This window comes from Pseudoxanthomonas sp. 68-E7, from assembly GCF_057773145.1.
The window spans coordinates 113,227-170,110 of sequence record NZ_JBYMTI010000005.1; the positions used below are offsets into that span (position 1 = coordinate 113,227).

Genomic DNA, 56,884 nt, shown 5'->3' on the forward strand with positions numbered 1-56,884 from the left:
CCGCCATTCTAAGACTGAACGCAGTATCCGGGCAGGCACGCAAAAAACTGTTGCCGACCGCCCGCGTCCTGAATAGAATAGCCGGCTCACACGGGGTGTAGCTCAGTCTGGTAGAGCGCTACGTTCGGGACGTAGAGGTCGCAGGTTCGAATCCTGTCTCCCCGACCAATCGATGGGTCGCAAGCAAGCCTGGAAAACGACGGTTTTTCGGGTTTTTTTGTGCCTGCGAGCCACGCCACGGCCTGCCCGGGCTTGGGCCGGCGGCCGGGTATTCCGCCGGACAACCGCCGGAAGCACCGCCCATGCGTACGGCTGGCTGGCGTGCCCGGCGGCCAGCCAGCATTGATTCCGCGTCAGAACACCACGAACGCCTGCAGGCGCACGTAGCGGAAGGCATAGCTGCCGGTGCCGGTGTCGGTCAGCACCGGGGTGTCGGTGTAACCGGCGTCCAGGCGCAGCCAGGCGTCCTTCCAGCGCGGGGTCTCGACGCCGAATTCGACCAGGCGCGCACGCTTCCAGCCTTCCTCGGAGCTGCGCTGGCGTCCCCAGCCGGCGCGGGCATTCCACTGGTAACCGCCGATGTGCCGGCGCCAGGCCAGCACGCCAAGCGCTTCGCCATACCAGGGCGGCGAGTAGTAATCGGCCTCGAAGGCTTCGCTGTTGCGGTAGTAGCGGGTGCGCAACTGGGCGCTCAGGCCCTGCTCCGGCGCGAACGCATAGACGAGATTGCCGCGCAGGTGGGTGCGCAGGTTGTCACCGGTGCCGAAGTCCTGCAGGCCGGCGACCAGGCTGGCGGACCAGCGGTCGCTGAATGGCATGTCGATCGCCGCGCCGGCGAAGGTCTGTACCCAGCCCTCGCGCGCGCCACGCCGGGTTTCCAACACATCGCGCTCGACGAAGAACTCCTTGCGCCAGGGATCGGTGCTGTGGATCGACGCGCGGCCCAGCAGATCATCGCCGTTGCTGCCGATGTCGCCGTCCCAGCGCCAGTCCTTGCCGAGGCTGCCGGCGCCGCTGAGGTAGGCGCGATTCTCCAACTCGGACCAGTCGCGCCCGGCGAACCGCGCGCGCTCGACCTTCACGCCCCACCAGTGTTCGATGTCCCGATGCTGGATGTCCCAGCCCAGCGCGACCTTGCGGGTCTCGTTGTCGTCCGCGTCCGAACCGATCCAGAGGTCGGTGCGCAGCGCCGGACGCGCGGCGGGCATGTCTTCGGCGAAGGACGGGACCGCGGGAACCGCCAGCGCCCATCCGAGGGCGACGGCGACGACACACTTGCTCATTTGGTCCCCCAGGTCTTGCGCAGGCGCAGCATCTCGGCGGCATACCCCATGACGCAGACCGGCTGCAGGATCATGGTGTAGGCCAGGGTGTAGAAAAGGAAGCCGCTGATGTTGCGGCGCACGCGCAGGTCCTGGCTTTTGAACATCTTCGATTGCACCCGGAAGATGATCAGGTTCCACAGCGCGGCCAGCGGCAGCACCAGCAGGGTCATGATACCGGCGATCCAGTAATAGCCGAACAGCGCCAGGATCAGGCCGGGAATGAAGGCCAGCGTGTAAACCAGATCCAATGGCAGGAACAGCAGGTTCCACCAGATGAAGAGCGTGGTCATGCGCGGCTTGAACAGCAGGCTGCCGTGGCGCGCGAACGCCTCCATCAAGCCGCGCGACCAGCGCTGGCGCTGCTTCGAGAACTGGCCGAGCTTTTCCGGCACCCGGGTAAACAGGCAGGCTTCCTCGCAATAGCCAATGCGCGCGCCGGTCTTCAGCAGCGCCCACGACAGCACGATGTCCTCGCCCACGCATTCGGGCCAGCCGCCGGCCTGTTCCAGGGCCTGGCGGGTGTAGAGCGAGAATGCGCCCTGTGCGACGAGCGTGCCGTGGTACATGCTCTGCATGCGCTTGACCGCGGCAATGCCATGGAAATAGTCCCACTCCTGGCTGCGGGTCAGCCAGTTCTCGCGGGAGTTGCGCACCAGCACCGCGCCGGCCACCGCCACGGTGCCGGCGGGATCGCACAGGAAACGTTCGACCAGCTTGCGCAGCGCATCCGGACGCAGGTAGGAATCACCATCGACGGTGACCACCAGGGCCTGCCGGGTTTCGGCCAATCCCCGGTTCAGTGCCTTGGACTTGCCGCCGTTCTTGGGCTGCGCCAGCACGCGCACGCGCAGGCCGGGCCGGCCCTGTTCGGCCGCCGCCGCGCGGGCGATGGCCAGGCTGTCGTCGGTGGAGCCGTCGTCGATCACCACCACTTCGATCTCGCCCGGGTAGTCCTGGCGGGCCAGGCTGGTCAGGGTGTCGGCAATGTTGTCGGCTTCGTTGTAGCAGGCCACCAGCACGCACACCTCCGGCAACCGCTCGAACCTGCGCAGGCGCGGACGCCGGTCGGCCAGGATGGAACCGATCAGGAAGGCATTCATGAAGCCCGGCACGTAGGCGATGAAGGCGATGATGACCAGCGCCGCCGCAAAGCCCACGTGGATCGACAGTTCCTGCAGCCACGGTTGCGAGAGGCGGACACTCAGGGCCGCCCAGGCCAGGGCAACCGTCAGCACCAGCAGGTATTTGACCCGTATCGGCAGGTAGAAGCGCCGGTATTCCGGCACCGGAATTGGTGCCGGCGTGGGGGGCTCCGGCGGCCGGGCACGGATCCCATCCCAGGGCGGGGCATCTGAAGGCGAATGGGCGTCATACATGGCGGCGGGCACGGAAACTCGGAATGTGCCGGGAACTGAGCAAATCGCGTGCCAACCGGATGCCCTCCCGGCGGACTCCTCTCGGTCGCTCTCCCCCTCTCCGTTCAAATTTCGTGATTTAAATCACTATTTAGTGACGCAGAAGGTCACTTTTGGCCCGTCACCTTGAGCCAGGCCCGAGCAAACAGGCCCCGGATACCACCGACGCCTGCTTCTGGGCGCGGGCACCGGTTCAGACGCTTAGGAACCCCATCTGCTGGCTCCCGCCACGCTCCATGCCCTGCCCGCAACCGATGAATCGGGTCCAGACAGGGTGATTTTTGGTGATTTACATCACATAAATTTATGGATTATTAACAGAATCGTCCCGTTACAGACCCCTTCGGGGAGGTTTCCCGGAGTTGGCAAGATTTGTGCTTCTCATCACAAATCATGGACCACCAGCAGGTCTCCCTCCGGAGGCCTTTCTGTTAGCTACAGGGGCGGAACGCTTTGAAAAGAACCACTTTGTCTTGGGCGCTGGCATGCGCCATGGGTGCGACCGGTCTGCCGGCACTGGCAGCGGCACCCGCCGGAACTCCCGATTCACCCACCACCGATCCTGGCCATGACGCCTCGCTCGAACAGGCTTCACGCCTGCGTGACGAGTCGCGCTGGCTGGACGCATTGGCCATCTTCGAGCGCCTGCAGGCACAGCGTCCGGATGACGCCAACCTGTACCGCCTGCGTACCCTGACCCTGGGCGATATCGGCAACAGCTACCAGGCCTGGTCGATGTACCGCGCCCGGCCGGACCTGTTCGACGCCGCGCAGCGCGAACGGTTCGAAGCCAATTACCTCGCGCGCCTGATCCTGTGGTCGCAGGCCTATCCGGAAAACGAGCGCAACCGCCTGGCCGAGGCGCGCGTGGCCGACACGGCCATCGACGAATACCTGCGGCTCTCGCCGGCCAATGATCCGGCGCTGCCGACCCGCATCCGCTACGACCGCCTGCTGCTGTTGTCGAAGATGGGGCGCCACCAGCAGGTCGTCGACGAATATCGCGCGCTGGGCGACACCGTCCCCGCCTATGCCCTGCCCGCGGTCGGCGATTCGCTGATGGCGCTCAAGCACCCGGTCGAGGCCGCGCCGGTGCTGGAAGCGGCGTTGCAGGCCGATCCGGACAACAGCGACGTGCGCATGCAGTTGGCCTATGCCTACCTGGAAAGCGAACAGCCGACCACCGCCATCCGCCAACTGGAAACCTACCGGGAAACCCAGCCGGCCTGGCTGTATGCCCCCGGCGCCCGCCAGGGCAGCCAGAACTGGCGTCGCGCCGACACCGACAGCACCCTGGCGATGCTGCGTGCGTTTTCCGAGGATCTGCCGACCGCCGAGCGCGAACTGACCGACATGCTCGGCATCGCCCCCAACAACGCCGGCATGCAGACCTCGCTCGGGCAGGTCTACATGATGCGGGGCTGGCCGGAACGCGCGCTGGAGCGCTTCCGCATGGCCTCCACCCTGGACGAACGCGACGTCAACGCGCGCGTTGGCCAGGTCGAAGCGCTGGTCACCCTGCGCCGCGACGACGAAGCGCGCGATCTGCACGGCCTGCTGGTGAAGGAATACGGTGACCAGCCGAACGTGCAGCGCATGGACGAACTCTGGCGCCAGCATCGCGGCTGGCAATGGCGCGCCTACGTGGCGGGCGCGCGCAGCCGCGGCGGCACCGGCAACACTCCGTTCGGCAATCGCGACGGCGAATACGGCGTGGAAGTGCAGTCGCCGCTGATCGACGATCGCTGGCGGTTGACCGCCGCGATCGACGATCGCTGGGCCGATTTCGACCGCGACCGCATCCACCAGCGCCGCCAGGGCGTGGGCGTGCGCTATGCCTACGATCGCCTGGACACGCATCTGGGTGTCTACCACTCCAGCGATCGCGTGGGGGGAACCGGCATCGGTCTGGACGTGGGCTGGCGCTTCAGCGACACCCTCGATGGACGCCTGTCGCTGCGCCGCAAGGACGCCGACGCCTCGCTGCAGGCGCGCGACGCCGGCATCACCGCGGACAGCGCGACGGTCGGCCTGGCCTATGAGCGCAACGAACGCACGCGCTTCGGCGGCGGACTGACCCATTGGCGCTACGAGGATGGCAATCGCCGCACCGCGCTCAACCTGGATGCGCAGCAGCGGCTGTTCACCCGCCCGCATTTCCTGCTCGATGGCCTGGCCGGCGTATCCGCCAGCCGCGCCAGCCGCCAGGACACGCCCTATTTCAATCCCTCGCGCGACGGCACGCTGGAACTGGGCCTGCGCGCGGACCACCTGGCATGGCGCGAATACGAGCGCCACTTCCGCCACCGTTTCACCGCGACCGCCGGACGCTACTGGCAGGAAGGCTTCGGGACCGCGTGGGTACCGTCGCTGCGCTACGAGCATGAATGGCAGTTCGGCCTGGGCCGGATCCTGACCTACGGCATCAACTGGTCGCGCCCGGTCTATGACGGCGTGCGTGAAGAGCGCTTCGGCTTCGACGCCGAACTGCGGTGGGGAGAATGATGATGAAGTCCATACGTCCGATCGGGCTGCTGCTGGGCCTGTTCGCGCTGGCGCTGCTGGCGCCGGTGTTCACCGCACGCGCCGCCGAGCCGCTGCTGGTGCTGAGCTACCACGACATCCGCGACGATGTCGCCAAGAAGGGTGACGCCGATGCCTACGCGGTCAGCACCCAGAATTTTGCCGCGCACCTGGACTGGCTGTCCGGCCACGGCTACCACCCGGTGTCGCTGTCGCAGGTGGTGGAAGCCTCGCGCGGCGGCACGCCGCTGCCGTCCAAGCCGGTGCTGCTGACCTTCGACGACGGCCTGCGCAGCCTGTACACGCACGCCTTCCCGTTGCTGCGCGCGTACAACTACCCGGCCCTGGCCGCGGTCATCACCGGCTGGGTCGACATGCCGGCCGGCCAGGAGATCGACTACGGCCCGCGCATGTTCAACCGCGACGATTTCGTCACCTGGGATCAACTGCGCGAGATGCAGGCCACCGGCCTGGTCGAAATCGCCAGCCACACCAACGCCATGCACAAGGGCGTGCAGTCCAATCCGCAGGGCAACCAGACCCCCGCGGCAATCACGCGCATCTACGACCCGGCCGCCGGCCAGTACGAAACCGAAGCCGCGTATCGCGAGCGCGTGCGTTCGGATCTGGCCACCAGCAGCGCTCTGATCCGCAAGCATCTGGGCCAGGCGCCCCGCTCCATCGTGTGGCCGTATGCCGCCTACAGCAGCGTGAGCAACGACATCGCCGAGACGCTGGGCATGTCGGTGTCGTTCGATCTGGAAGGACCCAGCACACCGGTGACCCGGGACCTGCACGGTCTCGCCCGCCTGCTGGTGATGGACAACCCGACCGTGACCGAGCTTGCCTACGAACTCCGCCATGATCCGGAAGCCGAGGGCATTCGCGCCCTGCAGGTCGATCTGGACGCGGTGTATGACCCGGATCCGCAGCAGCAAGCACGCAACCTGGATGCGCTGATCGAGCGGGTCAACCGCATCGGTCCCACCCACGTGTTCCTGCAGGCCTTCGCCGATCCCGATGGCGACGGCGCCGCGGATGCGCTGTACTTCCCCAACCGCTTCATGCCGGTGCGCGCGGATCTGTACAACCGGGTCGCCTGGCAGCTGTACACCCGCGCGCACGTCAAGGTGTACGCCTGGTTGCCGGTGATGGCCTACAAGCTGCCGCAACAGGCGCCGGACATGGCCATCGCCAGCCGCGAGGCCGACGGCATCCCGCGCCTGGACTTCACCCGCGCGGACGTGCGCCGGACCATCGCCGGCATCTACGAGGACCTGGCCGTGGCCTCCTACATGGAAGGACTGCTGTTCCATGACGACGCCTATCTGCGCGACACCGAACTGGCCTCGCTCGCCCCGAGCAACATCGAGGCGCGCACCCAGGCGTTGATCGATTTCACCCTGGAACTGAAGAACGCCGCGGAACGCTGGCGCCCCAAGCTCAGGACCGTGCGCAACCTGTACGCGCGCCCGGTGCTGGAGCCGCAGAGCCAGGCCTGGTTCGCGCAACGGCTGGATCTGTTCAACCGCGCCTACGATCACACCGCGCTGATGGCGATGCCGTGGATGGAAGGCAGCCGGCATCCGGAGAAGTGGCTGGATCAGCTGGTGGCCGCCGTGCGCACGCAGGACCCGCAACTGTCCCAGACCCTGTTCGAACTGCAGACGGTCGACTGGAACACCCGCAAGCCCATCCCCGGCAAGCGCATCAATGCCCTGATCCGGCGCCTGCAGGCGCAGGGCGTGCGCCATCTGGGCTGGTATCCGGATGACTTCATCGGCGATCTGCCCCGCATGCCCGACGCCCGCGCCGGCATCTCCGCCCGCGGCTTTCCGTACGAGGAGCGCTGATCATGGACAAGATCCTCGCCGTACTTTTCGAATTCGCCTTCCTGTACCCGATCATCATGTCGTTCTTCTGGATGTCGGGCGGGCTCTACTACTACTTCCGCCGCGAACGCCACGAGCGCCAGCGCACGGATCCGCCGCCGCTGGCGAGCTATCCGAAAGTCTCGATCCTCATCCCCTGCCACAACGAGGGTGCCAACGCGGAGGAGACCATCGGCAGCGCCCTGCTGCAGAAGTACCCCGACTTCGAGGTGATCGCCATCAACGATGGCAGTCGCGACAACACCGCCGAGGTGCTCAACGCCATGGCCGCGCGCCACGACCGCCTGCGCGTGATCCACCTGGACCGCAACCTGGGCAAGGCCAACGCGCTGCGCATGGGCGCCCTCGCCGCGCAGTCGGAATACCTGGTCTGCATCGACGGTGACGCGCTGCTCGACGAGTACGCCGCGCACTGGATGATCTGGCATCTGACCTCGGGTCCGCGGGTCGGCGCGGTCACCGGCAATCCGCGCATCCGCAACCGCTCCACCCTGCTGGGCCGCCTGCAGGTGGGTGAGTTCTCCTCGATCATCGGGATGATCAAGCGCGCGCAGCGCGTGTACGGACGCATCTTCACCGTGTCGGGCGTGATCAGCGCGTTCCGCCGCACGGCCCTGCATCGCATCGGCTACTGGGCCGACGACATGGTGACCGAGGACATCGACATCAGCTGGCGCCTGCAGCTGGACCACTGGGACATCCGCTACGAGCCCAACGCGCTGTGCTTCATCCTGATGCCCGAGACCCTCCGGGGCCTGTGGCGGCAGCGCCTGCGCTGGGCGCAGGGCGGCGTGGAAGTGTTGCTGCGCCATGGCCGCGATTTCTTCAGCTGGCGCAAGCGACGCATGTGGGGCGTGCTGATCGAGTACCTGCTCAGCGTGCTGTGGGCCTACACCATGCTGATGATCATCGTGCTGTGGGCGCTGGGCAAGTTCATCGCCCTGCCGCCGGCGCTGTACGTGCACACCATCCTGCCCTCGTGGCACGGCGTGATCCTGGCGATGGTCTGCATGGCGCAGTTCGCCAGCAGCATCATCATCGACCGCCGTTACGAAACCCAGGTCGGCCGCAACTACTTCTGGATGATCTGGTACCCGATGGCGTACTGGCTGCTGAGCCTGTTCACCACCGTGGTCGCGCTTCCCAAGACCCTGTTGAAACGGCGTGGCAAGCGCGCCACGTGGGTCAGTCCTGATCGAGGTATCCGATGAAATACGATTCCCGCCTCATCCGCAAACCCTATGCCCAGCCGCGCCTCAAGCGCGCGGCCTGGGGCTTCGTCACCGCCGCCTTCTGGGGTCTGTACATTTACCTCTGGCTGCCGCTGGTCACCCTGATCCTGTGGCTGCTGGGCGTGCGCACCGCGTTCTTCGAGCTGTACACCCGCCAGCACCAGGTGGAACCGTTCCTGATTGTCGCCATTCCCGTCATGGCCGCGGTCTGCGCGCTGGTGCTGATTGGCTGGGCCGAGTACAACCGCTGGCGCTTTGCCTCGCAGGACCGTCGCAGCCCACAGGAGGATGTCCGCGTGGACGAGGTGGCGCAGCGACTGGGCGCCGACCTGGCGCTGGCGCAGCGGCTCGGCCAGTCCAAGGTCACCCTGTTGCACATGAACGAGCAGGCGATTCCGGAATCGATGAGCACGCCCGCGCTCGCGGCCATGCCGGCCGGCTGATCCCGCGTTCCGCAATCCCCGCGGAAAAGACGTTTCAGGACGGTGTGTCGCCCCGGCGGCACACCGTCGTACAGGCGCGATCGGCGATAATGCGCGCGATGAAATCCGCGCAACACCCTTCCCCCCCTTCCGGCACCCTGGCTCCCACCGCTTCGCTCTGGTCTGGCCGCGGCCTGATCCTGGCCGGCATCGTGCTGTCCGCGTTCAACCTGCGCACGGCGGTGACCTCGCTGACCCCGCTGCTGGATCAACTGGGCCATCTGTTCGGTTTCGGCGCCACCATGACCGGTGTGTTCGGCATGCTGCCGACCGCCGCGTTCGCCCTGTTCGGCGTGCTCACCCCGGGCCTTGCCCATCGCATCGGCCTGGAGCGGACCGCGCTGCTGGCGATGTCGCTGGCCGCCATCGGACTGCTGCTGCGCAGCTTCGCCGGGGGCAGCGGCGCGCTGCTCGCCGCGTCGGCGGTGGCGCTGGCCGGCATGGGTATCGGCAACATCGTGCTGCCGCCGCTGGTGAAACGCTATTTCGCCGACCGGGTCGGCACCGTCAGCACCCTCTACATCACCGTGCTGCAGGCCGGCACCATCCTGCCGGCGCTGCTGGCGGTGCCGGTGATGGCGGCGAGCAGTTGGCAGGTCTCGCTGGGCCTGTGGTCGCTGTTCGCGATGGCGGCGGCGTTGCCGTGGATCGGCGTGTTGTGGATCGAACGGCGCCACGACACGCCGATGGCGCAGGCGCATGACCAAGCGGTCAGCGCCAGCGACGAGGCACCGGAGCTGTCCTCGCCACCCGCGCATGGCCGGGTCTGGCGATCGCCGGTGGCCTGGGGCATGGCGCTGATGTTCGGCATGACCTCGCTGGTGACCTATTCGATGTTCACCTGGCTGCCCAAGCTGCTGATCGAAGCCGGGGGCAGCGAAGCGCTGGGCGGCACCATGGTCGGCCTGTTTTCCGCGCTCGGCCTGGTCGCATCGCTGACCATGCCCGCGCTGGCGGTGCGCATGCGCAATCCGTACTCGGTCGTGCTGGCCTGCGTCGCGTTCTACCTGGTCGCCTTCGCCGGCCTGCTGTGGGCGCCGATGGCCGCGCCCGCGCTGTGGGTCGCGCTGCTCGGCATGGGCCCCAGCACCTTCCCGCTGGCGCTGACGATGATCAATCTGCGCACGCGGACGCCCGGGGGATCGGCCTCGCTGTCGGGCTTCATGCAGGGCGTGGGTTACTCGCTGTCCTGCCTGGGCCCGCTGATGTTCGGCCTGCTGCACGAACACACCCACGGCTGGACCTGGCCGTTTGGCTTCCTGCTGCTGTGCATCGGCGTGCTGCTGATCGGCGGTTACCTGGCCTGCAAGCCGCGCTTCCTGGAAGACACCTGGTGAAGGGCCGGGATCCGGGATTGGGGATTCGGGATGAGTGCAAGCGTAGAACCTTGCATGCCCGACTGCTTCCCCTCCAACGCTCCCGCAGCGGAGCAAATCCGCTCTACAGCAGATCCGGATGGCGGACCTGGCCTTCGCCGCGGACCACGAAGCGTTCGACGGTCAACGATTCCGCGCCCATCGGGCCGTAGGCATGCAGGCGGGTGGTGGAGATGCCGATTTCCGCACCCAGGCCGAGTTCACCGCCGTCGCTGAAGCGCGATGACGCGTTGACCATCACCACCGCCGAACGCAGCGCCTGCACGAACCGCTCCGCGTGGCCGGCGTCGCCGGTGGCGATCACCTCGGTGTGGTCGGAGCCGAAGCGGCGGATGTGCTCGATCGCCGGCTCCAGGCCGTCCACCACCTTCACCGCGATGATCAGGTCCAGGAATTCGGCGGCGTAGTCGTCTTCGGTCACCGGCGACGCTTCCGGCATCGACATCCGTGCGACGTCGTCGGCGCGCACCTGCACGCCGCGTCCGCGCAACGCTTCCGCGGCCATCGGCAGGAAGGACGATGCGATGTCCCGATGCACCAGCAGGGTTTCCAGCGCATTGCACACCCCCGGCCGCGACGCCTTGCCGTCGAGCAGCAGGCGCAGGGCCAACCGCGGATCCGCGCTGGCATCCACGAACAGGTGGCAGACGCCCTTGTAGTGCTTGATCACCGGCACCCGCGCGTGTTCGGCGACGAACCGGATCAGCCCTTCCCCACCGCGCGGGATCGCCAGATCGATGACATCGTTGAGCTGCAGCAGTTCGACCATGGTCTCCCGGCGCAGGTCCTCGACCAGGGTGAGCGCCGCTTCCGGCAGGCCCTGCGCGCACAGGGCGCCGCGAAGCGCGGCGGCGATGGCGGTGTTGGAATGGATGGCCTCGGAGCCCCCGCGCAGGATCACGCCGTTGCCGGCCTTCAGGCACAGCGCGGCGGCATCGGCGGTGACGTTGGGGCGCGCCTCGTAGATCATCGCCACCACGCCCAGCGGCACGCGCATGCGCTGGATGTGGATGCCGTTGGGGCGGGTCTCCTCGCGGGTCACCTGGCCGACCGGATCCGGCAGTTCCGCGACTTCGCGCACGGCCGACGCGATCCCGGCCAGGCGTTTTTCGTCCAGCTTCAACCGGTCCAGCATCGCACCGGTGATGCCCTTGGCGGCGGCCGCCTCCATGTCGCGGGCATTGGCGGCGAGAATGGTCTCGCGCCCGTCCTCCAGCGCCTCGGCCATCGCCCGCAGCAGCGTGTTCTTGGCGGCAGTGGAGAGCTGGGCGATCGCCTGCGCCGCATCGCGGCATTGCAGCGCCTGTTGCTGGATGTCGCTCATCGTTTCCGGTTCCATTGCAGATAGTCGAAGGGCTGGCTCACAGCACGACCAGATCGTCGCGATGCACGACATTCTCGCCATAGGTGTAGCCGAGGATGCTCTCGATCTCGCGCGAGTGCCGACGGGCGATGCGACGGATGTCGATCGCCGAATACTGGCTCACGCCGCGCGCGATGCAGTGATCGCCGCCGTCGCGCAGGCGGACCTCGACCATGTCGCCACGCCTGAAATCGCCTTCGGCGCCGACCACGCCGCCCGGCAGCAGCGAGGCGCCGCGTTCGCGCACCGCGCCGGCCGCACCGGTATCGATCAGGATCGCCCCGGCTTCGACCGGCACGTTGCGCAGCCAGTACTTGCGCGCGGCGAGGCGGTTCTGCGCGGGCCGGAAGCGGGTGCCGTGCAGGCGGCCCGCCGCCAGCGCCGACAGGGTGCCGGCATGGGTGCCGTTGAACAGGCAGGTTTCGATGCCGGCCGCCGCCGCCTTGGCCGCGGCTTCCAGCTTGGTGTGCATGCCGCCGGTGCCGACGCCGCTGCCGGCACCGCCGGCCATGGCGAAGAAGGCCGGCGTCAGTGCTTCGACATCGAGGATGGGCTGGGCGTCCGCGTGCGTGCGCGGGTTGGCCGAATAGAAGCCATCGATGTCGGTGGCGATGAACAGCGCGTCGGCGTCGATCAGCGCGGCCACCACCGCGGCCAGGTTGTCGTTGTCGCCCAGTTTGAGCTCATCCACCGAGACAGTGTCGTTCTCGTTGACCACCGGCAGCGCGCCCAGCGCCAACAACTCCTGCAGGGTGGCGCGCGCGTTGAGATAGCGCCGTCGGTTGCGCAGATCGTCATGGGTCAGCAGCACCTGCGCGACCGGGCGCTCGAAGAACCGCTGCCACAGCCCGATCAGCTGCGCCTGCCCCAGCGCCGCCAGCGCCTGCCGCTCCGCCATCGCCGCGCCGCTCGCGGGCTTGCGGTGCAGCAGCCCGCGTCCCGCGGCGACCGCGCCGGAAGACACGATGACCACCTCGCGACCCGCCAGCAGGCTGGAGGAGACGAACTGGGCCAGATTGAGCGCGTGGCGCGGACTCAGTCCTTCCCCATCCGCGGCCAGCAGGCTGCTGCCCACCTTGAGCACCGCGCGCTTCCACGTCGGCAGGATCTGTTCGGCGAAGGGGGATATGGCCTGGCTCATGGACTCAGCGGGTGTTCCATTCGTGCACGGTGAGGACCGAGCTGCCGGTGATGGCCAGCGGGTCGCGGGCGGCAAGGGTGCGCGCCTCTTCCAGCGAGGCCAGGCCGGTCAGCAGATAGGCGCCACCGGTGCGATCGCTGAAGCCGCCGGTCATTTCCAGCAGGCCGGCTTCGCGAAGGCCGTCCAGAAAGGCGTGATGCGGGGCAATGACGTCCTCGCGGAATCCGGGCGTCCGCATCGCCATCACCAGGTAACGCGTCTTCATCGGTCGTTCTCCGGAACGGTCAACGGCGCAGGCACGCGGTCGCCATGCGCACGCGGCGACGAGATCACCAGGAAGCGGGTGTCGGCGCTCGAACGGTTGCGCATCCGGTGCGCCTGGCCCGGCGCGACGTGCAGGCCCTCGCCCGCGTCGAGCACGGACGTGACGCCTTCCACCTCGAGTTCGGCCTGTCCGGCCAGCACGTAGAAGAACTGGCGTGCCTGGAGGTGATAGTGGCGCACTTCCGCAGTGCCCGATGGCATCCGCTCCTCGATCACGCTCAGGCCGTCGTGCTTGAGCAGATGCCAGCCATCGCAGCCCTGGCCCCACGCGTAGTGTTCGGCATTGGCGCGACTGACCGGCGACATGGCTCAGCCTTCCAGCGCCTGCAGACGCTGGCGCAGCGCGTCCAGCCGCAGATCCGCGCCGGCGCCCGGCGACACCCGCGCGGCCAGGCTGCCTTCGGGGGTGCGCCCCTGCCCGGCCGTATCGGCGGCGGCGGCAGCGGCCTTGTAGGCCTCGCGGAACGGAATGCCCGCCATCGCCGCTTCCACCGCCACGTCGGTGGCGTACATGCCCGAGTCGATGGCCGCGCGCAGGCGATCCTCGCGCCATTCCAGATTGGCCAGCAGCGCCGGCAACAGTTCCAGCGCCAGCAGGCCACGGCTGAAGCCATGGAAGATCGCGCCCTTGCTGGCCTGCAGATCGCGGTGATAGCCGGAAGGCAGGGACAGCAATTGCTCGATCTCGGTGCGCGCGGCGGCGACGCTGGCATGGGTCGCACGCATCAGCTCGATCACATCGGGATTGCGCTTGTTCGGCATGATCGAACTGCCGGTGGTGTACTGCGCCGGCAGCGCGACGAAGCCGAACTCGGCGCTGGTGAACAGCGACAGGTCCCAGGCGATCCGGCGCAGGTCCAGGGTGGCCGCGCCCAGCGCTTCCAGTGCCGCCATCTCGAACTTGCCGCGCGAGAGCTGCGCGTAGATCGGACTGATCTGCATGCGGGCGAAGCCCAGCGTGGCGGTGGTGTGCTCACGGTCCAGCTTCAGGTTCACGCCATAGCCGGCCGCGGTGCCGAGGGGATTGGCATCGACCAGTGCGAGCGTGTCGCGCGCGCGGATGGCGTTGTCGATGAAGGCCTCGGTCCAGCCCGCCCACCACATGCCCGCCGAGGAGACCACCGCACGCTGGATGTGGGTGTAGCCGGGCAGCGGCAGGGAGTGCTCGGCCACCGCCCGCTGCAACGCCACCGTGGCGATTTCACGCGACAGTGCCGCCACGCGCGCCAGCTTCTCCTTCAACCACAGGCGGGTGGCGACCAGGATCTGGTCGTTGCGGCTGCGGCCGGTATGGATCTTGCGGCCGGCATCGCCCAGGCGTTCGGTCAGGCGCGCCTCGATGGCCGAATGTCCGTCCTCGTAGCGCTCGTCCAGCACGAAGCGGCCGGTGCGGAAGTCTTCCGCCAGCACCGCCAGTTCATGCGTGAGCCCGGCCAGTTCGTCCGCCGACAGGATGCCGATGCGCTGCAGGCCTTCGGCGTGCGCGGCGCTGGCCTGGATGTCATGCAGGAAGAACTCGCGATCCAGCAGCACGTCGTCGCCGGCCAGGAACCGCTGGATCTCGGCGTCGACGGTGACGCCGGGTTTCTGCCACAGCAGATCGCTCATGCCACATTCTCCCCGGCGTGGACCATGTCCATCGGTATGCTCTCCAGTTCGTCGAATCCGAAGGCGGCATTGAGATTCTGCATCGCCTGGGTGGCCGCACCCTTGAGCAGGTTGTCCAGGGTCGCCACCACCACCATCCGCTTGCCGCCCGGGGCCAGGGTGAAGCCGCCGAGTTCCACGCCATGGCGACCCGCGATGCGGCTCACCCACGGGGCATCGTCCAGCACCCTGATCAGCGGCTCGCCCGCATAGCGCTGCCGGTACAGGCCGCGCATGTCCTCGATCCTGACCGCCTGTTGCAAGTACAGGTTGACGGTCATGGTGATGCCACGGAAATGCGGCGCGACGTGCGGCATGAACTCCACCGGCACGCCCAGGTGCCGGCTGACCTCGCGCTCGTGCATGTGGTCGGTCAGCGCGTATGGCATCAGGTTGTCGCGCAGCAGTTCGATGTTGTTCTTGTCCGACGGCGTGGTGCCGGCGCCGGAGTAGCCGGAAACGCCGAAGCATTGCGGCGGACCGGCCAGTTGGTCCCGCACGGGCGCGATCGCCAGCTGCATGGCGGTGGCGTAGCAACCTGGATTGCTGATGCGCTTCTGCCCGGCATAGCCGCCACGGGTCAGCTCCGGCAGGCCGTAGTACCAGTCCTGGTTGAAACGGTAGTCCGCGGACAGATCCACCACCACCGTTTCCGGTGCCCGCGCGTCGATGGCGGCGACCAGTTCGGCCGCCTTGCCATTGGGCAGCGCCAGGATCACCGCATCGGCGCCCTTGCCGCCCACCTGTTCATGGCCCAGGTTCTCGTAGCGCAGATCGCCGGTGAAACCGGCGATGTGATCGCTCACCTTCTGCCCGTCCAGCTCGCGCGAGGACACGAACGCCAGCTCCAGGTGCGGATGGCGATCCATCAATCTGATAAGTTCGGCGCCGGTGTGTCCGCGCGCGCCGACGATGCCGACGGTTTTTCTGCTCATGGGGAAGACTCTTGCTGGGCCAGGCGCGAAAGCAGGTTGCGCTTCACCGCCGGCCATTCGTTGTCGAGGATGGAAAAGACAACCGTGTCGCGCGGACTGCCGTCGGCGTGGCGCCGGTGGTTGCGCAGCACGCCGTCCTGCTTCGCGCCCAGCCGGGCGATGGCCGCGCGCGAACGCTGGTTGAACCAGCTGGTTTCGAAGACCACGCTGATGCAGCCCAGCGTCTCGAAGGCATGGGTCAGCAGCAGCAGCTTGGTCTCGGTGTTGAGCCCGGTGCGCTGCACGCGCGGCGCGTACCAGGTGTAGCCGATGCTGACCCGCGGCACGCCCGGCTCCAGGTCATAGAAGCGCGTGCTCCCGACGATTTCGCCGGCCGCGTCACGCACCGCGAACGGCAGGATCCGCCCCTGCGCCTGGGTGGCAAAAACGCCGTCGAGATAGGCGTCCACCTCGGTCGCACGCGGCACGTTGGTGTACCAGAGGCCGGCCAATGCATCGCCGTCCAGGGCGGCGCGCAGGCCGTCGGCGTGTTCGCGCAGCAGCGGCTCCAGCCGCACGTGGCGGCCTTCCAGCCGTGGCGGCTGCCGCCAGGATTCGGGAAGCGCGGCCGCCATCTCAGTCCACCAGGGTAGGCTGGCGGGTGCGGCAATGCGCCACGCAGCGTTCGATATCGTCGAAACTCTCGATGCCGTACCAGAACACTTTCCACTTCTCCTGCTTGTAGCAGCCGTCGGATTCGGCGTAGTAGAAGATATTGACGGGATTGTTGTGGCGCGAACGCCAGAACAGCTGCGGATTCTCCTCGCGCATCACGTGCCAGACCGCCCTGCCCAGGCCTTCGCCCTGGGCATCGTCCAGGACCGCGAACTTGTCCAGGTAGGCGAATCCGTCCTCGCGGGTCAGGATCAGCGCGGTACGGTAATTCTCGCTGATATAGACGCGATGCGGCGTGGTGCGCTCGAAGTAATCCGGCAGCAGGCGGCGCCCGAAGCTCGATTCGATCAGCTCCCGCAGGCGCTGCCGGTCCACGCCTTCCCAGGAGTCGAAGCGCAGGACCCGTTCGCCGCGCCGCACCAGCGTGCCGGAACCGCGATGGGTGAACAGTTCCTTGGCCAGTTCCGCCGGCTTGGTGATCGACACCGACGACGTCAGCGGCAGCGTATCCAGCAGGTCCTTGATCTGCTCGATCTTCACTCGCATGCCACCGTTGATCCACGGCTGCGCCATCAACTCGTCGTATTCCGTGGACAGGTTGATCGAGTCGATCACCTTGCCATCGGCGTCCAGCAGGCCGCCGGTTCCGGTCAGGAAGATGATCTTGTACGGCTGCAGTACCTGCACCAGCTCGTTGGCGGCGAAGTCGGCGTTGATGTTGAGGATCTGGCCGCCCACGGTCTCGCCCATGCTGGCGATGACCGGGATGGAGCCGGCATGCAGGCTGGCCTCGATCGGCGCCAGGTTGATGCGGGTGACGTCGCCGACCAGGCCATAGGTCGCCTGGTCCTTGTACTCGGCCTCGAACACGCCCGAAACAATCGAGGTGGCACGCGCGCCACCCTGCTGCAACGCTTCCACCAGCGCCAGGTTCTGCTGCAGGAACACCTTGCGCACGATCGCCAGCACTTCCGGGGTGGTCACCCGCAAGCCGTTGACGGTCTGCTTGGCGATGCCGGCGGCCCCCATCTCCTCGTCCAGCTGCGGACCGGCGCCGTGCACGACGATCGGGGTCAGGCCGACTTCCTGCAGGAAGGTCAGCGAGGAGGTCAATGCCTCCAGGTCGTCGCGCAACACCGCGCCGCCCACCTTGACCACGGCGAAACGCTTGGCGTCCAGCTGCGAGAAGCGCTTGACGTACTGCGAGATCTCCTTGGCGCTGGCCATGCTGGACAGCAGCCGGATGATGGTCTGCCGGGTTTGCTTGTTCGATTCCATCGGTTCTGCGGGTCTCGGTTATGCGGTGAAAATCCGCTGCACGGTGGCGGCGTACTGTTGGAGTTGCTCGAGCGCGACCCACTCGTCGGCGGTATGCGCCTGGGCGATGTCGCCCGGGCCATACACCAGCGCGGTCAGGCCGGCCTGCGAGAACAGCGAGGCTTCCGTCCAGAAGTCGACCGCGTTGCCGACCGGCAGGCCGAGCTCGTCGGCCAGGTCGCGCGCGGCCAGCCGTCGCTCCTCCGCGCGGGCGACATCCCCGGACGGCAATGAAGGACCACGGAAGGTTTCCTCGTACTCGGCCAGCGCCTCGGGATTGGCGAACGCGCGGAACTGCGCATGCAGCGCGTCCATGTCCTGCGACGGCAGCGGCCGGAAGCCGAACCGCACCTCGGCGCTGGGCGCGATCATGTTGGCCTTGATGCCGCCTTCGACCCGGCCGATGTTGAAGCGCAGCCCGGTCAATCCGCCGAAGCGCAGGTGATGCTGGGCCTGGACATGGTCCAGCGCCGTGGTGCCCCAGCGCATCGCATTGTGCAGCGCGCTCAGCGACAGCGCGTTCTCGGCCGAAGCGTGGCCGGCCTGGCCCTTGAACGCCATCCGCACCGCACTGATGCCCCGGTGCGCCAGCACCGCCTGGCCCTGGGTGGGCTCTGCGATGATCGCCTCGGAGAATCCATGATCGCGGGCGAGGAACGCGGCGATGCAACGGGGATCGTTGGCTTCCTCGTCACTGGAGAACAGGAACGCCGCATCGCCCGTGGTCGCCTGCGCGGCGGCGATCAACCCGGCGGCCGCCCCCTTGATGTCGCAGGCGCCCAGGCCGATCGCGCGATCGCCCTCAATCCTCAGCGTCAGCGGATCGGCGGTCCAGGCCGGCGATGAGGGCACGGTGTCCAGGTGGACGTTGAACACCCGCTTCGGCTGCCCGCGCACTGCGAACAGCGACACCGCGCCGGCGCCATGGTCGATTACCTCGACCGTGAAATCCGGCAACTGCGCGCGGATGTAGTCGAAGATCCCGCCGGTGGTGATGGCGCGCGGCGGATTGCGGGTGTCGTGGGACACCAGTTGTTCGAGATGTTGGAGAACCTGGTCAAGCATGTAGGGGCACTCTGCAACGGGTAATGGCTCTGGTTTCGGAAGGGATATCCCTTCCCCTGCTGACGCGCCGATGACCTCGGATCGTCCTCCCGGCGAAAGCCGGGATCCATCTTGCGGCTGCTTCTTCACCTGGTGGCGGGAAGCCGATGGATTCCAGCTTGCGCTGGAATGACGGGACCTGTTTTCAGTGGCGCCGCGATGGGTTCGGGAACTCCGGTGGTCGGCTCAGCGGTTGATCTCCGCCCACAGCGTGCTGCTCATGCCAAACAGCTTGATGAAGCCTTCCGCCTCCTCCACGCCCCAGTCGGCCGACTGCGCGTAGGTCGCGCCCTTGGCATTGAGCAGGTGCGGCGACTTCACCGCCACCGCGTCGACGCGGGCGCCGCGGGTTTCCAGCACCACCTCGCCATTCACGGTCGCCTGCGAGGAGGCCAGGAAGGCTTCCAGGTCGGTCTTGATCGGATCGTGGAAGAAGCCTTCGTAGACCACCTCCACCCACTTGCGCGCCACGTCCGGCTTGAAGCGGTTCTGCTGCTTGGTCAGCACCGCTTCCTCCAGGGCGCGGTGCGCGGCCAGCAGCGCGACCAGGCCCGGCGCTTCATACACGATGCGGCCCTTCAGGCCGATGGTGGTGTCGCCGGTGTACATACCGCGACCCACGCCGTACGGGGCGAACAGCGCGTTCAACTTCGCCAGCAGCTGGGCACCGTCCAGCGCCTGGCCGTCCAGGCTCACCGCCTCGCCCCGGCTGAAACCGATGGTCACGCGAAGGGCCTGTTCCGGCCATTCGCTGCGCGGCGCGCACCAGCCGCGCGCGCCCTCGCCCGGGGCTTCCCACTTGTCGATCTCGCCGCCGGACAGGGTCACGCCCAGCAGGTTCTCGTTGATGGTGTAGCTCTTCTGCTTGGCGCGCACGCCGAAGCCGCGTTCTTCCAGGTACTGCTGCTCGTAGGCGCGGGTCTGGGTGTGTTCCTTCTGGATTTCGCGGATCGGCGCGACGATGCGGTAGTCGCCCGAGGCCTTGACCGCCAGGTCGAAACGGACCTGGTCGTTGCCCATGCCGGTACAGCCGTGGGCGATGGCATTGGTGCCGAGTTCGGCGGCGCGCTTGAGCGCGGCGTCGACGATCAGGTAGCGATCCGACACCAGCAGCGGGTACTGGCCCTGGTAGCCCTCGCCCGCCCACACGAAGGGCTTGACGAAGCCGTTCCAGATCGCCGGGCCGCCATCGACGGTGACATGGCTGGCCGCGCCCAGTTCGGCGGCGCGCTGTTCGATGTAGGCGCGTTCCTCGGCATCCACGCCGCCGGTGTCGGCGAACACGGTGTGCACGGCCCAGCCGCGTTCCTGCAGGTAGGGAATGCAGAAACTGGTGTCGAGGCCGCCGGAGAAGGCGAGGACGATGTCCTTGGAGCCGGGATTGGGGGTTGGGGATTGGGGATTCGTGGAGGCGTTCTGTTGCGACATGGGGTATCTCTCAGTTGAAGTTGGTCAGGGATGCGAGACCCGCGTTTGCGAATCTCCAATCCCGAATCACGAATCCCGGCCGCCCACCAGGGCGGCCATGATCGCCTTCTGCACGTGCAGGCGGTTCTCGGCCTCGTCGATGGCGATGCACTGCGGCGAATCCATCACGCCGTCGGTGGCCTTGACGTTGCGGCGCAGTGGCAGGCAGTGCGAGAACACGCCGTTGTTGGTCAGGGCCATCTTGGCCTCGTCGACGATGAAGTGCTTGTACTGGTCGCGGACGGGTTTTTCCGGTCCCCAGTTGCCGAAGAACGGCAGCGCGCCCCAGCTCTTGGCGTAGACCACGTCCGCGCCGCGGTAGGCGCTCTCGACGTCATGGCTGACGATCAGCGAACCGCCGCTCTCGGCCACGTTCTGCTCGGCCCAGCCCATGTAGCGCTCATCCAGCACGTAGTCCGGCGTCGGGCAGAGCAGGGTCACGTCCATGCCCAGGCGGGTGGCGATGGTCAGCGCCGAATTGGCCACGGCGGTGTTCAGCGGCTTGGGATGGTAGGTCCAGGTCAGCACGTACTTCTTGCCACGCAGATCGGTGGTGCCGAAATGTTCCTGCAGCGCCAGTGCGTGGGCCAGTTCCTGGCAGGGATGGGTGATCGTCTCCATGTTGATCACCGGTACCGGCGAATATCTGGCGAACGATTTGAGCACGGTGTCCTGGCGGTCGTAGGCCCAGTCGACGAACTTCGGGAACGCCCGCACGCCGATCAGATCGACATAGCGGCCCAGCACCTTCGCCACCTCGGCGATGTGCTCCTCGGTATCGCCGTCCATCACCGTGCCCAGGTTGAACTCGATCGGCCAGGCGTCCTTGCCCGGCTGCAGGACCACCGCGTGTCCGCCCAGTTGGAAGGCGCCCAGCTCGAAGCTGGTGCGGGTGCGCATGGACGGATTGAAGAACACCAGGGCAATCGATTTGCCCTTGAGCGCCTCGCCCAGCTTGTCCTGCTTGTATCGCGCCGCCTCCGCCAGCAAGGCATCCAGTTCGGCGCGGCTCCAGTCCTGCGTGTTCAAGAAGTGCTTCATTACGGCATCCTGGTTCGGGAATGTTGCGGAAATTCGGGGGACGGAAACGAAAAAACCCAGCCTCTGGCTGGGTTCCGTCAAGACAGGCGAAAACGTCCGGGCGACCCAGCTAGGAGCAGGATTCCGGTCGACGCGCACGCGAAGTCATGCCCGAGGCCTGGCGGGCCGCGCTGTCAGCGTGAGCGTGTGCGTTCATCTTCATAGGGGGCGCATCGTCGCATGTGCTGCGGCGCAGCGCAAGATTCAGGGGGCGGGCGCCTCGACCGGGGGCACGGTCGGCACGAAGGGCATCACCGAGATCCGGATCCGGAGGCGGTTGCCGGGGTCCTCGGCCAGGCGGGATCGATACTTGGTGCCCTTGTAGACGTAGTCCACGTCATAGGCGATGGGGCGACGGAATTCACGCTCCACCGGCACGCTGCGACAGTTGAGCCGGGCCGGCTCGGTGGACTGGCCCGCTTCCGCCCTGGCGTCCTCGGCCTGGGCCTTGGCTTCGTCGTCGCCGGAGAACACGCCCTTGATCGATTCCAGGAACCGCGCCCAGCGGCTCTGCTCCCTGGTCGGATGGACCGTGGTGGTCGGCAGCGTGGGCAACTCGTCGCAGACCTCTTCGGTCCGGCTGGCCCGCAGGGTCTGGTAGACCGGCTCGACGTTGAGCACCTGGGCGTAGTCCAGCCGCACGTTCTCCGCCTGGACCACACGCTCCTGCGCCATCGCGCCCATGGCGATCGGCAACATCAGCAGTGGCAGCAAGCAATGACGGAAACGAACCATGCGACCCGTTGGTGGAAATCCCTGCGCGCTAGTGTAGGCGACCAGGCTGGAGAGGGGCTGAACCATCCCCCTCGCGCCCAGCCAGGGGCCGTCCCGGCCCCGCCAGGCTGTAGAATCACCCGGCTTCCCCACGCCCCAGCCTGATGAGCCTGCGCCTCCACAACAACCTCACCCGCCGGGTCGAGGATTTCGTTCCCCTCGACCCCGCCTGCCCCACCCTGTATGTGTGCGGGCCGACCGTCTACAACTACGTCCATATCGGCAACGCCCGCGGCCCGGTCGTGTTCGGGGTGCTGGCGGCCCTGCTGCGGCGGCGCCATGGCACGCTGCGCTACGCCCGCAACATCACCGACGTGGACGACAAGATCAACGCGGCCGCGCTGGAACAGGGCGTACCGATCAGCACCATCACCGAGCGCTTCGCCGCCGCCTACCGGCAGGACATGGCCCGGCTGGGCGTCGCCCCGCCGGACATCGAGCCGGAAGCGACCGCGCACATTCCCCAGATCATCGCGATGATCCAGGACCTGATCGCCGGCGGCCACGCCTACGCGGCCGAGGGACACGTGTTGTTCGCGGTGGCCTCGTTCCCAGGCTACGGCAAGCTCTCGCGCCGGGATCCGGAGGAGATGCTGGCCGGCGCCCGCGTCGACGTGGCGCCCTACAAGCGGGATCCCGGCGATTTCGTGCTGTGGAAGCCCTCCAGCGACGAGTTGCCGGGCTGGGAATCCCCGTGGGGCCGTGGCCGGCCGGGCTGGCACATCGAGTGCTCGGCAATGGCCGCCGCCCACCTGGGCCAGACCATCGACATCCATGCCGGTGGCGTGGACCTGCAGTTCCCGCACCACGAAAACGAGATCGCGCAGAGCGAATGCGCGCACGGGGGCCAGACCTTCGCCCGGTTCTGGCTGCACAACGGCATGCTCAACTTCGGCGGCGCCAAGATGAGCAAATCGCTGGGCAACATCGAGCGTGTCCACGATCTGCTGGAACAGCATCCCCCGGAAGCCTTGCGCTATGCCCTGCTGTCGGCGCACTACCGGCAGCCGCTGGACTGGTCGGATGCGTTGATCGAACAGTCCGTGCGCACGCTGGACCGGCTGTACGGCACCCTGCGCGACCTCCAGGACGCTGGTGCGCCGCGTTCCGGTCAGGCCGCGATCCCGGTCGCGATCGAGGAAGCGCTCGACGACGATCTCAACACCCCGCTGGCGCTGGCCGAAATCGCCCGCATTGCCGCCGATGCGCGCAAGGCCGCCACGCCCGCCGAGCGTGCGCGCCTGCACGCCGAACTGCTCGGTGCCGGTTTCGCCCTGGGCCTGCTCCAGCAGGATCCGGCCGGGTGGTTCGCGCGTGGCGCGTCCGGCGACGACGACGCGCGCATCCAGGCGCTGATCGAGGAACGCGCCGCGGCCAAGCAGGCGCGCGACTTCGCCCGTTCCGACGCGATCCGCGATCAGCTCGCCAGCGAGGGCATCCTGCTGGAAGATACCCCGCAGGGTGTCCGCTGGAAGCGGGCCTGAGCCTTCCCTCCACCCCGGCGCCTGCCGCGCCGGGACAGGCGACCGACGTGTGTCGCCGCCCCCCTTCCCCGGAAGGGCGCATCCTCAACCGCCATGACCGACACCGCCTTCCCGCTCGAACCCACCGCCGCCGAGGCCCAGCAGGCCATCAAGGACGAATTCGCGTTCTTCGGCGACTGGGCCGAGCGCTACCAGTACCTCATCGATCTGGGCCGCAAGCTGCCGCCATTCCCGGAGGAGTGGAAGACCGAGGAGCATCGCCTGCTCGGTTGCCAATCGCTGGTCTGGATCGTTCCGCAGGGCGACGCCGATCGGCTGGAGTTCCGGGCGATCAGTGATTCGGCCATCGTGTCCGGGCTGATCTTCCTGGCCCTGCGGGTGTATTCGGGACGGCCGGCGGCGGAAATCCTCGCCACCGACGCCGACTACATCGCCGACATCGGCCTGGCCAAGCATCTGTCGCCTACCCGCAGCAACGGCCTGGCCTCGTTGCTGGCCTTCATCCGCGAGACCGCCGCGGCGGCCCGGTGAGCGCGGCGGGCAACTCCTCTCCGGTCAGGGCGCTGCTGCGCAATCGCGGGTTCACCACGGTCCTGGCCTACCGCATCCTGGCCCTGCTGTCCTACCAGATCGTCGCGGTGACGGTTGGTTGGCATATCTACGAACTGACCCGCAACCCGTTCTCGCTCGGCCTGATCGGCCTGGCCGAAGTGCTGCCGTTCTTCTGCGTGGCGCCCTTCGCCGGTTACCTGGTCGATCACCTGCCCCGCCGCAAGCTGGGCATGGCCGCATGCGCGGCCCTGACCCTGACCGCGGTGATCCTGGTGTTGGCCGCGACCGGCTGGCTGCCAACCACGCGGCTGTGGCCGATCTACGCGGCGATCGCCCTCACCGGCATGGCGCGCTCGTTCCTGAGCCCGATCTACAACGCCCTGTTCGCCAAGGTGCTGGCGCGCGGGGACTTCGTGCGCGGCGCCGGCCTGGGCACGGTGATCTTCCAGGCGGCGATGGTCACCGGCCCGGCCATCGGCGGGCTGCTGGTCGGTTTCGGCGGCAACGCCCTGTCGTACGGCGTTGCGGCGCTGCTGGCGGTGCTCGCCGGCAGCGTCCTCGCGCGGCTGCGGGTGGAGGAACCCGGTCCGCCGGAAACCAGCCTGCCGATTTTCGCCAGCATCGCCGAAGGTGCGCGCTTCGTCTGGGGCAACCAGATCATGCTGGGCGCGATGGCGCTGGACATGTTCTCGGTCCTGCTGGGCGGCGTGGTGGCGATGTTGCCCGCCTTCATCCACGACATCCTCCAGCATGGCCCGGAGGGCCTGGGCATCCTGCGCGCGGCGCCGGCGCTGGGCTCGGTTTGCGTGGGCGTGTGGCTGGCGCGGCGGCCGCTGCAGCAGCACGCCGGCCGCGTGCTGATGTTCGCGGTGGCCGGGTTCGGCCTGTGCGTGATCGCGTTCGGACTGTCGCGCAGCTTCTGGCTGTCTGCGCTGATCCTGCTGGCCTACGGCATGTGCGATGGCGTGTCGGTGGTGGTGCGTTCGACCATCCTGCAATTGTCCACGCCGGACGAGATGCGCGGCCGGGTGTCCTCGATCAACGGCATCTTCATCAGTTCATCCAACGAACTGGGCGCCTTCTATGCCGGCACCATGGCACGGGTGCTGGGCTTGATTCCGGCGGTGCTGCTGGGCGGCTGCGCGATTCTCGCGGTGGTCGCCACCACCGCCTGGCGCGCCCCCCGCCTGCGCCGGCTGGATCTCAAGGATCTGCATTGAGCCGGCCGATCACCTGCGCGGCTCAGAACGTGCAGGCATCCCAGCCTTGCGGGGTCGCGGTGGTCGAGGGGCCATTGAAGTTCTCCTTGAAGGCCGTCTGCGCCCAGCGGTCGGCTTCGTAGCGCTCTTCCGGAGGCAGATTGGCCGCGACCGCGGCGATCTGCCGATCGAGCTGGGCGGTGCGATGGGATTCCGCGCCCAGCCGGTACAGCTTCAGATAGCGGTAGTGTTGTGCCGGATCCGGTCCCAGCATGCCGGCCAGCATGCCCTGCGCGCCCGGTTCATAGGCCCGCTGCAACAAATCCACCACCCTCCAGTCACCCGCGGCGACACCGCTCTCGATCATCGCGGTGGCATCACGGCGATAGCTCTGCAGGATGCCCGGGTTTTCAAGCAGGCTGCGGACGTCGTACAGCGGCCCCTGGCCGAGATAGCACGCGCGCGCATCGGCATCGCCGAGCCGGGCGGCCTGGGCGATGTTCGCCACCAGGGTGTCGAGCATCTTGTCATCCACGCCGGCACACAGTTCCCGGCTCTTGCCCGCGGTCTGCCGGCGCACGTCCATCGCGTCCAGCAAAGCCTGGTAGGTACGAAGCTGGGCTGCATTCATGCCTTCGGTCCTGCGTTCGAGCAAGGTGTTGGTCGTGCCTGCGTTGTTCCATTCCGCGGCGCGCAGGCGACTGCAGCGATCCAGATCGTGGACCAGTCGTCGCGCCGCGTCGGCATCGCCCGCGTTCGCGCGGGCCTGCAGATCGGTGAACGTCGTCCCGAGCGGCTGCGTGGGCGGCGGCAACGGGCCTCCTTTTCGCACCTGTACCGGCGATGTCGCCAGACCGGGCGCGGAAACGGCGGCCGCCGGCACGCCCCTGCCATCCGCTCCGGAGGCAAGTGGCGAGGCCGGCATCGCGCTCCAGCGTCCGAGTGCGTAGACGCCTGCGACCGCCACCAGTGCGGTGCAGGCCATGATCAGGTGCTTTCGCTTCATGTGCCGCTTCGCTCCATCGCCCTGTCCTCACCCATGTCCATCATCACCCCGCGTCAGTCCTGCGGGAACACGCAGGGATCCCGATCCAGGCCCGGCGCGTCGACCGACGATCGCCCATTGAAGTCCCGGCGGAACGTGGTTTCCGCCCAGATCTCCGCTTCCGAGCGCTGCTCCGGCGAGAGACGGGCGGCAGCCACCGCCAGTTGCTGGTCCAGCGCGGCGATGTCACCGGGCCCGGCGCCAAGCCGGTACAACTTGAGATAGCGGAAATGACGTGCGGGGTCGGGCCCCAGCACGCCGGCCAGCAATCCTCCGGCGTCGGGCTGGTAGGCGTTGCGCAGGATGTTCACCACCGTCCAGTCGCCCGCCGCCATGCCGGCGTCGATCAAGCCCGGAACACTGCCCCGGAACTGATCAAGCCATTCGGGATGCCGTGCGAGTGCGCGGCTGTCGAAGCCCGGGCCCATCGCCAGGTAGCAGGCACGGGCATGGGGCTCGCCGAGCTGGGCGGCGCGCCTCATGCTGGGCACCAGGGTGTCCAGGGTCGCCGCATCCGCACCGGCGCAGCGCTCGTTGATCCGCTGCGCATTCCGTTCGCGCGATTCGATGCCGTCGAGCTGCGCCCGATAGTTTTCCAGTTCCGCCGGCGTCATGCCGCGGGTCTGCGCTTCCAGCAGTTCGTTGGCCAGCAGCGCGTTGCTCCAGTCCGAGGCGCGCAGGCGATGACACAGGTCCAGGCTGCGATACAACCGGGTCGATGCGGTGAGATCACCGGCATCCGCGGCCGCCTGGAGTTCGGCTAAGTAACCCCGTGCGGCGCCGCGGCCCGGCACGGCGGACAAGGCCTGTTCCGGGTCCCGCCGGCCCGCCGCTTCCACGGATGCGCCGACATCTACTCCCTCCGCGCCATCCGCGCCACTCCTTGCCAGTCGTAGCTGCGAACGTCCCAGCCAATAGGCGCCGGCGAGCGCCAGCAGGATCAATGGAACGATGAGATGGATCTTGCGCATGGATCAGCAGCATACGCGCAGGGCGGCCATCCCTGGCCGCCCTCCGCCACCGTTCCCTGGTAATGGCATCCTGCCCTGCCGGCCTTTCGCGCCGTGCATCCGTTTACTGCTCGCTCCCCAGCACGAAGGCCGAGGCGGCGATCGCGGCATCGCTGTTGAGCACTGCGGTGTTCTTGCCGGCCGCCGATGGCAGGCCCACCTTCAGGTTGACCGCGCCGGAGACCAGCGATTCCAGGATCGGTGTGAGGATCGGCAAGCCGAGCGCGATGTTGCCGCAACCCGTGACCGCGGGCACCGAGAACGCGTTGTCGACGAACGTGGCATCGGTGATCTGCAGGTAGCCGATGAAATTCTCTTCATCGGTGATGATCGTCTCGACCGTGCCGGGGCTGCCCGCAATGGGCTGATTGGGCGCTGGCGGCTGGGTGGTGCCGGTCTGCAGTTTGATCAGGATCGGGTTCTGCGGCGATCCGATGTAGCAGTTGTTGCCCAGGAACGGGTTCTGCAGGCGCACGCGCACCGCCAGTTGCGCCGCGGTGGGATCGCTGCCGTCGGTCGGCGGAAACAGTGCGTTGCTGAAATTGGTCTGCGCCGGCGCCACCGGTTCCATCGTGGCGGTCACGTCATTGACGGTGGCCACGATCGCCCAGAACGCGGTCCACAACGGGCCGGGCCAGTTGGGCGCCGGATTCATGATGCCCAGCAAGCCGCCCGGCACCTTGGCCGGAGGCGACGAAAGCGTCGGCGCGCCGACCGCCTGGTACAGCGGCGAGGGTCCCAGGTTCTCAACTCCTCCCTGCAGCACGATGGGCTTGTCGATCGGCAAGGTGGTGTTGCCGATGACGAACACACCCGAATGGGTGGTGTTGATCACGCAGGATCCCACCATGGGATTCGTGTAGGGACAATACTTGAACATCGCGTACGGGCCCGAAGGCGTCCCGGCGTGGGCGGCGGGGACGGCGGCGAGGCCTGCCAGCACCGCGGCGAGCGCGAGGGGAAACGAAGCTTTCGACATGACGAACTCCGGCGTGGTGATCCGGTCTGCCCGGATCGGCGATGGGACGGAAAGTTGCTCAGGGGGCTGCCTCGATGCGTGGGACCGTGGCGGGAGGGGCGCGCCACGGGCGGCATCGCCCCTGGGGCAGCCCCCTGGCAGTGAACGCGCTAGATCACGGAATCACCCGTGCCGCCGGATAGCCGGTGGTGCGCAGATGGGTGGGCGCCGTCGATGCGACGGCGCAGGCGCCGAGGGTTCCGCTGAACTGGATGCTCGCGGCCGTGCTGGACGAGCCGTTGGTCAGAGCCACGTTGGGCAGCGGCACGCGCCCGCCAGCGCTCGGACAGTTCGCGTTGAGCGGCGCGGGAATGAACACGTTCACGCCACTGGCCGTCGTCGTCGTGCTGGCGGTATCGCCGATGGTGAGGGTGGCGCCGGAGCCGCTGGTCGCGGTGACACTGACCTTCCACGGCAGGCCACGCGGCACGATCGCCGCGCAGGCGGCGCTGCCGCCGAAGCTGACGGCGGTGATGCTGGCGACGCCGCCACTCACCACGACGGTGAAGTCCGCCGAAGCGCACGGCAGGTTGTTGCCGAAGTAGGACGCGGTGGTGGTGCCGACGAAATGGGTCGTGCCGTCACCCCAGGTGCTGCCGGTCAAGACCTGGAAAGTGGCTGCGGATGCCGATGCGGCGCCGAACAGCGCGGCAGCGGATACGACTGCGAGCATGCTTACCTTGAACTTTGACATGGTGCCTTCTCCGATGGAGGGTTGCTGGTGTATTTGAATGCGGACGCACCCAAATGGCTGTTTCCTGTTTGAAGCGCATCGTGTCGCCGGGTGGCTGCGCGATGACATCATCGGCGCACGGTGCCTGGCGTTTTTTTCCGGTTCCGCGTCGACCTGTGCAGGCATCTCCCTTGCTCAGAAGAATCCCTTGCGGATGGACAATCCGATGATCCGCGGATCCTGGATGAACACGTTGGAGGTCAAGCCGGTGTCGTCGCTGTTGAGGAAGGTGCCGGTGATGGCTTCCTCGTCCAGCGCGTTCTTCACGTACAACTGCACGGTCAGATCGGTGGCGGGCTTGTACCAGGTCAACGACAGGTTGACGTTGCCCCACTCCTTGAGCCGATCGATCCGATCCTGGTAGATACGCGCCCAGCTCCTGCCCTGGTAGTACAGGTCCGCGCGCAGGGTCAGCTCACTGTCGGCCAGCAGGAACGTGTACTGAGGGCTCAGGCTGACCGTAATGTGCGGTGCGTTGGGCAGTTCATTGCCACCGACGTTCTTGGCGAAGCCCGCGCCGCCGTTGGGCGCGTCGGTTTCCGGGTCGTAGTACGCGCCGTCCAGCAGATAGGCATATTGGCCCGGCCCTCCGTTGACACCGCGGTTCGCCGTGAAGCCGCCCGTCGCGGTGTAGTAGTTGAGGGTGCAGAAGCTGTTGAGGAAGCCGGCGTTGCTGTACATCTGGTTGAACGGGTCGGCGAAGTAGTTCTCCAGCGCCAGCGCCACCAGCGCGGTGGGCGCGATGCAGTTCGACGCCATCTGCATCCAGGGGCGCACGGTGGTCCATTCCGGATTTCCCGCGGTCCGGTCCATCACGTCGATCGAGTACTGGTTGGCGCCGATGCGGCTGCGCAGCAGGCCCACGTTGCCGCTGAGCTGGAAGGCGTCGGTCGGCCGCCATACCAGTTCGAACTCGGCACCCCAGGTGCGCGCATCGAAGTTCTCGTTGAGGGTGGCGCGATCCTGGATCTGCGAGACCTGGTAGTCCTTGTAGTCGTTGTAGAACGCGGTGGCATTGAACATCAACTGCCCGTCCGCCAGCACGTTCTTGGTGCCGATCTCGAACGCATTGACGTATTCCGGCTGGAATACGGGATTGCGCTGTTCGAAACTGAGCGACCTGGGATCCGCACCAACACCCGGCGAGTTGGTGCCGCCAGCCTTGTAGCCACGCGACACAGAGGCATAGACCAGGGTGCTGTCGGTGAACGACAGGTCCGGCGACCAATCCAGCACCAGGCGTCCGGTCGGCTTGGTCCAGGTCTGGCGGATGTCCGGACTGGCCGGATAGCCGTAGCCGGTGTAGCCGCCGAACAAGGGGTTGTCGCCGCCATTCGAATTGCCCAACAGGGTCTGACTCAGATAGGGCGTGGTGGTCTTGCGGTCGCGGGTGATGCGCAGGCCCGCGGTCAGGCGCAAGGTATCGGACAACTGCCAGTACCCTTCGCCGAAAATCGCTGCCGACCTTGTCTTGGCGACATTGCGGCTGCGGAAATAGTTGTGCCCCTGTCCATCGATGGCGCGCAGTGGGTTGGGGTCCATGTACACGCAAGGGACCTCGATGCCCTGGTTCGGGTCGAACCGGGTCGCGCTTCCGGCCGGGCAGTTGCCTGGCGCGGTGCCGCCGCCGTTGCCATTGAAGAACAACTGCGTCAGCGCGCTGAACACGTTGTTGAACACGTAGTAGCTTTCATCAATCTCGTATTCCAGGTAGTTGGCACCGACGCTGAAGTTGAACTTGCCGTCAAACGCCGATTGCAACCGGAACTCCTGCGACCACTGCGTGCTGTAGGCGTCGACCAGATCCACGCTCAACATCCGGTTCGAACAGCCCAACTGCGGATCGCAATAAACCCCGCCCGGCGTGGCCGGATAGGCCGGCCCCAGGGTGAAGTCCGGCAGGAACTGCTGAGCATCGTTGCTGTCGTTGAAAATCGGATTGGACTGGAACCTTCCATAGTCCTGGGTGGAGTAGTAGCGATCACGCGTGTACAACGTCTGCGATACCAGATCCAACTGGTCGGTCAGGCCGAAATCGAGGTTGATCTGCACGACGTCGTTCTTCGCCTCGAAGCGAGGATCGTAGGTCGTGGCTATTTCGCGCAGATCGGTCGACTGGCGCAAACCGGCATAGGGATCGACGCCCAATGGCAGCAGCGGCACGCCGCCTACCGGAAACCCATTCTCGTCCAGCAGCAAACCCAGGATCACCGGTGACGCACCCAGGATGTAAGGCAGACTCGCGGCATTGGGCACGCCGAACGCATCGTTGCCATACAGCGAGCCGTCCCTGCAGGACTGGCTGAGATAGTTGCGGGCATTGCCGAAGGTCGGCTCGTAGCCGCCGATGCTCGCCGGTCCGGGATCGTTGTGGCAGATCTGCTTGCCGGTGCGGGCGCGCATGTCGTCTTCCTGGAAATGCTCCCAGGCCAGGCTGGCGCCGAACCGATCGCTGGGTCGGAAGGTCGCCGACAACCGCGTGGTCATCAGGTCGCGGTCATTGACGTCCTTTCCGGTGACCGTGTTGTGATCGTAGCCATCGCGCTTGGTGTACTGCGCCGCCACGCGGAAGGCGAAGGTTTCGCTCAGCGGCACGTTGACCATCGCGTTGACCCGGCGCGAATCGTAATTGCCGAGTTCGGCCTTCACGCTGGCATCGAAGCCTTCCGGGTCGGCCAGGTTCGGGATCATGTTGACCACGCCCGCGGTGGCGTTGCGCCCGTACAGCGTGCCCTGCGGGCCGCGCAGCACTTCCACGCGTTCCACGTCCAGGTACTCCTGCTCGAACAGGCGGTTGCGGATCATCGGTGTGCTGTTGAAGCTGACCGCGACCGCCGGATCGGTGGTCACCGACAGCGCCTGGGTGCCGATGCCGCGGATCTGGAAGTTGTAGCTGGCGAAATTGGTCTTGGAGAAGGTGACGTTCGGCGTGGCGGTCACCAGATCGCCGCCGGTCTCGATCTTGCGATCATTGAGATCATCACCGCTGAACGCGCTGATGGCGATGGGAACCTTCTGGATGTTCTCCACCTTCTTCTGCGCGGTGACCACGAGGGTGTCCAGCGTGGTCTCGCCACGTCCTTCAACAGCCTTTGTCGCGGCTTCGCTTGCAGTCTGCTGGGCCACCGTCCCGGAGGTCGTCACCGACTGCAGGGCGGCGACCTCCTGTCCGTTTCCCTGCGGCCCGCCCGGCTTGTCCCGCCTCGCCGCCGCTTCGCGGGCAGCCTGCGCGGGATCCTTGATCAGGATCGCCCCCGACGGACTGACGGTATAGGTCAGCCCGGTACCTTCGAGCAGTTCTTCCAGTGCCTGCGTCGGCGCCTTGCTGCCGACCACCGCGCGCCCGCTCCTGCCGACGGCCAGTTCAGGCGAGTACAACAGTTGCTTGCCGCTCTGGCGCGCGTAGTCGGACAGGGCCGCACTGAGGGTCTGCTGGGGTATCTCGAATCGCGCCGGTGGGTCCGTGCCGTCACGCGCCTGCGCCGCGAGTATGGGCGACAGGGCCAGTGCCAGGGCGCAGGGCCTGAGCACGCGCTTTGCGAATCGAGACGAACGGACTCCCATGCTTCCTCCCCGAGTTTTTCCGATGGCGCGTGCGCATCGTCATGGCGACGCACTTCCATACAGACGCGCACCCGCGCGAAACCCGAACCATGATCGGAAAAAAAGATCATCGTCCGGAATACTGGACTCGCGAGGACTGTTTTGCGGCGCAGCAATGGCTGCTCGCGCCACCGGCTGCAACCGCAACCGGGTCATCCCATGCGCATGACGGCGCCGGACGCGCGCGCTTATCGGGGTCGCGATTCGAGCACCACGCGCTCGTCGTCGCGTGGATCGCGCTGGATCGGAAAATAGCTCGTCAACGCCTCGACGAAAGTGTGGGTGTCGCCGGCATTGAACGCCCCGCTGATTTTCAGCGAAGCCAGTTGCGGATCGCCAAGCACCACCTTCCTTCGCGAATAGCGGTTCATCTCGGCCACCGCGGCATCCAGCCGTTCGTTCTCGAACACGATCTGGCCATTGCGCCAGCTGACCACGCGACCGACATCGGCAACCCGCACCAATGGACGCGCTCCGCCCGCGGCAACGAATTGCTGCCCGGGATGCAGTTCGGCCAGGGTCGCGACATTCGCGCCCGCCGACGCCGCGCCCTTCTCCGTCGAGACGCCCACGCGGCCTTCCAGCAGCGTGACCTCGAACAGGCGTTCCCCAACCCGGACGTCGAATTCGGTGCCCAGCGCGGTCACCCGCTTTCCACCCGCGGTGACCACGAACGGTCGCGAACGGTCCTTGGCGACCTTGAACAGCGCCTGCCCGCGTTCAAGGGTGACCGCGCGCAGGTCGTCGCGGTAATGCACGGACAGCCGGCTGTCGGTATTGAGGGTCACCACCGACCCGTCATCCATCGTCACCACGCTGCGCTGGCCAACAGCCGTCTGATAGACGTTGCCGGCCAGGGTGTCACCCGTGCCGGAAAACACGCGGCGGGCGGACTCCGGCCGCAATGCGATGAAGCCGATGCCGACGAGCAGCAGCACCGATGCGGCCAACGACAGCCGTCGCCACCGTCGCGAGGAACGCAGCCGTCCCTCGGCCACGCGCGCCAGCGTCTCCCTGCGCAGCGATTGCATTTCGGGCGAATCCGAGAGCGTCCGTACCCAATGATTCGCGGCCTGGACGCGACGCCAGGCCGCCGCGTTCTCCGGCGCCCGCGCGTACCAGGCCTCGAACTCCTCGCGCGGGCGCGCCTGGTCGGGCGCGTCGCGCAGGATCTCGCTCCAGCGCGCGGCCGCCTCATCGGCGTTGTCCGCCGTGAAGTCCATCGCCCAGGTCGTTGGAGGATTCCGCGGGTTCATGGATGCGTTTCGTCAGCCTCTGGTGTTTCCTTGTCCGGCGAAGGTCATTCGCCCCCCGGTGTCCCGCCCAATGCCCCGCCCAACCGGGCCAGCGCCTTGGCCATGTGCTTCTCGGCAGCCCGGACGGAGATGCCCAGCATGACCGAGATTTCAGTGTATTTGCGCTTTTCCATGGTCCGCAGCACGAAAACATCGCGGGTCCGTTCGGGCAGGCTCCGCAGGACGGCGGTCATCACCCGGACCGCCTCCTCCCCCAGTAAGACGCGCTCCGGCGAAATATCCGTAGCCGGCTGGTGAAGATCCTCGTCGAACGACTCCTGGACATCCATCGCCCGGACCTTGCGCCGGCGAGCCCAGTCGCGCAGCACATTGGCCGCCACCTGGAAGACGTACTGTTCCACGTGCTCGATGGCGCCGCCGCGGGCGCGCCTCAGCAGATGCAGGAACACCTCCTGGGTCAGGTCGTCCACCTCGCTGGCATCCCTGACCCGCTTGGCGAAGAAACCGCGCAGCGGCGCCCGGTAGCGAAGCGAAATGGCGTGCAGCAGCTCGTCGCGTCCGTCATTGCCCTCGTCGGCACGGGGATTGCCCTGGGCGAATGGCGAAGGATCGGACACCGGCAACCCCTGTCTGGCGATCGTTTCCAACGGGAGGACATCCGACCTCGCCGGCGGCTTTCGGGCCATGCCGGGACGCTGCATACGGTCGGGTACGTGCCCAGACTCTAGGCCCACATCCACGACCGGCGCACGTTGCGCCGCAATAACCGGTTGCCCAGGGGCCATATCGACGTGACCCACCCAACGGCCGACCGTGCGCGGCCGGGCGCCGGACAGCGGGCGTCAGCCCTGCCACTCCCGGTAAAGACCTTCCTCGCCCGGCGGCCGCAGCGCGGCCAGGCGCAGGTGGGCGTGCGCGGTCGGCGCCCGCGCCATTTCCTGGTAGATCGCGCCGGTGGACAGCCCGTAGGGCTCGCCATCCTCGTTCGAGTAGGCGAACCAGGCTTCGCGGATGCCGCACAGGTGCATCGCCGCCAGGCACATCGGACAGGGATGGCCGCTGGCGTAGATCACGCAGCCGTCCAGCCGCGGGGTTCCCAGGCGCTGGCCGGCCTGGCGTATCGCCAGCAGTTCGGCATGCGCGGTCGGATCGTGATCGCGGTGGATGCCGTTGCCGGCACGGGCGATCACCTCGCCCCTGCGGACCAGCACCGCGCCGAACGGGCGTCCGCCTTCGGCGATGTTGGCGCGCGCCAGGGCCAGGGCCTCGCGCATGAAGTCTTCGTGGTCCATGTCGCCTCCTGTGCGGTTCGCGCAAAAAGCAAACCCCGCCAGGGCGGGGTCTGCACGGGTTCGACAGCCGACGCCGGTCAGTCGCCCTGCTGCTTCTGCATGTGTTCCCAGCGTTCCTGCGCGTCGATGGTGCGCTCGGCGGTCAGGCGCGCTTCCAGGCGCTCCAGGCCGATTTCCTCGCCGGTGTCGACGCAGTAGCCGTAGTCGCCGGCGTCCAGGCGCTTGAGCGTGCTGTCGATCTTGCCGATCAGCTTGCGGTAGCGATCACGGGTGCGCAGTTCCAGCGAGTTCTCGGTTTCACGGGTGGCGCGCTCGGCTTCGTCGCCGATGTCGCGGACCTCGTCCTTCAGGTTCTCGATGGTCTGCTTGGATTCCTCGACCAGATCCGCACGCCACTGCAGCAGGCGCTGGCGGAAATATTCGAGCTGGAGCGGACTCATGTACTCCTCGTCCACGGTGGGCTTGTAGCCCTGGGGAACGATCGGGCGACCGGTGGCATCGTCGGTCTTGTACGGCACCACCTTGAATTTTTCCCGGACGACGGGAGCCTGCGGCTTGGCGGCCACGGCCACGGCAACCTTGCCGGTGGAACGGGGAGCGATGGCAGGCTTGCTGGTCACGGGGGCGGGATTGGCGGTCTTGCTGGTCGTTTTCGGTGCGGGCACTGGCTTTGCGGGGGATGGAGCCTTGGCCACCGGTGCGGGCTTGGCGTCCTGCCGGGGTGCGGCAGGTGCGCTCGGGCGCGGTGCGGGGGCCTTCGGGGGAGCAGTCTTGGCCGGAGCCGGCTTGGGGGCGGGCTTCGGTGCGGATTTGGTCTTCGGTGCTGCGACGGGAGCGCTCTTCTTGGCCACGGCCTTCTTCGCCACCGGTTTGGCGGCGGGTTTGGCTGGTGCCGGCTTGGCCTTGGCGACGGCAGGCTTGGGCGCGGCCTTCTTCGCTACCGGCTTGGCGGCCGGCTTCTTGGCCACGGCCTTCTTGGCGACGGGTTTGGGCGCCGCCTTCTTGGCCACCGGCTTGGCGGCCGGCTTCTTGGCGACAGCCTTCTTCACGACAGGCTTCTTGGCGACGGGCTTGGCGGTTTTCTTGGCGGCCTTGGCGGCCTTCTTTGCAGGTTTCTTAGCAGCCACGAACAGCGCTTCCTTGTTCTTCCCGAGCATCGGGAAAGCGCGACTTTATAGCCTACCCTGCGGGCAGCGGCAACCCAACACGGTTATCATCCGGACATGATCGGCCAGGTACTCATTGCTGTCCTGCGGGTATACAAGCGCTTCATCAGCCCGCTGCTGGGTCCGCGCTGCCGTTTCGTCCCGTCCTGCTCGGAATACGCGATGGAAGCCATCGCCCGTTTCGGTCCGATGAAAGGCGGCTGGCTGGCCGCCCGGCGCATCGGCCGCTGCCATCCCCTCCACCCGGGCGGCCACGATCCGGTGCCTCCCGCGCATGCCGATTCCCCCTCCTCCGCCCCTTGTCCAGGAAAGCACTGATGCCCTCTACCCTCATCGTCAATGCCCGGATGGCCAGCGAAGGCCGCGAATTCGAAGGCGACCTGCGCATCGAGAACGGCCGGATCGCCCGCATCGGCAGCGGCCTGTCGGCCGGCGCGGATGAAAAGGTCGTCGACGCCGCCGGACGCTGGCTGTTGCCGGGCATGATCGACGACCAGGTCCACTTCCGCGAGCCCGGCATGCCACACAAGGGCGACATCGCCACCGAATCGGCCGCCGCCGTGGCCGGTGGCCTGACCTCGTTCATGGACATGCCCAATACGGTGCCGCCCACCCTGGATTCGGACGCGCTGGAAGCCAAGTACCAGCGCGCCGCCGGACGCGCCTGGGGCAACTACGGGTTCTACCTGGGCGCCAGCAACGACAACCTGGAGGCCATCCGCGCCCTGGATCCGAAGACCGCGCCGGGCATCAAGGTGTTCATGGGCGCATCCACCGGCAACATGCTGGTCGACAACCCGGAAACCCTGGACGCGATTTTTCGCGAGGCGCCCACTCCCATCATCACCCACTGCGAGGACACGCCGACCATCGACGCCAACATGGCGGCGTTCCAGGCCCGCTACGGCGATGCGCTGGGGGTCGAACACCACCCGGACATCCGCAGCCGCGAAGCCTGCATCAAGTCGACCCGGCTGGCGCTGGAACTGGCGCGCCGGCACGACACCCGCCTGCACGTGCTGCACATCTCCACCGCCGACGAACTGGCCCTGTTCACCCCTGGCCCGCTGATCGATGCCTCCGGCAAGCGCAAGCGGATCACCGCCGAGACCTGCATCCACTTCCTGCGCTTCGACCGCGCCGACTACGCGCGCCTGGGCAACTTCATCAAGTGCAATCCGGCGATCAAGGACGCCAGCGACCGCGAGGCGCTGATCAAGGCGCTGGCCGACGACGTCATCGACGTGCTGGCGACCGACCACGCCCCGCACACCCTGGAGGAGAAATCCAGGCCCTACGCGCAGGCACCATCCGGCCTGCCGCTGGTGCAGTACGCGCTGGTGGCGGCGCTGGAACTGGTCCACGAGGGCCGCGCCACGATGACCGAGATCGTGCAGAAGGTGTCGCATGCACCGGCACAATTGTTCGACGTGCGCGAACGCGGCTTCCTGCGCGAGGGTTACTGGGCGGATCTGGTGCTGGTGGACGACACCGAATTCACCGTGCGCCGCGAGGATGTGCTGTCCAAGTGCGGCTGGTCGCCTTTCGAAGGCACCACTTTCCGTTCGCGCATCGGCGCGACCTGGGTCAACGGTCGCCTGGTCTGGAACGGCGAACACCTGGTCGGCACGCCGAACGGGCAGCGACTGGAGTTCGATCGGTGAGCTGGCGGGCCGGCGCCGCCGGCGCGCTGGCGCTGCTCGCCATGTGGTCACCGGTACGGCTGCCGGCCCAGGAAGTGCTCGCCGAGGGCACCTACGGCACCGCGTCTCCCGCCCCCGCCCCGCAGGACGAACGGGTGGTGTTTCCTGCGCAGGTTTCGCAGGGTGCGCTGGTGTTCGGCAAGGTGCCCGCCGGCAGCCAGGTGCGCTATGCGGGCCGCTCCCTGCGCACCAGTGCCTACGGCACGGTGGTGTTCGGCGTGGGCCGTGACGAAGCCGGCCCGTTGGTGGTCGAGTTGACGATGCCGTCCGGGCGCCGGGAGACCGCGCGCATCGCGGTGACCCCGCGTGACTGGCCGCTGGAACGGATCAACGGCGTGCCGCCCAAGACGGTCAACCCGCCGCCGGCCATCGCCGAGCGGATCCGGCGCGAGCAGGCGCAGGTCACCTCCGCGCGCGTGCGCGACGACGATCGCACCGATTTCGCGCAGGCATTCATCTGGCCGGTGCAGGGCCGCATCAGCGGCCGCTTCGGCAACGCACGCGTGTACAACGGACAGCCCGGCGCCGGCCATTCGGGCATGGACATCGCCGCGCCCAGCGGTACGCCGGTGAAGGCGCCGGCCGCGGGCGTGGTGACCTTCGCCGCGCCGGACCTGTACCTGACCGGCGGCACCCTGCTGCTGGATCACGGCTACGGCGTCAGCTCCAACTTCCTGCACCTGTCGCGGATCGACGTCAACGTCGGCGACCGGGTCGCACAGGGCCAGGTCATCGGCGCGGTCGGCGCGACCGGGCGTGCGACCGGCCCCCACCTGCACTGGGGCATGAACTGGTTCGATGTGCGCATCGATCCGCTGCTGGTGCTGGAGCGCGCGCAGGCGGCCGCGGCGAAGTAGGCCCTTGCCGCGCGGCGCGCGGTCTGCCAGCAAGCCATGATGCGTCGGGCGCCATCCCGTGTTTGCAGGGGACGCGATTCATTTCATCGGCGACGAGAGAATCACCGTATGCGCCGCAACCTGCGGTCGCGACTGGCCGTTGCTCCCACAGGCGTTGTTCCCCCTTGTAGGAGCGACGTCAGTCGCGAGCCCTGCCAGCAGGCCACGATGAATCGGGCAGCATCCGATGTTTGCAGGAACGCGATTCATTTCATCGGCGACGAGAGAATCACCGTATGCGCCGCAACATGCGGTCGCGACTGGCGTCGCTCCTACGAGAGTTGTTCCCGTGTGGGAGCGACGTGAGTCGCGAGCTTTCCCGGGGAGCGGCCGACGAAGCCGGGGTGGTTCAGCTGTTGCTGTTGCTGCCGCTGACGCGGGCGACCGCGTCGTGCGGATGCAGGCTCTCGAAATGGGCGACGGTGGCGTCGAAGCGAGCCACGTGCGGGTCCTGCGACAGGGCGGCGGCGACCCGGCGCGCGGCGTCCTCGCAGAACATCAGGTTCTCCGCGTTCAGGCGCGCGAAGGCCTGCTCGTCGACGCGCTTGACCGCGGTCTGCACCGGCGTGCCCAGGGCCGCCTCGATCGCGTCGATCAGCGCCACCAGCGGCAGTTCGTCGAACTGCGGGCGCAGTTCCACCCGCACGCTGGCGCGGCTGCGCTGGGCATGCGGCGTGGCCGCCAGTCCGCGTTCGGACGCCAGCCAGTCGCGGACCACGCCGACCGACAGCGGATGCGCGGCGGCGAAGTCATCGGCGAAGCGCTCGGCATTGGCCTGGCGCGACAGCGCCGCCGACGCCGGACAGGTGCTGGAATATTCCACCGAGAACGACAACGCCAGATGCAGATGGCCGTCCGCCAGGGTGGCGTCGATCTCGACCGGATAGCGCTTCCAGCCGGCGTTCCCGCTTTCCAGCGCACGCCGGCGCAGCAGCGCGTCGTAACGCAGGCGGATGCGGGCCTGGTCCGCCAGTCCCTGCTGGGACGTCACGCCTTCCTGCAGCAGGTGGCGCAGTCCGGCCGGGGTGATCGCCTCACGCGACAGGCCTTCCTGCAGGTGCAGGTACAGGCGCGACATGTGGATGCCGCGGGCGTCCGGGTTGGTCAGGTTGACGAACACATCGATGGTGGCGGGCACCTGCAACTGCCCGCCCTCGCCATCGGTGATGCGCACCGGCAGGGCAATGCCTTCCATGCCGACCCAGTCCAGCGCGCGCGCCAGCGGCACGCTCTGGTGGGCGACATCGGGAAGATCGGCGCGCGGCGCCACGGGGGGGACGGAAGCCATGTCGATACGGGGGAGGTCGATACGGGGAGACAACAGGCCGGCATTGTACCCCCTGCCCCGAATCACCAGATGAAACAGACCGTTACGACGGGTCGGGATGCCTATCGCGCCGATGGGCTCCCTCCATCGACGCGTGCCCGACGTGGTGTCAGCCGCCGCGTGCCGCGCTCCAGGCGGTGAGCAGCAGGCGCAGCCGCGACGGCAGCGCGGTGGCCTCGCCGGTCCTGGCGAAGCGGCGCAGGCGCCCCCGGGCGAACGCGGCGACGATGCGCCGCTCGCGGGCCGCGACGGAGGCGGAGGGCCAGCGTCGCGCCAGCGTCCGCGCCCAATCGCGCAGGCGCGCGCGGTCGTCGTCGCCCTGGACTTCATGCGGCACGGCCGCGGTCGCGGATTCCGCCAGCCGCGTCGCCAGCGCCTGCGCGACCACCGCCTGTGGATCCGGCCGGCGCCCGAGGATCGCCGCTTCCACCGCCGCGACGGCGGCACCGTAGCCGCGCAGTCCCGCGAACGCGGCGTCAGCATCGGTGGCGGCCTCGCGCGCGCCGATCAGCGCAGGCAACGCGTCGGCAAGTTCCGCCCACGGTGCCGGCACCGGTTCCAGTCGCCGACCCAGCGGATGGCGCGAGCGGCGATTGGCCCACCCGCGCAATTCCTCGCCCCACCAGGCCAGCTTGGCATCGGCGGGCAGCGGATCGCCGGCGATGTTGAGGATGTCGTCGAATTCCTGCAGCAGCGAGAACCAGGCTTCCGCGAGCGCGCGCCGCTCGGGCGGGACGAAAATCTCCGCCACCTGCCATTCCGGCCAGCGGTGGCGCCATTTGTCGAGGAAGCTGTCGAGGGCAGAGGAATCGGACACGGCAGGTGACGGCGGCGGAATCGGAGGGATGGATCAGGCCGCGTTCGTGGCCAGCTGCCAGGCTTCGGGCGCGGCCAGTTCGCCGGGCTCGGCGCACATGCGCCCGGCCTGCCAGCTTTCCGGATCATCGCCGTCCAGGCGATAACCCCACAGCGCGGCGATCGAGGGCATGCCGGCCGCACGCGCGGCGACGATGTCGCGTTCGTCATCACCGACATAGACGCACTCGGCGCAACTCACGCCCAGCCGCTCGGCGGCCACCTGCAGTGGCAGCGGATGCGGTTTGCGTTCGGCCAGCGTGTCGCCGCCGATCAGCACCGCGCAACGTTCCTGCCAGCCTTCGGCCGGCAGTACGTCGCGGGCCAGGTATTCGGGCTTGTTGGTGACGATGCCCCAGCGCGTGCCGGCGGCTTCCAGCGCGGCCAGCATCGCCTCCACGCCGTCGAAAGGACGGCTGTGGCGCCCCAGTTCCTCCTGGTAGATCACCAGGAATTCCGGCACCAGAGCATCGCGTGCGGCGACGTCCAGATCCGGGAATGCCGCGCCCACCATCGCCCGCGATCCCTTGGACACGTGGGGGCGCAGGTCGGCCAGGGTCACCGGCGCGCGTCCGCGCGCGACGAGCATGCGATTGGCGGTGGCGACGAAGTCCGGCGCGCTGTCCAGCAGGGTACCGTCGAGATCGAACAGCGCCACCCGCGGGAATCCGGCGCGTGCCTGTGGGTCGTTGCGATCCATCAGGCTCATACCGCCTTCACCGCGCAGGCCAGGTAGTTGACGTCGGTGCGGCGCGCCAGCCGCGCGCGCTGCCGCCAGGGCTCATAGGCCAGGCCGCTGACGTCCTCCAGTTGGAGATGGGATTGGCGCAGCCAGGCGGCCAGTTCGGACGGCTTGATGAAGTCCTGGTAGTGATGGGTGCCGGTAGGCAGCAGGCGGGCGACGTACTCGGCGCCGACGATCGCCAGCGCGAACGCGGCCGGGGTGCGGTTGAGCGTGGACAGGAACAACCGGCCGCCGGGTTTCAGCAGGCGCGCGCAGGCCTCGATGATCGCGGCCGGATCCGGCACGTGCTCCAGCATTTCCATGCAGGTGACCACGTCGAAGCCGCCCGGACGCTCTTCGGCCAGCGATTCGACCGAACGCAGCTGGTAATCGACCTGCACCCCGGATTCGAGCTTGTGCAGTCGCGCGACCTTGATCAGTTCCGGCGCAAGATCGATGGCGGTGACCTGCGCGCCGGCCTTCGCCAGCGCCTCGCTGAGCAGGCCGCCGCCACAGCCCACGTCCAATGCCTGTGCGCCGGCCAGCGACGCGCGCTGGCGCACGTAGTCCAGGCGGACCGGGTTGAGCGCGTGCAGCGCCTTCTGCGGGCCCTGCTCGTCCCACCAGCGGTTGGCCAGTGCGCCGAACTTGTCGAGCTCGGCCTGATCGAAGTTGTCGCCGGAAGGCGCGGAGGAAGCGGTGGAGGTCATGGGGTCACCTCGGCAGGTGCCGTTGGCCGCATCGGATGCGGACGCCGGCGGGAGAACAATCATCATCCGCCATGCAGCGTGCGGATGCGCTCGCGCCATTGGCGCGCGTTGGCGATCAGGGCGGCCGTGTCCATGTCGACCAGTTCACGCTGCGCCAGCCGCGGCTGGCCGGCGATCCAGACGTCGCTGACCTGGTGGCGGCCGGTGGCATAGATGAGCTGGGAGACCACGTGGTGCAGCGGCTGGGTCTCCAGCGCGCCCAGGTCCACGCAAATCAGATCGGCCTGCTTGCCCGGTTCGATCGAACCGATGCGATCGCCATAACCCAGCGCGCGCGCGCCGCCCAGGGTGGCGGCATGCAGCGCGGTCGCCGCGTCCAGCGCGGTGGCATCGTTGGCCACCGCCTTGGCCAGCTGCGCAGCGGTGCGGGTCTCGCTGAACATGTCCAGATCGTTGTTGCTGGCGCAGCCGTCGGTGCCGATGGCCAGGTTGATGCCCGCGCGTTGCAGCGCGCACGCCGGGCAGAATCCCGAGGCCAGCTTGAGGTTGGATTCCGGGCAATGCACCACCGACACGCCGCGCTCGGCGCACAGGTGGATTTCCGCCTCGGTCAGCTGGGTCATGTGCACCGCGATCAGGCGATCGTTGACCAGGCCCAGGCGATCCAGGCGCGCCAGCGGACGCTGCCCGTACTGCTTCAGCGAGTCGGCGATTTCCTGCGCGGTCTCGTGGGTGTGCAGGTGAACCGGCACGTCGAGCTGATCCGACAGCATGCGCACCCGCTCGAAGTTGACGTCGCTCACCGTATACGGCGCATGCGGCGCGAACGCGGTGTCCACCAGCGAATCGCCGCGCCACTGGTCATGGACCTCGCCGGCACGGTCGAAATACTCGTCGCTGGTTTTCGCCCACGCGGTCGGGAAGTCGATCACCGGCAGGCCCACCCGCGCGCGGAAGCCGTGGCGCTTGTACACCGCGGCCTGCACGTCGGGGAAGAAATAGTTCTCGTTGGCGCAGGTGGTGCCGCCGCGCAGCATCTCGGCGATCGCCAGGGCGGTGCCGTCGGCCACGAACTCCGGACCGATCACCGCCGCTTCCACCGGCCAGATATGGTTCTGCAGCCATTCCATCAGCGGCAGATCGTCGGCGATGCCGCGCAGCAGCGTCATCGGATTATGGGTATGCGCGTTGACCAGGCCCGGCAGCAGCGCCGCGTCGGGCCGGGCAACCGTCCTGGCGGGAGCGAAACGCCGGCGGGCCTCGGCAACCGGCAGGATCGCGAGAATCACGCCGCCCTTCACCGCCACCGCATGGTCTTCCAGCACCACGCCGTGGGGCATCACCGGGATCACGAAACCGGCTTCGATGAGGAGATCACAGGCTTCGGGCTGGATGTCGTGGGTCATGCGTCCTCGTATCCGTGGTTCCGCGGGGCGCCGGAACCCGACCGGAGATTCCGGCTTCGGGTTTCCGGTCGGAGGCGGTTCGGTTCGCGTGGTGCGCTCACCTCGCCGCCGCCGGGGTATCTCGTCGTCCTGGCCCAGGCCAGGACCCGTTTTGACATAGCGGGTGGTCCGGGCTTCAACAGCAGGCGCGACCGCAAAAGCAAAATGGATCCCGGCCTTCGCCGGGATGACGCAACGGCAGGGGCGCCCGCGCGCGGGCGCGCCGTCGCGTCACTTCACGCGGCTGACGTAGTCGCCGGTGCGGGTGTCGACCTTGATGATTTCGTCTTGGCCGACGAACAGCGGCACGCGCACGACCGCGCCGGTTTCCAGGGTGGCCGGCTTGCCGCCGCCGCCCGAGGTGTCGCCGCGGACGCCCGGATCGGTCTCGACGATCTTCAGCTCGACGAAGTTCGGCGGGGTGACCTGGATCGGGGTGCCGTTGAACAGGGTCACCACGCACTCTTCCTCGCCCTTCAGCCACTTCTCGGCGCCGGCCATGCCGGCCTTGTCGGCCTGGACCTGCTCGAAGGTTTCCTGCTGCATGAAATGCCAGTACTCGCCATCGGAGTACAGGTACTGCATGTCGGTATCCACCACGTCGGCGGCCTCGACCGAGTCGGTGCTCTTCATGGTGATTTCCTGCACGCGGCCGGTGCGGATCTGGCGGTACTTCACGCGGGTGAAGGCCTGGCCCTTGCCCGGCTTCACGTATTCGGTGTCGGTGATGATGGACGGTTCGTTGTTGACCAGGATCTTCATCCCGTTCTTGACGTCGTTCATGCCGTAACTGGCCATGGGGTACTCCTTGGGGTAAGACAAACCCGCCGCGGGAGGCGGCTGGCCGGATAGAATGGGGAACCCGCCGGGACCGGCGGGCGTTTTGTTTTTCAGACCCGCACATGATAACCGCAGCCCCCCTTCCCATGCAGCCCGCCCCCCTGCCCCGCGCCCGCTGGCAGGAGGCCTGGCGCGACGCCGTGCGCGACCCGCGCGAACTGCTGGCGATGCTGGGACTGGAGCGGCTGGCCGGCCGCCTGTCGGACGCCGCCGCCGCCCAGTTCCCGCTGCGGGTGCCGCGCGGCTTCGTCGCCCGCATGGTCCCGGGGGATGCGAACGATCCGCTGCTGCGACAGGTGCTGCCACTGGACGAGGAAATGCGGCCGGTGCCCGGCTTCGGCCTGGACGCGGTCGGCGACGCCGCCGCCCGGACCGCCACCGGGGTGTTGCAGAAATACCGGGGCCGCGCCCTGCTGGTGGCCACCGGCAGTTGCGCGGTGCATTGCCGCTACTGCTTCCGCCGGCATTTCCCCTATGCCGAGGAAACCGCCGCCCGCGAGGGCTGGCGCGACGCCGTGGAGGCCATCCGCGCCGACACCGCAGTCGAGGAAGTCCTGCTGTCCGGCGGCGACCCGCTGTCGCTGGCCACGCCCAAGCTGGCCGAACTGACCGACGCGCTGGCCGGAATCCCGCATGTCCGGCGCCTGCGCATCCACAGCCGCCTGCCGGTGGTGCTGCCGGAACGGGTCGACGACGGGCTGGCGCGCTGGCTGGCCGGGTTGCCCTGGCCGGTGGCCTTCGTCATCCACGCCAACCACGCCAACGAGTTCGACCCCGGCGTCGACGCCGCGCTGGCCCGCCTGCGCGGCGCGGGGGCGCAACTGCTCAACCAGGCCGTGCTGCTGCGGGGCGTCAACGACAGCGTGGAAGCGCTGGCCGCCCTGGGCGAACGCAGCTTCGCCGCCGGGGTCGTGCCCTACTACCTGCACCAGTTGGACCGGGTCGCGGGCGTGGCCCATTTCGAGGTTCCCGACGAGCAGGCACTGGCCCTGCATGCCGGGCTGCGCGCGCGCCTGTCCGGCTACCTGGTACCCCGGCTGGTCCGCGAAATCCCCGGCGACACCGGCAAGCGTCCCCTCTGAACCCGCCGCCGTGACGCGCCCGTCCCGCTTTTTTGCGACGCCCGCATTGGACGCTCCCGCCCCCTTCGTGTATTAAACGCCCTCCCAAGGCGGAACCGCTGCATGCAGATCGGCAAAGACTCCACCCTCCGTTTGATGATCGTCGATGACAGCGGCGAGGACGCCGAAGCGATCGTCAGTACGCTGCGGAACGGAGGCATTGCCGTGCGGCCGCTGCGGCCGCTGGACGCCGACGAACTGGCGCAGATGGTCGCTTCCCAGCCGATGGACCTGGTCCTGGCCGCGCGCTCGGCCCGCGGGATTCCCCTGGCCGGCGTCCTTTCCACCGTCGACGCCAGCGGCAAGGACATCCCGGTCATCGTGCTGGCCGAGGCCATCAACGAGGCCGACTGGTTGTCCGACCAGGCCGGCGGCGCCCGCGGCATGGTCCTGCGCGGCCGCGCCGAACACCTGCTCCATGTGCTGCGCAGCGAATGGTCGGATCTGGAGACGCGCCGCGCGGTCCGCCGCCTGGACGTGCAGCTGCGCGAGTTCGAGCGGCGCTGCGACGCCCTGATTTCGTCCTCGCGCGATCCGATCGCCTACATCCACGAAGGCATGCACATCCGGGCCAACGAGGCCTACCTGGAAATGCTGGGCTTCGAGTCCTTCGACGAGGTCGAGGGCCTGTCGCTGCTGGATCTCGTCGCCCCCCAGTACGTCAACGACTTCAAGCAGCTGCTGAAGGGACTGAGCAAGGGCGAGCCGCCACCGCCGCGTTTCGAACTGGAGGCCCGCAGCCTGGACGGCGACCAGTTCCCGGCCACGCTCGAATTCACCACCGCCACCTACGAAGGCGAACCCTGCGTGCAGGTGGTGTTCCGCCGCCGCGAGGAGTTCGACCCGGAACTGGCGCGCGAGGTCGAGGACCTGCGCCAGCGCGACGTGGTCACCGGCCTGCTCAACCGTCCGACCTTCCTGCAGGCGCTGGAAGAAGCGGTCAGCCAGGTCGCGCGCGGCGAGCACTACTCGTTGCTGCTGCTGGAACCCGACCACTACCAGCGCCTCCTGCAGGACATCGGCATCGATTCGGCCGATGCCCTGATCGCGGCGATGGCCAAGCGCCTGGCCGAGCACCTGGATGCCAGCGCCACCGCCGCCCGCTTCGGCGAACGTACCTTCGCGGTGCTGCTCAAGGGCAACCATGCGCGGACCGCGGCCCTGGCCGACACCCTGCGCGCGGCATTCGCGTCGCACGTGTTCAGTGCGGGCGAACGCTCCACCGCGGTCACCGCCAGTGTCGGCGGCGTGCAGATCGGCGAGAAAATCGCCAGCATCGGCCTGGTCCTCACCCGCGCCACCGACAGCCTGCAGACCGCCACCAGCCTGGGCGGCAACCGCATCGAGATTTTCGACCCCGGCGCGGTGGATCGCGCCGAGGAGGAGCGGGTGCAGAACTGGATCGCGCGCCTGCGCGACGCGCTGGACAACGACCACTTCCTGCTGCACTACCAGCCGGTGGTCAGCCTGCAGGGCGAGGCCGGCGAGGTCTACGAGGTGCTGCTGCGGCTGGATTCCAACGGCGAGACGGTGATGCCGCCGGCCTTCATGGGCATCGCCGAGGAACACGGCCTGCTCGACGCCATCGACCGCTGGGTGGTCAATCGCGCCATCGAGGTGCTGGGCGAGCGCCGCCGCAACGGCTACCTGACCCGGCTGCTGGTCAAGGTCAGTCCCGGCTCGTTCGGCGACGAACGCCTGCTCCAGCTCATCGCCAGGCAGCTGGCCGCGCACGACGTGCCCGGTGACAGCCTGTGGCTGGAAGCCTCCGAGGCCAAGGTCTTCACCCACCTGCGCCAGGCCCAGGCATTCCAGACCGGCGCGTCCAAGCTGGGCTGCAAGGTCGGCCTGGAACATTTCGGCGCCGGCCTGGATTCGTTCCAGCTGCTGGCCCATTTCCAGCCGGCGTTCCTGAAGATCGACCGGGTCTTCAGCGCGGATCTGGCGAAGACGCCCGAGCATCAGCAGAAGATCCGCGAGATTGCCGAGCGTGCGCAGTCGCAGGGCATCCTGACCATCGCCGATCACGTGGCCGATGCGGCGACGATGAGTTTCCTGTTCACGGCGATGGTGGATTACGTCGAGGGTGAGTTCCTGGCGCCGCCGGGACCGCAGATGAGTTACGACTTCTCGTAGTTCCGAGGGAGCTTCGCTCCCTGCCATGCCAGGGTCACCGATAGTCCGCTGGAGAATGCCGCGGGCGTCCGTACTTCACTGCCTGTGTCATCCCACCTGCGTGGTCCGCGCCCCCGGACCACCTGCCGCGTCCATATCGGCGCATCGTTCCTGCCGTCGCGATTTCAGATCCTTCCTGCACCGTGCTGCCGCTCTCCATGCGTCGCAGCACTCCATCGCGCGCTGATCCATTCATGACGCCGCTCACTCACATGGGCGAGTCTCAAAGTTAGTCGATCCTGTTGAAGAGCCGCGCCAGAATTGAGCGGCATCCGGCATCACACATCCCGATTCCTCCACCGGATGCCATCAACCATTGGGAACAGACATGGCAATCCGCAAACCCGCACTCTTGTTCGCCTCGTTGGGCGTATTTTCCCTGGCGGCCTGTGGCGGCAAGACCGATCCGAGCCGGAGCAATTTCGCCGCCGCGATGAACCAATATTTCGCCGCCAAGGGCGAACTCTGCATCGGCGCCCAGCGCTGGCCGGTGGAGGTATCGGACATGGACATCAAACTCGGCGAAAGCCTTGCGTACGGCATCGCTCCGCAGATGGCGGCGCTGGAGGCGGCGGGGCTTGTCGCCAGCAAGCAGGTTGACGTCGACATCATCGGCATCATGGGCAAGCCAACGGGCGGCAAGGCGGCCCGCAGGCAATACACGCTTACCGAGCGTGCCAAACCGTTTGAAAGACCGAACACTTCGGATACGGCGGGATCCCCGTCCAAGATCGACCTTTGCTGGGGCAAGAAGGCGCTGGACAAAGTGGTCAAATGGGAAGGTCCCATGAAGCTGGGTGACTACCAGGAGGTTGGCGTCACCTACACCTACAAGATCAATGACGTGGCCGATTGGGCCAAGGCTCCGGGAATTCAGGCCGCCTTCCCGCAGATCAAGCGCATGCTGGACGGTGCCGGGAAAGACGAATCCCGGCATGCGCTCAAGCTGACCAGTGAGGGATGGGAAGCCAAGGGTTTGGGCTCCACCATCTTCTGAAAAGTTGGGGACAACTAGTCCGCCTGCATCGAATGACTGCGACTCCGTTGCTGCCTCGATATTCTGGACGGGCGCTGACCCGCGGGATTGCTGTCGGTGGTCATGGATGGCGCGCTCGCCGCGGGGCCCTACTTGACCAGCCTTCGGCTGTTGAGAAGCGCCTCTTTGCTTGTGCAAAGAAAGTAGGCAAAGAAACACCCCCCTGGCGGCGTGCCCTGCGCTTCGCTCCGGGTCCGCAATCGGTCCGGGAATTTCCGGAAGGGGCATCCTGCCCCTGCCGGAAACGGCGCACATCCCTGTGCACCGCCCTTCGGGTTTTACCCGGCCCGCTTGCCACGCCTGAACGGGGCCCGAAAGCGAAAGCAGGGCAACAACAGCAGAGCAGAAGTTCGCGGCTGACCGGCTTTGGCCTTTGGCTTTTGCTCTATGGGCCCCCATCCGCAGCGGTGGCGCCGGTGGGTAAACCCGAAGGGCGCCGCGCACGACGCGCGGCGTTTTGGGTCGGCACACGGATGTGCCGTCCCAAAATTCCCACTGGCGACACGAACCCCAGCCGCAACGCGGCTGGGGCGCGAGGACCGGGGTGTGTTTCTTTGATTCTTTCTTTGCACAAGCAAAGAAAGAATGCCCCCGCGGCGAGCGCGCCATCGGCGAGAACCGATAGCAACCCACGCGCCAGCGCCCGGAAAGACAAGGCGATGGCCTTTTGCTCTTGGGGCCCCATCCGCAGCGGTGGCGCCGGTGGACAAACCCGAAGGGCGCCGCGCACGACGCGCGACGTTTTGGACCGGCACACAGATGTGCCGTCCCAAAATTCCCATCGGCGACACGCCCCCCAACGGCAAAGCCGTGGGACGCCCCGCGGCGAGCGCACCATCGGCGATCACCGACAACAAATCCGCGCACCAGCGCTCAATAGAAAAACAAAAAAAAAAGAAACCCGCCTTGTGGCGGGCTTCCAGAGATCCAATCAACAGCGCAACAATCAGGCAAACGTCCCCTGCCCCGCCCGCAACGCCGCAATCCGCTGCTCCAGCGGCGGATGGCTTAGGAACAACCGCTTCATGCCCTGACCGATGCCACCGGCGATACCGAACGCCTCCACCTGCGCCGGCAGCGTGCTCTGCGCATGCTGCGCATTCAGCCGCTCCAGCGCCGCGATCATCTTCTGCCGGCCGGCCAGGTTCGCGCCACCGGCATCGGCACGGAACTCGCGGCGGCGCGAGAACCACATCGCGATCATCGTGGCGAACAGGCCGAACACCACTTCCAGCACCATCACGATGATGTAGTAGCCAAAGCCGCGGCCTTCGCCCTCGCGGTTGCCCGACAGGAAACTGTCGACGATGCCGCCGACCACGCGGGCCAGCACGATCACGAAGGTGTTCAGCACGCCCTGCAGCAGCGCCATGGTCACCATGTCGCCATTGGCGACGTGGCTGACCTCGTGGCCCAGCACGGCTTCGGCCTCGTCGCGGTTCATCGCCCGCAACAGGCCGGTGGATACCGCCACCAGCGCATTGTTGCGGTTGGCGCCGGTGGCGAAGGCGTTGATTTCCGGGGCATCGTAGATCGCCACCTGCGGCATCCCGATGCCGGCGCCCTGCGCCTGGCGCTGGACGGTCGCCAGCAGCCACTGCTCGGCCTCGTTGCGGGGTTGCTCGATCACCTGCGCGCCGGTCGCGCGCAGGGCCATGGTCTTGGACAGCAGCAGCGAGATCAACGAGCCGCCGAAACCGAAGATGGCCGCCATGACCAGCAGGCCGGACATCTGGTTCGGATTGACCCCGAGTATCGACATGACGACGCTCGCCAGGACGAGCACGGCCAGGTTGGTGGCGAGAAACAGGGCGATACGGCTGAACACGGGAGACTCCGCAAGGATTCAATGTGAAATGTTGAGCGAATCTGCGGTCGTGCGCGGTTGAATTCAAGCACGTAACTGACCGACGATTCAGCTTTGCAGCCCCCTCCCTCCGCATGTCCGCACGTCCCGACTCCCCGCCCGCCTACCGTGGCCGCTTCGCTCCCTCGCCCACCGGCCCGCTGCATTTCGGATCGCTGCTGGCGGCCTTCGGCAGCTGGCTGCTGGCGCGACACGCCGGCGGCGAGTGGTGGGTGCGGGTGGAGGATCTGGATCCCCCGCGCGAGATCGCCGGTGCGGCCGACCAGCAGCTGGCCACGCTGGCCGCGTTCGGCCTGGTTTCCGACGGACCGGTGGTGCGCCAGAGCGAACGCGGTGAACGCTACCAGGCGGCACTGGGCGATCTGCTGGCGAGCGGGCGGGCCTTCTTCTGCCATTGCAGCCGCACCGAACTGGCGGCGACCGGCGGCGTCCACCACCAATGCGTCGGTGGCGGGAAACGCCCGCACCCGGCCGTCCGGCTGCGGGTGGCACCCGGAACGGTCATCGGCTTCGAGGATGGCCTGCAGGGCTGGTTCGAACAGGACGTGCACGCCGAGGCCGGCGACGTGGTGCTGCGTCGCGCCGATGGCTACTGGGCCTATCAGCTGGCGGTGGTGGTCGACGATGCCGCGCAGGATTTCACCGACATCGTCCGCGGCGCGGACCTGCTCGATTCCACGCCTCGCCAGATCCACCTGCAACACGCGCTCGGCCTGCCGACGCCGCGCTATCTGCACCTGCCGCTGATCGTGGATGCCGATGGCCACAAGCTGTCCAAGTCGATGGCCGCGCTGCCGATCGACGCCGCCGACCCGCTGCCGCCTTTGCGCGCCGCCTGGACCGCGCTCGGGCAACCCGGGAGCCGCCTTCCGGCGGCGGGCGGCGTGCCGGCCCTGCTCCGCGCCGCGGCCGCGGCCTTTGCCCCGGAACGATTGCCGCGCCAGGCCCGCCTGGCCTTCGCTGCGCCGCACAACACGCCTGCCGCGGACGCTGTCTAGAATCCGGTTGAACCGCCCTTTTTGCGGGCGGTCCCCACAGGAGAAGCCCCACATGAGTTCTCGCGTCGCGCTGGTCACCGGCGGCACCGGCGGCATCGGAACCGCCATCTGCAAGAAGTTGGCCGACATGGGCCATCGCGTAGCCACCAATTACCGCAACGAGGAAAAAGCCAGGGCCTGGCAGGAACAAATGAAGGCCGCCGGCTACGACGTCGCCATTTTCCCCGGCGACGTCACTTCCGCCGAGGAAGCCGAAACCCTCGTGCGCAAGGTCGAGGCCGAACTCGGCCCGATCGAGGTCCTGATCAACAACGCCGGCATCACCCGCGACACCACCTTCCACCGCATGAGCGCCCTGCAGTGGAACGAGGTCATCAACACCAACCTCAATTCAGTGTTCAACATGACCCGCCCGGTGATCGAGGGCATGCGCGATCGCAAGTGGGGCCGGATCATCCAGATCAGCTCGATCAACGGCCTCAAGGGCCAGTACGGACAGGCCAACTACGCCGCCGCCAAGGCGGGCATGCACGGCTTCACCATTTCACTGGCGCGCGAGAACGCCAAGCTGGGCATCACCGTCAACACGGTGTCGCCGGGCTATGTCGCCACCGACATGGTGATGGCGGTGCCGGAGGAAGTGCGCGCCAAGATCGCCGCCGACATCCCCACCGGCCGCCTGGGCAACCCGGACGAAATCGCCTATGCGGTGGCGTTCCTGGTGGCCGACGAAGCGGGCTGGATCACCGGCTCCAACCTGGATATCAACGGCGGCCACCACATGGGCTGGTAGCCGCCCCGGTACCGGAATGACCTGAAAAATGCTGCGGCTGGCACCCGCAGCATTTTTTTGTCCCGGCTTTCTTCCTGAACAGGGCACCCCTGACCTGCGGCCTGTTGCAAGGGCTGCTGCGCTGCGTCATGCTGCTCCGCACTGCGTTTTAGAGTGATTGCTTCATGGCTGCGATCCGCATCATCAAGAAGTACCCGAACCGCCGTCTCTACGACACCGAGATTTCCAGTTACATCACCATCGAGGACGTCCGCCAGCTGATTGTCGACGGCGAGGACTTCGAGGTCCGCGACGCCAAGACCGGCGACGACCTGACCCGTACCGTCCTGCTGCAGATCATCAGTGAGCAGGAGCAGGACGGCGAGCCGGTGCTGTCCACCCAGCTGCTGAGCCAGATCATCCGTTTCTACGGCGATTCGCTGCAGGGCTTCATGGGCAACTACCTGGAGCGCAGCATGCAGATCTTCATGGAGCAGCAGCAGCAGTTCCGCAGCCAGATGGGCAACCTGCTGGGACAGACCCCCTGGACCATGATGAACCAGTTGACCGAGCGCAACATGGAGCTGTGGCAGGAATTCCAGCGCAACCTCAGCGGTGGCGGCCTGGGTCGCCCGGCCACGGCCAAGCCGAAGGAAACGCCGCGCGAGACGCCGAAGACGCGCGCCCGCTGATTCCCGCCTTGCCTGCCTGGCCCGCGCCCTCCGGCGCGGGCTTTTTCATGTCGTCCGTTTTTCCAGAATTTCCGGGGAAGTCCTCATGAGCAAACGCGTCGCGGTCGTCACCGGCGGCATCGGCGGGCTGGGTACCGCCATCTGCAAGCGCCTGGCCGGAGCCGGCCATACCGTCATCGCCGCCGATCTGCCGGCCGACGATGCGCGCCGGGCGTCCTTCGCCGAAGCCATCGCCAGCCTGGACGTGCATTTCATGCCGCTGGACGTCAGCGACTTCACCGCCTGCGGCGCGTTCGTGCAGGACGTGCAGCAGGCGCATGGCGGGCTGGACATCCTGGTCAACAACGCCGGCATCACCCGCGATTCCACCCTGCGCAAGATGGACGAGTCACAGTGGGACGCGGTGATCGAGGTCAACCTGGGCAGCGTGTTCAACCTCTCCCGCCACGCCATCGACGGCATGCAGGCGCGCGGCTTCGGCCGGGTCATCAACATCAGCTCGGTGAGCGGCCAGACCGGCAATTTCGGCCAGACCAACTACGCCGCCGCCAAGGCCGGCCTGCACGGCTTCACCATGTCGCTGGCGCGCGAGGTCGCGGCCAAGGGCATCACCGTCAACAGCGTGTCGCCCGGCTACATCGAAACGCCGATGACCCGGGCGATGCCCGAAGACGTCCGCGCGCGCACCATCGCCTCGGTGCCGGTCGGCCGGATCGGCGCGCCCGACGACATCGCGCGCGCGGTGGCGTTCCTGGCCGACGAGGCATCCGGTTACATCACCGGCGCCAATCTGCCGGTCAACGGCGGCCTCTTCATGAGCTTCTGATCCGCGGCTATCCTGAGCATTCCGCCGCACACCCGCACAATCAAGGAAACCGGATGAAACTCACCCCTCCCACCTTCGGCGTCTGGCTCATCGCGCTGCTGCTTGGCGGCGGCGGCATCGCCGCGCGGTTCGGGTATATCCCGGTGCTGGCGCCGCATGCGTTCTGGTTGGTGGTGGGGGGATTCGGGTTGCTGGTGGCGGCGACGGTTTTCAGCAAGCTCTGACGTGGAGCGGAGCTTGCTCCGCTGCCTTTGCGCCCTGCCCCTTTTCGTTTGCGCTGTTGGGCGCTGACGCGCGGGGTTGTTATTGGTTGTCAACCATCGCGCGCTCGCCGCGGGGCATTCTTTCTTTGCTTGTGCAAAGAAAGAATCAAAGAAACACACCCCTGGCGGCGTGCCCTGCGCGCTGCGCGCACAGGGTCCGCAATCGGCTCGGGAATTTCCGGAAGGGGCATCCTGCCCCTGCCGGAAACGGCGCACATCCTTGTGCGCCGCCCTGCGGGTTTTACCCGGCCCGCTTGCCACGCCTAAACGGGGGCCCGAAAGGCCAAAGCAAAAGCAGGGCAACAACAGCAGAGCAGAAGTTCGCGGCTGGAGGCGGCTCCTTCCAAAGCTGGCCTACCGGCTTAGGCCTTTGGCTTTTGCTCTTGCCCTGTGGGCCCCATCCGCAGCGGTGGCGACGGTGGGTAAACCCGAAGGGCGCTGCACATGGATGTGCAGCGTTTTGGGTCGGCACAAGGATGTGCCGTCCCAAAATTCCCACCGGCGACACGGACCCCAACGGCGCAGCCGTTGGGGCGCGAGGACCGGGGTGTGCTTTCTTTTGGTTACTTTTCTTTGCACAAGCAAAGAAAAGTGACGCCCCGCGGCAAGCGCACCATCGATGACTACCGACAGCAATCCCGCGCGTCCGCGCCCGACAAAGACAAGGCCATCGCCTTGCTTTCGCTCGGGGGCCCCATCAGCAGCGGTGGCGACGGTGGGCAAACCCGCAGAGCCTGCCCCGTACTTGATACGGGGGCGCCGCGCACGACGCGCGGCGTTCGGGACCTGCACGGCATGTGCTTGACCAGCCTCCGGCTGTTGAGAAGCACTTCTTTTGGTTACTGTTCTTTGCACAAGCAAAGAAGCGCTTCTCAACAGCCGAATGGTCGGTCAAAGTGACGCCCCGCGGCAAGCGCACCATCTACGCCGACCGATGACAATGCCGCGCCCCAGCGCCCGACTGAAACGCAAGAGGAAGGCAGGCGAAACTAGCGGCCCATCAATTGAGGTAGAAACGCTCCCACTACGGCATCTTGCGCAGATACTCCGCCAATCCGATCAACTGCTGCCCCTGCACCCGATCCACAATCGGCGCCAGCGTGCGCAGATCATCCGGCGTATAACCACCCGCGCGGTACCACAAGGTGATCCGGGTTCCCCCGTTCTCCTCGACCAGCCGCCACTCCATCGCGCCCGACAATCCCATCCCCTGCAAAGGCCCCAGACCACCGGTCAGGCGCAGGAGCTTGCCGGGCTCGGCGAACACCACCGTCATGTGCCGCGCCTGGCGCACGCCGTCGATTTCGCAGAAGCAGCCGCCGGCGCGGGGTTCGATGCTCAGGCGCGAAGCCTCGCCCCACCAGGTATGGTCCTTCGGCCACCAGCGTCCAACCGCGAGCAGCGCGTTCCATGCCGCTTCCGGTTTCGCCGGCACCCATTGGCTGTTTTCGAGGGTGAAACCGTTGGCCGCCTGATCCTTGACCTCCGCCCGCGCTCCTGTCGCCGGGCCACAGGCCAACGCGGCCGCCACCGCCAGCCCCCCGAATCGGCGCATGTTCACGGCGCCGCCGCTTCCTTGCAGAAGCGGTTGCGGTACTCCATCGCCTTGGGCATCAGCGCGGTCAGGTTCTGGATGCGGGTGCCGGGATTGGGATGGGTGGACGAGAACTCGGGAGGCGCCTGGCCGCCGCTGGCCTCGCCCATGCGCTCCCATAGCGGCACGGCCTCCTGCGGATTGAAACAGGCCGCGGCGGCCAGCATCAGTCCAACCTCGTCGGCCTGGGTCTCGTGGGTGCGCGCATAGGGCAGCAGGTAGCCGTAGCCCATCGCCGCCATCACCATCTGCTGCTGTTGCGGATCCATGCCGCTCATGGCGCCGGCCATCTGCCCGATCTGGGTCAGCTTCTGCTGGGACATGCGCTGGGCGCCGTGGCGCAGCAGCGCATGGGCAATCTCGTGGCCCATCACCACCGCCACCGCGTCGGCATTCTTGGCCACCGGAATCAACCCGGTATAGACCGCCATCTTGCCGCCCGGCAGGCAGAACGCATTGGCCTGCTCGGACTGGATGACGTTGACGTCCCAGTCGAAGGTCCGCCAGTTGCCGCTGGGCTGGGTGCCGCGCTCCTGCGCGATGGCCGCCTCGACCTCGGGAATCTTGTTGATCAGCCGCTGCGCGATCGTGCGCACCTGCTGGGCGATCTGCGAGTTCGGATCCACCGGGC

At 67.4% G+C, this 56,884-nt stretch carries 51 protein-coding genes and 1 tRNA gene (1 of these 52 cut by a window edge); 20 read left to right on the forward strand and 32 right to left on the reverse strand.

The features are described from left to right. The first annotated feature begins 91 nt into the window (after positions 1–91). Positions 92–168 (forward strand) — tRNA-Pro (locus AC3DE2_RS13365). 185 nt (positions 169–353) lie between these two features. On the opposite strand, the gene AC3DE2_RS13370 is transcribed toward AC3DE2_RS13365, so the two are convergent. Beyond that, on the reverse strand, positions 354–1,283 hold the full coding sequence (locus AC3DE2_RS13370; RefSeq protein ID WP_488426617.1) for a hypothetical protein: 930 nt from the start codon (positions 1,281–1,283) through the stop codon (positions 354–356). Further along, positions 1,280–2,611 carry a glycosyltransferase family 2 protein gene (locus tag AC3DE2_RS13375; protein ID WP_488426618.1) on the reverse strand — a complete coding sequence of 444 codons (1,332 nt, stop codon included), beginning with the start codon at positions 2,609–2,611 and terminating at the stop codon, positions 1,280–1,282. Before AC3DE2_RS13375 ends, AC3DE2_RS13370 begins: the two co-directional genes overlap by 4 nt. Positions 2,612–3,232: 621 nt before the next feature. On the opposite strand from AC3DE2_RS13375, the gene pgaA reads away from it, so the two are divergent. The 5 genes from pgaA to AC3DE2_RS13400 all read left to right on the forward strand — a co-directional run bounded on the left by pgaA (position 3,233) and on the right by AC3DE2_RS13400 (position 10,206). After that, positions 3,233–5,245, forward strand: coding sequence for a poly-beta-1,6 N-acetyl-D-glucosamine export porin PgaA (pgaA, locus tag AC3DE2_RS13380; protein WP_488426619.1), 2,013 nt, complete (start codon positions 3,233–3,235; stop codon positions 5,243–5,245). 2 nt (positions 5,246–5,247) lie between these two features. Further along, positions 5,248–7,116, forward strand: a complete 1,869-nt coding sequence (pgaB, locus tag AC3DE2_RS13385) for a poly-beta-1,6-N-acetyl-D-glucosamine N-deacetylase PgaB (protein ID WP_488426620.1) — start codon at positions 5,248–5,250, stop codon at positions 7,114–7,116. Positions 7,117–7,118: 2 nt separating this feature from the next. Then, a complete protein-coding gene (gene pgaC, locus AC3DE2_RS13390; RefSeq protein WP_488426621.1) occupies positions 7,119–8,366 on the forward strand; it encodes a poly-beta-1,6-N-acetyl-D-glucosamine synthase in 1,248 nt (415 codons plus the stop codon). Beyond that, on the forward strand, positions 8,363–8,830 hold the full coding sequence (gene pgaD, locus AC3DE2_RS13395) for a poly-beta-1,6-N-acetyl-D-glucosamine biosynthesis protein PgaD (protein WP_295375894.1): 468 nt from the start codon (positions 8,363–8,365) through the stop codon (positions 8,828–8,830). Before pgaC ends, pgaD begins: the two co-directional genes overlap by 4 nt. Before the next feature lie 98 nt (positions 8,831–8,928). After that, positions 8,929–10,206, forward strand: a complete 1,278-nt coding sequence (locus AC3DE2_RS13400; protein WP_295375892.1) for a CynX/NimT family MFS transporter — start codon at positions 8,929–8,931, stop codon at positions 10,204–10,206. A gap of 103 nt (positions 10,207–10,309) precedes the next feature. Here AC3DE2_RS13400 and AC3DE2_RS13405 read toward each other — a convergent pair whose 3' ends face one another. The 12 genes from AC3DE2_RS13405 to AC3DE2_RS13460 all read right to left on the reverse strand — a co-directional run bounded on the left by AC3DE2_RS13405 (position 10,310) and on the right by AC3DE2_RS13460 (position 22,012). After that, a complete protein-coding gene (locus AC3DE2_RS13405) occupies positions 10,310–11,569 on the reverse strand; it encodes a glutamate-5-semialdehyde dehydrogenase (RefSeq protein WP_488426622.1) in 1,260 nt (419 codons plus the stop codon). Positions 11,570–11,606: 37 nt separating this feature from the next. After that, positions 11,607–12,749, reverse strand: a complete 1,143-nt coding sequence (gene proB / locus AC3DE2_RS13410) for a glutamate 5-kinase (RefSeq protein WP_488426623.1) — start codon at positions 12,747–12,749, stop codon at positions 11,607–11,609. Between the two features lie 4 nt (positions 12,750–12,753). After that, positions 12,754–13,014, reverse strand: coding sequence for a YciI family protein (locus AC3DE2_RS13415; protein WP_488426624.1), 261 nt, complete (start codon positions 13,012–13,014; stop codon positions 12,754–12,756). Then, on the reverse strand, positions 13,011–13,379 hold the full coding sequence (locus AC3DE2_RS13420; RefSeq protein ID WP_295378146.1) for a cupin domain-containing protein: 369 nt from the start codon (positions 13,377–13,379) through the stop codon (positions 13,011–13,013). The genes AC3DE2_RS13415 and AC3DE2_RS13420 overlap by 4 nt, the downstream gene beginning before the upstream one ends. A 3-nt stretch (positions 13,380–13,382) precedes the next feature. After that, the gene (argH, locus tag AC3DE2_RS13425; protein ID WP_488426625.1) at positions 13,383–14,681 is read right to left on the reverse strand and encodes an argininosuccinate lyase; all 1,299 of its coding nucleotides are present in this window, start codon (positions 14,679–14,681) and stop codon (positions 13,383–13,385) included. Further along, positions 14,678–15,655, reverse strand: coding sequence for an N-acetyl-gamma-glutamyl-phosphate reductase (argC, locus tag AC3DE2_RS13430; protein ID WP_488426626.1), 978 nt, complete (start codon positions 15,653–15,655; stop codon positions 14,678–14,680). Before argC ends, argH begins: the two co-directional genes overlap by 4 nt. Next, entirely contained in the window at positions 15,652–16,269 is a 618-nt protein-coding gene (locus AC3DE2_RS13435) for a GNAT family N-acetyltransferase (RefSeq protein WP_488426627.1), read from the reverse strand. The genes argC and AC3DE2_RS13435 overlap by 4 nt, the downstream gene beginning before the upstream one ends. Position 16,270: 1 nt before the next feature. Further along, a complete protein-coding gene (locus AC3DE2_RS13440; RefSeq protein WP_295378134.1) occupies positions 16,271–17,587 on the reverse strand; it encodes an acetylglutamate kinase in 1,317 nt (438 codons plus the stop codon). Between the two features lie 18 nt (positions 17,588–17,605). Further along, positions 17,606–18,691: an acetylornithine deacetylase gene (locus AC3DE2_RS13445; RefSeq protein WP_488426628.1), complete on the reverse strand. Its 1,086-nt coding sequence runs from the start codon at positions 18,689–18,691 to the stop codon at positions 17,606–17,608. A gap of 225 nt (positions 18,692–18,916) precedes the next feature. Continuing rightward, positions 18,917–20,158: an argininosuccinate synthase gene (locus AC3DE2_RS13450; protein ID WP_488426629.1), complete on the reverse strand. Its 1,242-nt coding sequence runs from the start codon at positions 20,156–20,158 to the stop codon at positions 18,917–18,919. 66 nt (positions 20,159–20,224) lie between these two features. Continuing rightward, complete coding sequence (locus tag AC3DE2_RS13455; protein WP_488426630.1) at positions 20,225–21,238, reverse strand: N-acetylornithine carbamoyltransferase; 1,014 nt, start codon at positions 21,236–21,238, stop codon at positions 20,225–20,227. A gap of 243 nt (positions 21,239–21,481) precedes the next feature. Further along, positions 21,482–22,012, reverse strand: a complete 531-nt coding sequence (locus tag AC3DE2_RS13460) for a hypothetical protein (RefSeq protein WP_488426631.1) — start codon at positions 22,010–22,012, stop codon at positions 21,482–21,484. Positions 22,013–22,155: 143 nt separating this feature from the next. Here AC3DE2_RS13460 and cysS point away from each other — a divergent pair, with 143 nt between their 5' ends. The 3 genes from cysS to AC3DE2_RS13475 all read left to right on the forward strand — a co-directional run bounded on the left by cysS (position 22,156) and on the right by AC3DE2_RS13475 (position 25,307). Continuing rightward, the gene (gene cysS / locus AC3DE2_RS13465; protein WP_488426632.1) at positions 22,156–23,535 is read left to right on the forward strand and encodes a cysteine--tRNA ligase; all 1,380 of its coding nucleotides are present in this window, start codon (positions 22,156–22,158) and stop codon (positions 23,533–23,535) included. Positions 23,536–23,628: 93 nt separating this feature from the next. Beyond that, positions 23,629–24,066 (forward strand): SufE family protein, encoded by a 438-nt coding sequence (locus tag AC3DE2_RS13470; protein ID WP_295378040.1) that lies wholly within the window; start codon positions 23,629–23,631, stop codon positions 24,064–24,066. Further along, the gene (locus AC3DE2_RS13475; RefSeq protein WP_488426633.1) at positions 24,063–25,307 is read left to right on the forward strand and encodes an MFS transporter; all 1,245 of its coding nucleotides are present in this window, start codon (positions 24,063–24,065) and stop codon (positions 25,305–25,307) included. Before AC3DE2_RS13470 ends, AC3DE2_RS13475 begins: the two co-directional genes overlap by 4 nt. Positions 25,308–25,329: 22 nt before the next feature. Here AC3DE2_RS13475 and AC3DE2_RS13480 read toward each other — a convergent pair whose 3' ends face one another. From AC3DE2_RS13480 to dksA, 9 genes are all read right to left on the reverse strand, one after another. After that, entirely contained in the window at positions 25,330–26,292 is a 963-nt protein-coding gene (locus AC3DE2_RS13480) for a hypothetical protein (protein WP_488426634.1), read from the reverse strand. 53 nt (positions 26,293–26,345) lie between these two features. Continuing rightward, positions 26,346–27,302 carry a hypothetical protein gene (locus AC3DE2_RS13485; RefSeq protein ID WP_488426635.1) on the reverse strand — a complete coding sequence of 319 codons (957 nt, stop codon included), beginning with the start codon at positions 27,300–27,302 and terminating at the stop codon, positions 26,346–26,348. A gap of 103 nt (positions 27,303–27,405) precedes the next feature. Next, positions 27,406–28,320 (reverse strand): hypothetical protein, encoded by a 915-nt coding sequence (locus tag AC3DE2_RS13490; RefSeq protein WP_488426636.1) that lies wholly within the window; start codon positions 28,318–28,320, stop codon positions 27,406–27,408. A gap of 154 nt (positions 28,321–28,474) precedes the next feature. Continuing rightward, entirely contained in the window at positions 28,475–29,053 is a 579-nt protein-coding gene (locus AC3DE2_RS13495) for a hypothetical protein (protein ID WP_488426637.1), read from the reverse strand. A 174-nt stretch (positions 29,054–29,227) separates the two neighbouring features. Then, entirely contained in the window at positions 29,228–32,623 is a 3,396-nt protein-coding gene (locus tag AC3DE2_RS13500; RefSeq protein WP_488426638.1) for a TonB-dependent receptor, read from the reverse strand. A 260-nt stretch (positions 32,624–32,883) separates the two neighbouring features. After that, positions 32,884–33,951: a FecR domain-containing protein gene (locus AC3DE2_RS13505; RefSeq protein ID WP_295378053.1), complete on the reverse strand. Its 1,068-nt coding sequence runs from the start codon at positions 33,949–33,951 to the stop codon at positions 32,884–32,886. A 44-nt stretch (positions 33,952–33,995) separates the two neighbouring features. After that, complete coding sequence (locus AC3DE2_RS13510; protein WP_295378054.1) at positions 33,996–34,598, reverse strand: RNA polymerase sigma factor; 603 nt, start codon at positions 34,596–34,598, stop codon at positions 33,996–33,998. Between the two features lie 195 nt (positions 34,599–34,793). Further along, positions 34,794–35,243, reverse strand: coding sequence for a nucleoside deaminase (locus AC3DE2_RS13515; RefSeq protein WP_488426639.1), 450 nt, complete (start codon positions 35,241–35,243; stop codon positions 34,794–34,796). 77 nt (positions 35,244–35,320) lie between these two features. Further along, positions 35,321–36,370 (reverse strand): RNA polymerase-binding protein DksA, encoded by a 1,050-nt coding sequence (gene dksA / locus AC3DE2_RS13520; RefSeq protein WP_295378082.1) that lies wholly within the window; start codon positions 36,368–36,370, stop codon positions 35,321–35,323. 96 nt (positions 36,371–36,466) lie between these two features. Here dksA and yidD point away from each other — a divergent pair, with 96 nt between their 5' ends. Genes yidD through AC3DE2_RS13535 form a run of 3 tightly spaced genes read left to right on the forward strand, consistent with a single transcriptional unit; the run spans position 36,467 to position 38,969 of the window. Then, positions 36,467–36,727 (forward strand): membrane protein insertion efficiency factor YidD, encoded by a 261-nt coding sequence (gene yidD / locus AC3DE2_RS13525; RefSeq protein WP_295378059.1) that lies wholly within the window; start codon positions 36,467–36,469, stop codon positions 36,725–36,727. Beyond that, positions 36,727–38,073 (forward strand): dihydroorotase, encoded by a 1,347-nt coding sequence (locus AC3DE2_RS13530; protein ID WP_295378062.1) that lies wholly within the window; start codon positions 36,727–36,729, stop codon positions 38,071–38,073. The genes yidD and AC3DE2_RS13530 overlap by 1 nt, the downstream gene beginning before the upstream one ends. 41 nt (positions 38,074–38,114) lie before the next feature. Next, complete coding sequence (locus tag AC3DE2_RS13535) at positions 38,115–38,969, forward strand: M23 family metallopeptidase (RefSeq protein WP_488426837.1); 855 nt, start codon at positions 38,115–38,117, stop codon at positions 38,967–38,969. Positions 38,970–39,357: 388 nt separating this feature from the next. Here AC3DE2_RS13535 and folE2 read toward each other — a convergent pair whose 3' ends face one another. The 6 genes from folE2 to efp form a co-directional block, all read right to left on the reverse strand. Continuing rightward, positions 39,358–40,296, reverse strand: a complete 939-nt coding sequence (gene folE2 / locus AC3DE2_RS13540) for a GTP cyclohydrolase FolE2 (RefSeq protein WP_488426640.1) — start codon at positions 40,294–40,296, stop codon at positions 39,358–39,360. Positions 40,297–40,444: 148 nt separating this feature from the next. Then, positions 40,445–41,152 carry a phytoene/squalene synthase family protein gene (locus tag AC3DE2_RS13545; protein ID WP_488426641.1) on the reverse strand — a complete coding sequence of 236 codons (708 nt, stop codon included), beginning with the start codon at positions 41,150–41,152 and terminating at the stop codon, positions 40,445–40,447. A 33-nt stretch (positions 41,153–41,185) separates the two neighbouring features. Beyond that, positions 41,186–41,890, reverse strand: coding sequence for a phosphoglycolate phosphatase (locus AC3DE2_RS13550; protein WP_488426838.1), 705 nt, complete (start codon positions 41,888–41,890; stop codon positions 41,186–41,188). 5 nt (positions 41,891–41,895) lie between these two features. After that, positions 41,896–42,624, reverse strand: a complete 729-nt coding sequence (gene ubiG, locus AC3DE2_RS13555) for a bifunctional 2-polyprenyl-6-hydroxyphenol methylase/3-demethylubiquinol 3-O-methyltransferase UbiG (protein WP_488426642.1) — start codon at positions 42,622–42,624, stop codon at positions 41,896–41,898. 62 nt (positions 42,625–42,686) lie between these two features. Beyond that, positions 42,687–44,030: a TRZ/ATZ family hydrolase gene (locus tag AC3DE2_RS13560; RefSeq protein WP_488426643.1), complete on the reverse strand. Its 1,344-nt coding sequence runs from the start codon at positions 44,028–44,030 to the stop codon at positions 42,687–42,689. A gap of 270 nt (positions 44,031–44,300) precedes the next feature. Then, positions 44,301–44,867: an elongation factor P gene (gene efp, locus AC3DE2_RS13565; protein WP_488426644.1), complete on the reverse strand. Its 567-nt coding sequence runs from the start codon at positions 44,865–44,867 to the stop codon at positions 44,301–44,303. 104 nt (positions 44,868–44,971) lie between these two features. Between efp and epmB the strand changes: the two genes are divergently transcribed. From epmB to AC3DE2_RS13580, 3 genes are all read left to right on the forward strand, one after another. Next, complete coding sequence (gene epmB / locus AC3DE2_RS13570) at positions 44,972–45,991, forward strand: EF-P beta-lysylation protein EpmB (protein ID WP_488426645.1); 1,020 nt, start codon at positions 44,972–44,974, stop codon at positions 45,989–45,991. A 102-nt stretch (positions 45,992–46,093) separates the two neighbouring features. Then, positions 46,094–48,166, forward strand: a complete 2,073-nt coding sequence (locus AC3DE2_RS13575) for an EAL domain-containing protein (RefSeq protein ID WP_295378075.1) — start codon at positions 46,094–46,096, stop codon at positions 48,164–48,166. Positions 48,167–48,533: 367 nt separating this feature from the next. Then, positions 48,534–49,202, forward strand: a complete 669-nt coding sequence (locus AC3DE2_RS13580; protein ID WP_488426646.1) for a hypothetical protein — start codon at positions 48,534–48,536, stop codon at positions 49,200–49,202. Positions 49,203–50,187: 985 nt separating this feature from the next. Here the strand turns inward: AC3DE2_RS13580 and htpX are convergent. Next, the gene (htpX, locus tag AC3DE2_RS13585) at positions 50,188–51,069 is read right to left on the reverse strand and encodes a protease HtpX (protein ID WP_295383128.1); all 882 of its coding nucleotides are present in this window, start codon (positions 51,067–51,069) and stop codon (positions 50,188–50,190) included. Positions 51,070–51,182: 113 nt separating this feature from the next. On the opposite strand from htpX, the gene gluQRS reads away from it, so the two are divergent. The 5 genes from gluQRS (at position 51,183) to AC3DE2_RS13610 (ending at position 54,620) form a co-directional block, all read left to right on the forward strand. Next, positions 51,183–52,106 carry a tRNA glutamyl-Q(34) synthetase GluQRS gene (gene gluQRS / locus AC3DE2_RS13590; protein ID WP_488426647.1) on the forward strand — a complete coding sequence of 308 codons (924 nt, stop codon included), beginning with the start codon at positions 51,183–51,185 and terminating at the stop codon, positions 52,104–52,106. A 52-nt stretch (positions 52,107–52,158) separates the two neighbouring features. Then, positions 52,159–52,899 (forward strand): beta-ketoacyl-ACP reductase, encoded by a 741-nt coding sequence (phbB, locus tag AC3DE2_RS13595; RefSeq protein WP_295383131.1) that lies wholly within the window; start codon positions 52,159–52,161, stop codon positions 52,897–52,899. Between the two features lie 164 nt (positions 52,900–53,063). Then, positions 53,064–53,570 carry a polyhydroxyalkanoate synthesis repressor PhaR gene (gene phaR / locus AC3DE2_RS13600; protein ID WP_295383132.1) on the forward strand — a complete coding sequence of 169 codons (507 nt, stop codon included), beginning with the start codon at positions 53,064–53,066 and terminating at the stop codon, positions 53,568–53,570. Positions 53,571–53,655: 85 nt separating this feature from the next. Next, positions 53,656–54,396 (forward strand): acetoacetyl-CoA reductase, encoded by a 741-nt coding sequence (phbB, locus tag AC3DE2_RS13605; protein ID WP_295383133.1) that lies wholly within the window; start codon positions 53,656–53,658, stop codon positions 54,394–54,396. 53 nt (positions 54,397–54,449) lie between these two features. Then, positions 54,450–54,620 carry a hypothetical protein gene (locus AC3DE2_RS13610; protein WP_295383134.1) on the forward strand — a complete coding sequence of 57 codons (171 nt, stop codon included), beginning with the start codon at positions 54,450–54,452 and terminating at the stop codon, positions 54,618–54,620. A gap of 1,063 nt (positions 54,621–55,683) precedes the next feature. Here the strand turns inward: AC3DE2_RS13610 and AC3DE2_RS13615 are convergent. Further along, positions 55,684–56,214, reverse strand: a complete 531-nt coding sequence (locus AC3DE2_RS13615; protein ID WP_488426839.1) for an SRPBCC family protein — start codon at positions 56,212–56,214, stop codon at positions 55,684–55,686. 2 nt (positions 56,215–56,216) lie between these two features. After that, positions 56,217–56,884, reverse strand: partial view of a M48 family metallopeptidase gene (locus AC3DE2_RS13620; RefSeq protein ID WP_488426648.1) — the 3' portion only. 247 nt of this gene lie beyond the right edge of the window; 668 of the gene's 915 nt are visible here — the last part of the coding sequence; its start codon lies beyond the right edge, outside the window; the stop codon is at positions 56,217–56,219.

Excerpts from the sequence above, each read along its gene's own strand:
- AC3DE2_RS13370 (WP_488426617.1), bottom strand. The coding sequence starts at position 1,283 with ATGAGCAAGTGTGTCGTCGCCGTCGCCCTCGGATGGGCGCTGGCGGTT.
- pgaA (WP_488426619.1), top strand. The coding sequence starts at position 3,233 with ATGGGTGCGACCGGTCTGCCGGCACTGGCAGCGGCACCCGCCGGAACT.
- pgaB (WP_488426620.1), top strand. The coding sequence starts at position 5,248 with ATGAAGTCCATACGTCCGATCGGGCTGCTGCTGGGCCTGTTCGCGCTG.
- pgaC (WP_488426621.1), top strand. The coding sequence starts at position 7,119 with ATGGACAAGATCCTCGCCGTACTTTTCGAATTCGCCTTCCTGTACCCG.
- pgaD (WP_295375894.1), top strand. The coding sequence starts at position 8,363 with ATGAAATACGATTCCCGCCTCATCCGCAAACCCTATGCCCAGCCGCGC.
- AC3DE2_RS13400 (WP_295375892.1), top strand. The coding sequence starts at position 8,929 with ATGAAATCCGCGCAACACCCTTCCCCCCCTTCCGGCACCCTGGCTCCC.
- AC3DE2_RS13405 (WP_488426622.1), bottom strand. The coding sequence starts at position 11,569 with ATGAGCGACATCCAGCAACAGGCGCTGCAATGCCGCGATGCGGCGCAG.
- proB (WP_488426623.1), bottom strand. The coding sequence starts at position 12,749 with ATGAGCCAGGCCATATCCCCCTTCGCCGAACAGATCCTGCCGACGTGG.
- AC3DE2_RS13415 (WP_488426624.1), bottom strand. The coding sequence starts at position 13,014 with ATGAAGACGCGTTACCTGGTGATGGCGATGCGGACGCCCGGATTCCGC.
- AC3DE2_RS13420 (WP_295378146.1), bottom strand. The coding sequence starts at position 13,379 with ATGTCGCCGGTCAGTCGCGCCAATGCCGAACACTACGCGTGGGGCCAG.
- argH (WP_488426625.1), bottom strand. The coding sequence starts at position 14,681 with ATGAGCGATCTGCTGTGGCAGAAACCCGGCGTCACCGTCGACGCCGAG.
- argC (WP_488426626.1), bottom strand. The coding sequence starts at position 15,655 with ATGAGCAGAAAAACCGTCGGCATCGTCGGCGCGCGCGGACACACCGGC.
- AC3DE2_RS13435 (WP_488426627.1), bottom strand. The coding sequence starts at position 16,269 with ATGGCGGCCGCGCTTCCCGAATCCTGGCGGCAGCCGCCACGGCTGGAA.
- AC3DE2_RS13440 (WP_295378134.1), bottom strand. The coding sequence starts at position 17,587 with ATGGAATCGAACAAGCAAACCCGGCAGACCATCATCCGGCTGCTGTCC.
- AC3DE2_RS13445 (WP_488426628.1), bottom strand. The coding sequence starts at position 18,691 with ATGCTTGACCAGGTTCTCCAACATCTCGAACAACTGGTGTCCCACGAC.
- AC3DE2_RS13450 (WP_488426629.1), bottom strand. The coding sequence starts at position 20,158 with ATGTCGCAACAGAACGCCTCCACGAATCCCCAATCCCCAACCCCCAAT.
- AC3DE2_RS13455 (WP_488426630.1), bottom strand. The coding sequence starts at position 21,238 with ATGAAGCACTTCTTGAACACGCAGGACTGGAGCCGCGCCGAACTGGAT.
- AC3DE2_RS13460 (WP_488426631.1), bottom strand. The coding sequence starts at position 22,012 with ATGGTTCGTTTCCGTCATTGCTTGCTGCCACTGCTGATGTTGCCGATC.
- cysS (WP_488426632.1), top strand. The coding sequence starts at position 22,156 with ATGAGCCTGCGCCTCCACAACAACCTCACCCGCCGGGTCGAGGATTTC.
- AC3DE2_RS13470 (WP_295378040.1), top strand. The coding sequence starts at position 23,629 with ATGACCGACACCGCCTTCCCGCTCGAACCCACCGCCGCCGAGGCCCAG.
- AC3DE2_RS13480 (WP_488426634.1), bottom strand. The coding sequence starts at position 26,292 with ATGAAGCGAAAGCACCTGATCATGGCCTGCACCGCACTGGTGGCGGTC.
- AC3DE2_RS13485 (WP_488426635.1), bottom strand. The coding sequence starts at position 27,302 with ATGCGCAAGATCCATCTCATCGTTCCATTGATCCTGCTGGCGCTCGCC.
- AC3DE2_RS13490 (WP_488426636.1), bottom strand. The coding sequence starts at position 28,320 with ATGTCGAAAGCTTCGTTTCCCCTCGCGCTCGCCGCGGTGCTGGCAGGC.
- AC3DE2_RS13495 (WP_488426637.1), bottom strand. The coding sequence starts at position 29,053 with ATGTCAAAGTTCAAGGTAAGCATGCTCGCAGTCGTATCCGCTGCCGCG.
- AC3DE2_RS13505 (WP_295378053.1), bottom strand. The coding sequence starts at position 33,951 with ATGAACCCGCGGAATCCTCCAACGACCTGGGCGATGGACTTCACGGCG.
- AC3DE2_RS13515 (WP_488426639.1), bottom strand. The coding sequence starts at position 35,243 with ATGGACCACGAAGACTTCATGCGCGAGGCCCTGGCCCTGGCGCGCGCC.
- yidD (WP_295378059.1), top strand. The coding sequence starts at position 36,467 with ATGATCGGCCAGGTACTCATTGCTGTCCTGCGGGTATACAAGCGCTTC.
- AC3DE2_RS13530 (WP_295378062.1), top strand. The coding sequence starts at position 36,727 with ATGCCCTCTACCCTCATCGTCAATGCCCGGATGGCCAGCGAAGGCCGC.
- AC3DE2_RS13535 (WP_488426837.1), top strand. The coding sequence starts at position 38,115 with ATGTGGTCACCGGTACGGCTGCCGGCCCAGGAAGTGCTCGCCGAGGGC.
- folE2 (WP_488426640.1), bottom strand. The coding sequence starts at position 40,296 with ATGGCTTCCGTCCCCCCCGTGGCGCCGCGCGCCGATCTTCCCGATGTC.
- AC3DE2_RS13550 (WP_488426838.1), bottom strand. The coding sequence starts at position 41,890 with ATGGATCGCAACGACCCACAGGCACGCGCCGGATTCCCGCGGGTGGCG.
- ubiG (WP_488426642.1), bottom strand. The coding sequence starts at position 42,624 with ATGACCTCCACCGCTTCCTCCGCGCCTTCCGGCGACAACTTCGATCAG.
- AC3DE2_RS13560 (WP_488426643.1), bottom strand. The coding sequence starts at position 44,030 with ATGACCCACGACATCCAGCCCGAAGCCTGTGATCTCCTCATCGAAGCC.
- efp (WP_488426644.1), bottom strand. The coding sequence starts at position 44,867 with ATGGCCAGTTACGGCATGAACGACGTCAAGAACGGGATGAAGATCCTG.
- epmB (WP_488426645.1), top strand. The coding sequence starts at position 44,972 with ATGATAACCGCAGCCCCCCTTCCCATGCAGCCCGCCCCCCTGCCCCGC.
- AC3DE2_RS13575 (WP_295378075.1), top strand. The coding sequence starts at position 46,094 with ATGCAGATCGGCAAAGACTCCACCCTCCGTTTGATGATCGTCGATGAC.
- AC3DE2_RS13580 (WP_488426646.1), top strand. The coding sequence starts at position 48,534 with ATGGCAATCCGCAAACCCGCACTCTTGTTCGCCTCGTTGGGCGTATTT.
- gluQRS (WP_488426647.1), top strand. The coding sequence starts at position 51,183 with ATGTCCGCACGTCCCGACTCCCCGCCCGCCTACCGTGGCCGCTTCGCT.
- phbB (WP_295383131.1), top strand. The coding sequence starts at position 52,159 with ATGAGTTCTCGCGTCGCGCTGGTCACCGGCGGCACCGGCGGCATCGGA.
- phaR (WP_295383132.1), top strand. The coding sequence starts at position 53,064 with ATGGCTGCGATCCGCATCATCAAGAAGTACCCGAACCGCCGTCTCTAC.
- phbB (WP_295383133.1), top strand. The coding sequence starts at position 53,656 with ATGAGCAAACGCGTCGCGGTCGTCACCGGCGGCATCGGCGGGCTGGGT.
- AC3DE2_RS13610 (WP_295383134.1), top strand. The coding sequence starts at position 54,450 with ATGAAACTCACCCCTCCCACCTTCGGCGTCTGGCTCATCGCGCTGCTG.
- AC3DE2_RS13615 (WP_488426839.1), bottom strand. The coding sequence starts at position 56,214 with ATGCGCCGATTCGGGGGGCTGGCGGTGGCGGCCGCGTTGGCCTGTGGC.